Annotated in this window: 44 protein-coding genes; 31 read left to right on the top strand and 13 right to left on the bottom strand. The window is 64.6% G+C overall.

Translation table 11 applies throughout. The features are described 5' to 3' along the window. Window positions 1-65: 65 nt before the first annotated feature. The 6 genes from ACODS5_RS20200 to ACODS5_RS20175 all read right to left on the bottom strand — a co-directional run bounded on the left by ACODS5_RS20200 (window position 66) and on the right by ACODS5_RS20175 (window position 4,747). A complete protein-coding gene (locus tag ACODS5_RS20200; protein WP_489109499.1) occupies window positions 66-554 on the bottom strand; it encodes an HvfX family Cu-binding RiPP maturation protein in 489 nt (162 codons plus the stop codon). Between the two features lie 21 nt (window positions 555-575). Then, entirely contained in the window at window positions 576-1,193 is a 618-nt protein-coding gene (locus tag ACODS5_RS20195; protein ID WP_489109498.1) for a ferric reductase-like transmembrane domain-containing protein, read from the bottom strand. A 230-nt stretch (window positions 1,194-1,423) separates the two neighbouring features. Beyond that, window positions 1,424-2,113 carry a sel1 repeat family protein gene (locus ACODS5_RS20190; protein WP_489109503.1) on the bottom strand — a complete coding sequence of 230 codons (690 nt, stop codon included), beginning with the start codon at window positions 2,111-2,113 and terminating at the stop codon, window positions 1,424-1,426. Between the two features lie 125 nt (window positions 2,114-2,238). Continuing rightward, the gene (locus tag ACODS5_RS20185; protein WP_489109497.1) at window positions 2,239-3,324 is read right to left on the bottom strand and encodes a hypothetical protein; all 1,086 of its coding nucleotides are present in this window, start codon (window positions 3,322-3,324) and stop codon (window positions 2,239-2,241) included. Between the two features lie 14 nt (window positions 3,325-3,338). After that, the gene (locus tag ACODS5_RS20180) at window positions 3,339-3,971 is read right to left on the bottom strand and encodes a LysE family translocator (RefSeq protein ID WP_134692948.1); all 633 of its coding nucleotides are present in this window, start codon (window positions 3,969-3,971) and stop codon (window positions 3,339-3,341) included. A gap of 2 nt (window positions 3,972-3,973) precedes the next feature. Next, complete coding sequence (locus tag ACODS5_RS20175) at window positions 3,974-4,747, bottom strand: YqcI/YcgG family protein (RefSeq protein ID WP_489109496.1); 774 nt, start codon at window positions 4,745-4,747, stop codon at window positions 3,974-3,976. A 173-nt stretch (window positions 4,748-4,920) separates the two neighbouring features. Between ACODS5_RS20175 and ACODS5_RS20170 the strand changes: the two genes are divergently transcribed. Continuing rightward, window positions 4,921-5,841: a LysR substrate-binding domain-containing protein gene (locus tag ACODS5_RS20170; protein ID WP_489109495.1), complete on the top strand. Its 921-nt coding sequence runs from the start codon at window positions 4,921-4,923 to the stop codon at window positions 5,839-5,841. Between the two features lie 318 nt (window positions 5,842-6,159). Here the strand turns inward: ACODS5_RS20170 and ACODS5_RS20165 are convergent, their stop codons facing one another. Next, entirely contained in the window at window positions 6,160-6,651 is a 492-nt protein-coding gene (locus tag ACODS5_RS20165) for a hypothetical protein (RefSeq protein ID WP_489109494.1), read from the bottom strand. Between the two features lie 312 nt (window positions 6,652-6,963). Between ACODS5_RS20165 and ACODS5_RS20160 the strand changes: the two genes are divergently transcribed. Beyond that, on the top strand, window positions 6,964-7,611 hold the full coding sequence (locus tag ACODS5_RS20160) for a hypothetical protein (protein WP_489109493.1): 648 nt from the start codon (window positions 6,964-6,966) through the stop codon (window positions 7,609-7,611). 424 nt (window positions 7,612-8,035) lie between these two features. On the opposite strand, the gene ACODS5_RS20155 is transcribed toward ACODS5_RS20160, so the two are convergent. Continuing rightward, window positions 8,036-8,947 (bottom strand): LysR substrate-binding domain-containing protein, encoded by a 912-nt coding sequence (locus ACODS5_RS20155; protein WP_134692953.1) that lies wholly within the window; start codon window positions 8,945-8,947, stop codon window positions 8,036-8,038. A gap of 114 nt (window positions 8,948-9,061) precedes the next feature. On the opposite strand from ACODS5_RS20155, the gene ACODS5_RS20150 reads away from it, so the two are divergent. The 9 genes from ACODS5_RS20150 (at window position 9,062) to ACODS5_RS20110 (ending at window position 20,466) form a co-directional block, all read left to right on the top strand. After that, the gene (locus ACODS5_RS20150; RefSeq protein WP_489109492.1) at window positions 9,062-10,270 is read left to right on the top strand and encodes an MFS transporter; all 1,209 of its coding nucleotides are present in this window, start codon (window positions 9,062-9,064) and stop codon (window positions 10,268-10,270) included. 120 nt (window positions 10,271-10,390) lie between these two features. After that, window positions 10,391-12,751, top strand: coding sequence for a DNA polymerase II (locus ACODS5_RS20145; protein ID WP_489109491.1), 2,361 nt, complete (start codon window positions 10,391-10,393; stop codon window positions 12,749-12,751). A 160-nt stretch (window positions 12,752-12,911) separates the two neighbouring features. Further along, a complete protein-coding gene (locus ACODS5_RS20140; protein ID WP_489109490.1) occupies window positions 12,912-13,430 on the top strand; it encodes a dermonecrotic toxin domain-containing protein in 519 nt (172 codons plus the stop codon). Between the two features lies 1 nt (window position 13,431). After that, the gene (locus ACODS5_RS20135; RefSeq protein WP_489109502.1) at window positions 13,432-15,687 is read left to right on the top strand and encodes a dermonecrotic toxin domain-containing protein; all 2,256 of its coding nucleotides are present in this window, start codon (window positions 13,432-13,434) and stop codon (window positions 15,685-15,687) included. Further along, entirely contained in the window at window positions 15,606-17,405 is a 1,800-nt protein-coding gene (locus ACODS5_RS20130; RefSeq protein ID WP_489109489.1) for an NEL-type E3 ubiquitin ligase domain-containing protein, read from the top strand. Before ACODS5_RS20135 ends, ACODS5_RS20130 begins: the two co-directional genes overlap by 82 nt. Before the next feature lie 192 nt (window positions 17,406-17,597). Continuing rightward, window positions 17,598-18,149 carry a DUF4174 domain-containing protein gene (locus tag ACODS5_RS20125; protein WP_489109488.1) on the top strand — a complete coding sequence of 184 codons (552 nt, stop codon included), beginning with the start codon at window positions 17,598-17,600 and terminating at the stop codon, window positions 18,147-18,149. Between the two features lie 167 nt (window positions 18,150-18,316). Next, complete coding sequence (locus ACODS5_RS20120; RefSeq protein WP_489109487.1) at window positions 18,317-18,805, top strand: HvfA family oxazolone/thioamide-modified RiPP metallophore; 489 nt, start codon at window positions 18,317-18,319, stop codon at window positions 18,803-18,805. 118 nt (window positions 18,806-18,923) lie between these two features. Next, the gene (locus ACODS5_RS20115) at window positions 18,924-19,751 is read left to right on the top strand and encodes an HvfB family MNIO-type RiPP peptide maturase (RefSeq protein WP_489109486.1); all 828 of its coding nucleotides are present in this window, start codon (window positions 18,924-18,926) and stop codon (window positions 19,749-19,751) included. A 1-nt stretch (window position 19,752) separates the two neighbouring features. Next, the gene (locus tag ACODS5_RS20110) at window positions 19,753-20,466 is read left to right on the top strand and encodes an HvfC family RiPP maturation protein (protein WP_134692960.1); all 714 of its coding nucleotides are present in this window, start codon (window positions 19,753-19,755) and stop codon (window positions 20,464-20,466) included. A gap of 44 nt (window positions 20,467-20,510) precedes the next feature. Here the strand turns inward: ACODS5_RS20110 and ACODS5_RS20105 are convergent, their stop codons facing one another. After that, complete coding sequence (locus ACODS5_RS20105; protein ID WP_489109485.1) at window positions 20,511-21,461, bottom strand: DMT family transporter; 951 nt, start codon at window positions 21,459-21,461, stop codon at window positions 20,511-20,513. A gap of 103 nt (window positions 21,462-21,564) precedes the next feature. Between ACODS5_RS20105 and ACODS5_RS20100 the strand changes: the two genes are divergently transcribed. After that, window positions 21,565-22,449 carry a LysR substrate-binding domain-containing protein gene (locus ACODS5_RS20100; protein WP_134692962.1) on the top strand — a complete coding sequence of 295 codons (885 nt, stop codon included), beginning with the start codon at window positions 21,565-21,567 and terminating at the stop codon, window positions 22,447-22,449. A gap of 42 nt (window positions 22,450-22,491) precedes the next feature. Here the strand turns inward: ACODS5_RS20100 and ACODS5_RS20095 are convergent, their stop codons facing one another. The 3 genes from ACODS5_RS20095 to ACODS5_RS20085 all read right to left on the bottom strand — a co-directional run bounded on the left by ACODS5_RS20095 (window position 22,492) and on the right by ACODS5_RS20085 (window position 25,140). Further along, window positions 22,492-22,815, bottom strand: coding sequence for a DUF2790 domain-containing protein (locus ACODS5_RS20095; protein WP_134692963.1), 324 nt, complete (start codon window positions 22,813-22,815; stop codon window positions 22,492-22,494). 267 nt (window positions 22,816-23,082) lie between these two features. Beyond that, window positions 23,083-24,129, bottom strand: a complete 1,047-nt coding sequence (locus ACODS5_RS20090) for a YncE family protein (protein WP_489109484.1) — start codon at window positions 24,127-24,129, stop codon at window positions 23,083-23,085. Between the two features lie 165 nt (window positions 24,130-24,294). Further along, a complete protein-coding gene (locus ACODS5_RS20085) occupies window positions 24,295-25,140 on the bottom strand; it encodes a protein phosphatase 2C domain-containing protein (protein ID WP_134692965.1) in 846 nt (281 codons plus the stop codon). Window positions 25,141-25,571: 431 nt separating this feature from the next. Between ACODS5_RS20085 and ACODS5_RS20080 the strand changes: the two genes are divergently transcribed. From ACODS5_RS20080 to ACODS5_RS19995, 18 genes are all read left to right on the top strand, one after another. Further along, complete coding sequence (locus ACODS5_RS20080) at window positions 25,572-27,551, top strand: YncE family protein (RefSeq protein WP_489109483.1); 1,980 nt, start codon at window positions 25,572-25,574, stop codon at window positions 27,549-27,551. Continuing rightward, complete coding sequence (locus tag ACODS5_RS20075) at window positions 27,548-28,201, top strand: SCO family protein (protein WP_489109482.1); 654 nt, start codon at window positions 27,548-27,550, stop codon at window positions 28,199-28,201. Before ACODS5_RS20080 ends, ACODS5_RS20075 begins: the two co-directional genes overlap by 4 nt. Further along, window positions 28,198-28,845: an SCO family protein gene (locus ACODS5_RS20070; protein ID WP_489109481.1), complete on the top strand. Its 648-nt coding sequence runs from the start codon at window positions 28,198-28,200 to the stop codon at window positions 28,843-28,845. The genes ACODS5_RS20075 and ACODS5_RS20070 overlap by 4 nt, the downstream gene beginning before the upstream one ends. A 215-nt stretch (window positions 28,846-29,060) precedes the next feature. Then, window positions 29,061-30,533, top strand: a complete 1,473-nt coding sequence (locus tag ACODS5_RS20065; protein ID WP_489109501.1) for a cytochrome c/ABC transporter substrate-binding protein — start codon at window positions 29,061-29,063, stop codon at window positions 30,531-30,533. Between the two features lie 87 nt (window positions 30,534-30,620). Then, window positions 30,621-31,256 carry a SurA N-terminal domain-containing protein gene (locus ACODS5_RS20060; RefSeq protein ID WP_489109480.1) on the top strand — a complete coding sequence of 212 codons (636 nt, stop codon included), beginning with the start codon at window positions 30,621-30,623 and terminating at the stop codon, window positions 31,254-31,256. A 239-nt stretch (window positions 31,257-31,495) separates the two neighbouring features. Then, window positions 31,496-32,029, top strand: a complete 534-nt coding sequence (locus tag ACODS5_RS20055) for a response regulator (protein ID WP_489109479.1) — start codon at window positions 31,496-31,498, stop codon at window positions 32,027-32,029. Between the two features lie 176 nt (window positions 32,030-32,205). Next, window positions 32,206-33,834, top strand: a complete 1,629-nt coding sequence (locus ACODS5_RS20050) for a GspE/PulE family protein (RefSeq protein ID WP_489109500.1) — start codon at window positions 32,206-32,208, stop codon at window positions 33,832-33,834. Continuing rightward, a complete protein-coding gene (locus ACODS5_RS20045; RefSeq protein WP_489109478.1) occupies window positions 33,815-34,597 on the top strand; it encodes a hypothetical protein in 783 nt (260 codons plus the stop codon). Before ACODS5_RS20050 ends, ACODS5_RS20045 begins: the two co-directional genes overlap by 20 nt. A 1-nt stretch (window position 34,598) precedes the next feature. Next, window positions 34,599-35,141, top strand: coding sequence for a pilus assembly protein (locus ACODS5_RS20040; RefSeq protein WP_489109477.1), 543 nt, complete (start codon window positions 34,599-34,601; stop codon window positions 35,139-35,141). Continuing rightward, a complete protein-coding gene (locus ACODS5_RS20035) occupies window positions 35,128-35,679 on the top strand; it encodes a GspMb/PilO family protein (RefSeq protein WP_134692973.1) in 552 nt (183 codons plus the stop codon). The genes ACODS5_RS20040 and ACODS5_RS20035 overlap by 14 nt, the downstream gene beginning before the upstream one ends. Continuing rightward, entirely contained in the window at window positions 35,679-36,176 is a 498-nt protein-coding gene (locus ACODS5_RS20030) for a hypothetical protein (protein WP_489109476.1), read from the top strand. Before ACODS5_RS20035 ends, ACODS5_RS20030 begins: the two co-directional genes overlap by 1 nt. After that, window positions 36,173-38,050, top strand: coding sequence for a secretin N-terminal domain-containing protein (locus ACODS5_RS20025; protein WP_489109475.1), 1,878 nt, complete (start codon window positions 36,173-36,175; stop codon window positions 38,048-38,050). Before ACODS5_RS20030 ends, ACODS5_RS20025 begins: the two co-directional genes overlap by 4 nt. Next, window positions 38,047-38,520, top strand: a complete 474-nt coding sequence (locus ACODS5_RS20020; RefSeq protein ID WP_134692976.1) for a type II secretion system protein — start codon at window positions 38,047-38,049, stop codon at window positions 38,518-38,520. Before ACODS5_RS20025 ends, ACODS5_RS20020 begins: the two co-directional genes overlap by 4 nt. 5 nt (window positions 38,521-38,525) lie before the next feature. After that, on the top strand, window positions 38,526-38,900 hold the full coding sequence (locus ACODS5_RS20015; protein ID WP_134692977.1) for a type II secretion system protein: 375 nt from the start codon (window positions 38,526-38,528) through the stop codon (window positions 38,898-38,900). After that, the gene (locus ACODS5_RS20010) at window positions 38,875-39,396 is read left to right on the top strand and encodes a type II secretion system protein (protein ID WP_489109474.1); all 522 of its coding nucleotides are present in this window, start codon (window positions 38,875-38,877) and stop codon (window positions 39,394-39,396) included. Before ACODS5_RS20015 ends, ACODS5_RS20010 begins: the two co-directional genes overlap by 26 nt. Beyond that, entirely contained in the window at window positions 39,393-39,788 is a 396-nt protein-coding gene (gene csgE, locus ACODS5_RS20005; protein WP_134692979.1) for a curli production assembly/transport protein CsgE, read from the top strand. The genes ACODS5_RS20010 and csgE overlap by 4 nt, the downstream gene beginning before the upstream one ends. Beyond that, entirely contained in the window at window positions 39,785-40,204 is a 420-nt protein-coding gene (locus tag ACODS5_RS20000; RefSeq protein WP_134692980.1) for a curli assembly protein CsgF, read from the top strand. Before csgE ends, ACODS5_RS20000 begins: the two co-directional genes overlap by 4 nt. Window positions 40,205-40,237: 33 nt before the next feature. Continuing rightward, the gene (locus ACODS5_RS19995; RefSeq protein WP_134692981.1) at window positions 40,238-41,074 is read left to right on the top strand and encodes a CsgG/HfaB family protein; all 837 of its coding nucleotides are present in this window, start codon (window positions 40,238-40,240) and stop codon (window positions 41,072-41,074) included. A 21-nt stretch (window positions 41,075-41,095) separates the two neighbouring features. Here ACODS5_RS19995 and yddG read toward each other — a convergent pair whose 3' ends face one another. Next, window positions 41,096-42,001, bottom strand: coding sequence for an aromatic amino acid DMT transporter YddG (gene yddG / locus ACODS5_RS19990; RefSeq protein WP_134692982.1), 906 nt, complete (start codon window positions 41,999-42,001; stop codon window positions 41,096-41,098). Between the two features lie 167 nt (window positions 42,002-42,168). On the opposite strand from yddG, the gene mqo reads away from it, so the two are divergent. Then, the gene (mqo, locus tag ACODS5_RS19985) at window positions 42,169-43,743 is read left to right on the top strand and encodes a malate dehydrogenase (quinone) (RefSeq protein ID WP_134692983.1); all 1,575 of its coding nucleotides are present in this window, start codon (window positions 42,169-42,171) and stop codon (window positions 43,741-43,743) included. Window positions 43,744-44,171 lie beyond the last annotated feature (428 nt).

Raw genomic sequence — 44,171 nt, 5'->3', positions numbered from 1 at the left:
CCGCGGGGCAAGCCCGCTGCCACGAAGGCGTCGCTTCGTGGCAGCGGGCTTGCCCCACGATGTTTTCAGTGCCTGCGCCATAGCCAATGATCCAGGCTCAATCTTCCAGCCCCCTTCAACAGCAGCGGCAGCAATGCCACCAGGTAGATCAGCGGCAACTTGAAGTTGCCGAAACCCTGGTCGGTAATCACATATCCCCGTCCTAGTTCCGCCAGGCTCGACCACTCGCTGGGCCAGTGCACCGCGGCAATCGCCACCACCGTCACCACCATCAGCACCGCCGACGCCAGTCGGGTCCCCAGCCCCAGCAGCAGGAGCAGCGGGCAGATCAACTCGGCCCACATCGACAGTTGCCAGTTCAATCCGGCCGGCAGCAGGTCGAAGGGGAATGGAAAACTGCCTTGCAGGTCGGCGAACCAGTTGTTGCCGTTGAACTTCTCAAGGCCCGATTCGAAGAACTCCCAGGCCAGGAACAGCCGCAGTGGCAGGTCGGCGCCCCAGTTGCCGGCATGCTCGAGGGCGGTGAAAGGGCGGGTAAGGTTTGGCGTCAGCATGTCGAGGCTCCTTGCATTGAGTCATTGGGACAACGAGGGGGCGGCGCGGCGCAAGCGCTGGGCTTGCTTGGCGATCAGCTTGAGGGCAATGGCGGCGAACATCAGGGCGAAGGCCAGGGGATACCAGCCGCCCAGGGGAATGCGCTTGTAGAACGACAGGCAGAACACCGCGGCCAGCACCCAGGTGCCGGTGCTGTGCAGACCCTTCCACAGGCGTGGGCCGAGCAGGCGCATGGGCGCCTTGAACGAGGTCAGGGTCAGCAGCAGGATGAACAGATAGCCTAGCGACCCGGGGATATTCGCCACGGTCGTGCGACCTGCCCAGAACAGCTCGGGGTAGCGTTGCGCATACAGGTAGATCAGTGCCCCATGCACGCTGTGCGAGAAGGCGAAGGCCAGGCCGATGTAGCGCCGCTCACGCAGCAGTTGGCGACTGGCCGCGCCCGGCAGCAAAGTGACCAGCGCCGAGGCGAGGAAGGCCGCCAGAAACAAGGCGAACGAACTGCGTGCGGTGGCGCGGATGGCACTGCGCAGGCCATCGACGCCTAGCGGTTGGCTGAGCATCACTGCGCCAGTCATCAGCAGGGTAACGGCGGCAAGGGCAGTGAACAGCTTCCAGCCGCAGGGCAGGGCTTTCATGGGTGGTCTCCCGGAGCAGGTGGCAAGGGCGGGCTGCCTTCGCGCGGTGGTGGCCGGGAGTGTGCGGTGGCGGGGTATCTGCAGTGTGTCGCGCTACAGCGGGTTGTGTATCAATGTGTAGACGCCGGCTTGCCGGCGAACAACGGCGCAGCCGGTGCCATCCCCCGCGGCGCCGGGTTCGCCAGCAAGCTGGCTCCTACGGGGAGGTTGGTGCGGGAGCGGGCGCTCACTTAGCGCTGGCTGGCCAGGCGTTGCTGGGCGGCGGCGCAGCCATTGATCTCCACCGCCTTTTGCAGGAAACCCTGGCGTTGCTGTGGATCGAGTTCGCCAAGCAGGCGGTAGATTTCCGCCTGATAGTCACGTTGGCGTCCCCACTGCATCTGCAACCCCTGCGGCCGGGCGCGGCTGCAGGCCAGGCGCGTCGCCGGTTGCGGATAGTAGGGCGCGTACAAGGTGGCCATGCTGGGCACCGCTGCCAACGCCTCGCGGTAGGCTGGGCTGGCATTGTAAGGCGTACACCACCGGGCTATGGCCAGTGCCGGTGGCGCGAAGCCCTGCTTGAGGCTGGCCTCCAGCAATGGGCAGGCAGCGTCGGCGATCTGCCCGGCAGGCAGGTAGGTGGTGTAATACAGCGCCAGGCGATACTGGGCCACTGGATGGCCAAGGGCGACCGAGCGCTTGAGCAGCGCCACGGCCGACGGCAGGGTATGGGCCATGGCCTGGCCCTGACGGCTCAGCTCGGGGTCCCTGGCCGAGGCGCGCAGCGGGCTGGCGCTGTCGTCCTGGCTGTCGGCCTGCTCCAGCAATGGCAGGGCCTGGCGATACAGCAGGTCGGCATGGGGGTCGATGTTCACCTCCAGCGCCTGCACGGCAAAGGCCGCCAGCAACAGTGGCAAAAGGCTCATGCGGCTTGCGCGCATGGCCAACAGCTGGGGGGCGACAGGGGAAGTCATGGCAGGTACGCGTATGCCTCAGGCGGATCAGGAGCGACGACGGCGTATTCTAGCCAGCCAGCGTGCTTCGCCGAAAGCCCGATCCGTCGTAATCAGCCCGGCTTGATCGGTGAAACCTTGCGCAGGGCATGGTTTTCCTGGGCCAGGCCGAGCTTGGCGGTGATGACCTTGGCCAAGGCGTTGTTGCCCAGGTCGTTGAAATGTAGGCGGTCGACGAACAGGTCCTGGGTAAAGGCTGGCGAACTGCCGAGCATGCAGTTCATGTCGTAGCAGGGGATTGGCTCGGCCTGGTTCTTGATGCGACGCAAGAAGGCCATGTGCAGTTGGCTGTCGAAAGCGCCGCCGATCAGGCGGTCGAAGTTCGACGGTTGGCGCTCGAGCGCGGCCAGCATGGCCTGTTCGCCGCTGGGCAGGGCTTCCCGGCACCAGGGCAGCAATGGCTGGAGGATGAAGGTGAGGGTGGTATGGCCGTCGGCCAGCAAACGGTCCCATTGCCGCAGGGTGCGGCCGATGCTGTCGGCGGCGCGGATCAGGCGTTTGTCCGGGCTCGACAGCGGTTCGATGTCTGGCCACGGCGGCACGCGGCGCGACGCCAAGGCCTGGCCCAGGCGTTGCCAGAGCGATTCGCGGCGTGCAGGAGGCGTCGCTGGCACGCCTTCGTTGAAACGGTTGAGGAAGTCCTGGTAAACCTGGGCCCTTTGCGGGTCCTGGCTGCCGGCCAGCACTTCGCCGAGGGTTTCTTGGGCCAGGGTATTGAGGCCGCTGAGCACCACCACATGGCCGATCTGGCCAAAGCGATGCTGGTGGGTGAGGAACAGCAGCAGTTCCTGGGTCGCGTTGAGCCCGCAGCCGGCCAGGCTCAGCCAGACTTCGCCGGTCAGTTGCGACAGGTACGAGGCCACCGTGTGCTCGTCGGAGCTGGCGCCGATGCCCATGGCCGTGGAACCACCCACCAGCACATTGACCCGCGCCGCGCCACCGCGCTCGGCCACCGAGAAACGCTTGCCGGCGCAGTGGCTGTAGCGCAGCCCCAAGGCATCGGTGTTGATGGTGCCGGAGCGATAGCCGCGCTCATGTAGGTAGAGCATCTGCGGCGCCCGCCGACTGCCCCGTTGCAGAAAACGCTGGTAGTCCTGGGGCAGTGGGCTGCCTGGCGAGGTGTCGTCGATCGGGGCCATGGGCGCTGCTCGGCTCAGGCCGCCAGGGCCTTGAGGTTGTACGCCAGGCCAACGCCGGCGATCAACAGCAGCGCCACGCCGGACGCCAGGCTGATCACGCGGTTGCTGCGCGGCGAAGCGATTTTGCCGATGGCGAAGATGTACAGGCTGAGCACGGCGAAGTCGATGGCGATCCATAACAGCGACAGCACCAGCATGCTTTTGCCGAACGATTCGGTGATCTGGATGAACTGCGGGAAGAAGGAAATGAAGAAGATGATGTCCTTGGGGTTGGAAATACCCACCATGAAGCCCTGCAGCAAGCCGCCACGCCCCGGTTGCACCACCGGCGTATCCGCTTCGGGGCTGTCGGCCGGTTGCTGCAAGGCTTCGCGCAGGGTACCCAGGGCGATGTAGCCGATGAACAGGCAACCCAGCAGGCTCATGCCGTTGAGCCAGTTCTTGTCGATGGCCGCGCTGGTCATGATGATCCAAGCCGCGGCGCCGATCAGCACCAGTGACGCCCAGTTGGTGCCCACGGCGGTGAACAGTGCCTTGCGCGAGCCCGAGGCGGCGGCGGTATTGACGATCAGCGCCACCACCGGGCCAGGGGTGGCGATCAGCAGCAGCACGGTGAGGGCGTAAGTGGCGGTCAGGGCGGTATTCACATTCAATTCTCGATCAGGGGAGCAGCAGTTGCGGTATGGAACGGGCAGCGTGCCGGGTTCAGCGACCCGGGCTCCTGCAGTTGGTATTGGCGCCACTCGAAATTGTCGTCCTGGCCGAAGAAGCCAAGGGAGTCAGGCATCACGCCGTCGTTGTAGTGGTGGACCCGGTCGCGAATGCGCGCGCGGATGCGCTGGCCGCTTTCGGTACTGGCGCTGGCCACTTCGTCGAAACTTTCCCGGGGGTTGATGACGAAGGCGATGTGCTGGCCCAGGTTACGGCTTTTCATCAAATGGTGACCGGGGAAACTCATGTTGACGAACAGCGGCATGCCGGCGAAACAGAACGCCCAGCGGGGGTCGTGGGGGTCTTGCGGCACCTCGGCTGGCCAGGGCCGCGGGTCGCGGGCGTGAACCTGGTGTAGCACCTCCCAGGCCAGGCCCTGCTGGGCGGCGAGCGAGGTGGCCGGGTCGGTTTGCAGAAACACCAGCAGCGGGTGGCCGATGCGTTGCTTGAGCGGGATCGGTTCGACAGTGCTGATGTAGTCGGCCAGGCCCCGGGCGATATCGTCGGCCAAGCGCTCGGCACGGGCGAAAATCACATGGCAGGTGCGCGCGGTGACCGCCTTGCGCCCGAATAGGCAAGGGAAGTCGGGGTTGGCCAAGGTTTGCTTGAAGTGTTCTATGGTCTTGTGCGTCCAGTGGTGCCGGTTGTGCACATGTTCATCGGCCAGCTCTAGCGCGTCCAGGCGGTAGCAGTTTCCATAACCCGTAAACATGATTTCCCCAGGTCTATCGATGTGACCGCGTCAAGGTGATTTTTCCGGCATATCCATGCGGTTTGGCTATATAAAATTGTTATTTAGCAGCATTTTCCGTGAGGGTCGCTGCGTTGTAAAACGCCTGGAACTATGACCTACTATGAGCCTTGCTCATGCTCTGGAAGGCGCTCATGTCGGAACGGATTCAAGCCTTGCACGCCCTGCGGGCCTTCGAAGTGGCCTCGCGCTACGGCTCTTTCACCCGTGCCGCACAGGAGCTGGCCCTTACCCAGGGCGCGGTCAGCCATCACATCAAGACCCTCGAGGCGCTGTTCGGTTGCGACCTGTTCGAGCGCCGCGGCCCCAAGTTGCGCCTGACCGAGCATGGTCGGTTGCTGGCCCAGGAGCTCAAGGTCGGCTTCAAGATCATCGAAAATGCCTGCGCGCTGTTGCGCCAGGACCGTTATGGCATCCGTCTCAAGGCGCCGTCGACGCTCACCGTGCGCTGGCTGTTGCGGGCGCTGGACGGGTTCAAGAAAGCCGACAACAGTTGCGCGGTGCAACTGTCCAGCGTATGGATGGACATCGACGCGGTGGATTTCTATTCCGAGCCCTACGACTGCGCCATCCTCCTGGGCAATGGCCGCTTCCCGGCCGAGGTCGAGAGCCTCAAGCTGTTCGACGAATGGCTGATCCCTGTCTGCCACCCCAGCTACCTTGGCAACCCCGCGCCGCCGCTGTCGGTGCTCGACGACTGCGAGTTGCTTCACCCCTCGCCGGACCGGCGCGATTGGCGGCGCTGGCTGGCGCGCCTGGACGCGCTGGAGATCAGCATCGACCAGGGCCAGGTATTCGACACCCTCGACCAGGGCATTTCGGCAGCCCAGCAAGGCCTGGGTATTTCGGTGGTCGACCTGGTGCTGGCCAGCGCCGACCTGGCGGTGGGCAACCTGGTCACGCCATTTCCACAGGCGGTGGCCACCGGCGACGGCTACTACATGACCTGGCTCAAGGCCAGCCCCAAGGCCCACCAGATGCATAAGTTGCGTGAGTATCTGGTGGCGCAGGTGCCAGTTCTGGCACACAGGGACATCAGTTATCTGTATGGGTGATGGCGCTTCTCTATATGTGAATCATGGGCAGGCTTGTTACGGCTGAGTTGATCGGGAGGCTAGTATCCTGCATGGTTAACTCGTTTATGTTCTTTATTTGTTCCGCCCAATGATTTCGGGGGCTTTTAGATTAAAGAACTAACCGATCGGGACACTAGGCTCTGCCTCGGGAACAAGCTGTTCACTTTTGGCGGTGTCTTGGGCGCCCGGGTGGCGTTGCCACTCCTCGCCATAGCCCTGCTATGACTCGTTGCGGCGCCTTGACCGAACACCCAAGCCACTGGCCAAAAGAGAACGTAACAGGCGTGAAGCTATTTGTCAGGCAGCGCTAAGCCTGACGCGCGCGTAAAAGGTACCAATAAGTCCACCATTTGCGCCAGGTTCTGGGAGATCAAGCAAGTATAAGTGGGGCATGTAATATTTTCCATTGTACATGATTTTTTTATTGGATGCCGCGGCCACCATGTCGAGCGCAGAGTCTCCCCATATGTCGTCGTATAAATTTCCAGGAAGGTCTAAAACGCATCGGTCTGATGCGTCCATGATGGTGTTGTCTTGGTTTCTATCATCCACTTGTTTCAATAGATGCTCATCCACGTTGTCTTTTTCGCCTACGATTTCAATCGATTCGATGTACAACGAGGACCCATTTTTGATTGTCTTGTACTTAAGCTCTTTAGGAAGAATACTCAAGGTTGGTTTTTCGCTCCTGAATATTCGTAGGGAGCTAGAGTTCTCTACCGCTTTGGCGACAGACCATGCCAAACGGGGGTGGACAGTGAAAATTTCGCCCTGAAAATTAAATTTCATTGTAAACCTCCTTGGTTGTTGGTTCCTGCGCATCCTATTTACCAAGTGGGGCAGCGAGTGACAACTAGTAGTTTTGCTAGGTGTGGTTCAGGTGCGTTCTCTGATATAGCTGCGGAGAACGCTGCGTCGTTCCATTAACCGATGGAAAGCTCATCCGGGGAAAGAAAGGAGCGCATGCAGCACGGGTCAGACGGCCTGTCCTGAGTAAGGAGGAGAACCTATAGGGACCTGTTAGTTTTACTAGTATCCAAGCTGTGCTATCGGAGTGAACAATGAAATTGCTCCTATTCCCTACCCTCGGAGGAAACAAGCATGACTAACAAATCTGGCGCTATGGATAATGACAAGAACGTAAATTGGGAAATCGATAAAAACTTCCCTTTTAATTTGGTGGAGACAGAGCTCAGTACGCAAGATAACGGTTATTTTTTTAGGGTTGAAGTTCTGTTGAAGGAGGGTGAGATCGCATCAGTCACTACGATTCCTTCGGAGGATCAAAAGTTTGCGAATGTTCAGCCTTGGGGGCATTCGTGGGGGATTTACAGGTTTTATAAATTTGGCAGTGCCAGAACTATTAATAATCCATCGCGCCACGTTCCGGGGCCGTTGAGTATTAAAAAAGATGTACTCACGTTAAGTTATCATATCTGGGCTCAGCAGAATGACGATACTAAGAAGTTTGATCATCCGATGAATATGGTGATCATTGATCGTGGCTATGCGAACATGATTGAATCTTTGACGAAAGACAAAATAGAGGACGTTATGGCTGACCCGGATCATCCAGCACACAAAGAGCTTTCTACGCAGTCCGGGCGATACAATCTTAGGGCTGAGGCGTACACTGGGAGGGATGATGAATATATGTGGATGATGATGCGCTTCGTCTTCTCGGGAAGCACGGCCAGTTTAAAAGTGGTCAAAAAAAAACGACCGAGCGTTGATGGGGCGTCTGCCTGAATGGATGAATGATAGATGGGTTCAATTGTGCACGAAAAGTCTTGAGGGAAAAGCAGCCGAGCAAGCGGAGCCTGCTGGAGTACATGAGCCTTGTGAGGCTGTTTTCAACGCAGCATGAATGATTCTCGTACAGATCCGATGAGTCGCCAGGGCCGCGATCAAGCTAAACGAGAATCGGCAAGCAATGACGACTGACACGCTTCAATGGCTCCGCCGACACAACACATGGGAGCATCGTAGGATACGTTAGGCTCTGTACGAAAAGCCTTGATACTCGTTCATACTGCGTTGAAAACAGCCTCGGAATATTCAAGGACTTCAGTACACTGCGCTTGCTCGGCTGTGTTCGCCTTGCCTGACCTTCGTCTCAAGACTTTCCATACAGCGCCTAAGTGTCGCGCTGCCGAGCCAAGCGCTTGCAGTACTACCGACTAGCCTGTTCACACGCGGTTTTCAGCAATAGTTGCGCCACCATGAAATCGATGAACACCCGCAACTTCGGCGGCATCTGCCCGCCCGAGGGCCACAGCAGATAAAAACTGCCGCGCCGCTCCATGAACCCGTCGAGCACGCTCACCAGCCTGCCGGCGGCCAGCTCGTTATGCACGCTGAAGTCCGGCAGGCAGGTGATGCCGCGATCATTGAGGGCAAAGCAGATACGCGTCTCGACATGGTTGCAGACCATGGCGATGGGAATGGCGTAGTCCTGCTCGGGGTGCTCCCGGCGCAGTGGCCAGACTTCCAGCTTGCCGGTGCTGGGGAAGCGATAGTGCAGGCAGCGGTGCTCGGCCAGATCGCGCGGGTGCTGCGGTGTGCCGTGTGCGCCCAGGTAGGCCGGGGAGGCGACCAGGCGGTGCTGGAAGTGCCCGAGAAACTTGGCGTTGAGGCGCGAATCCAGCGGCTGGCCACCGCGCATCACCACATCGAAGCCTTCGCCGACGATATCCACCATGCGGTCGCTGAAGTCCAGGTCCAGCTCGATGTCCGGGTAGCGCGCCATGAACTCGGCCAGCGCCGGCATCACCAGCCCAGTCACCTGCGGCAGGCTGACCCGCAAGCGTCCGCGCGGGGTGCTGCTGGCCTGGGACAACGCCTGCTCGGTGGCTTCGATCTCGGCCAGGATGCGCTGGCTACGCTCGAGAAACAACGCGCCTTCGGCGGTCAGGGTGATGCTGCGGGTGCTGCGGTGGAACAGGCGCACCCCTAGGCGTTGTTCCAGGCGCGCGACGCGCTTGCCCACCGCCGAGGCGCTGATGCCCAGGGATTGGCCAGCGGCGACGAAACTGCCGGCTTCGGCGATTCGGTTGAACACCACGAAGCCGCTGAGGCTGTCCATGTTGCGCTCCTATTACGGACATTTTTGTCCGATATGAACGGCATTCTAACCGTCTTTTTCCGTAATGCCTCGTTATCACAAGATAGCGGTCTTGATCGACAGTTGGAGGCATCCATGCATACACCTTCCCCCGCGGCATGCGCCGCCGAAAGCGCCCCGGCGACGCGGCTGCCCTTGAGTGGGCTGTTGGCCCTGGCCCTGACCGGCTTCATCGCCATCCTCAGCGAGACCCTGCCGGCCGGCCTGCTCGACCAGATCGCCACGGGCATGCGCATCAGCCAGGCCATGGCCGGGCAGTGGGTGACCGCCTACGCGCTGGGCTCGTTGCTGACGGCGATTCCACTGGTGACCTTGACCCAAGGCTGGTTTCGGCGCCGGGCCCTGTTGCTGGCCATCGGTGGTTTCGTGCTGTTCAACGGGCTGACCGCTGCTTCAACGGATAACACCCTGACCTTGCTGCTGCGTTTCCTGACCGGGGCCGCTGCCGGGTTGGCCTGGGGCCTGATCGCCGGCCATGCCCGGCGCATGGTGGCACCGGCGCAACAGGGCAAGGCCATGGCAGTGGCGATGCTGGGGCAGCCCATTGCGTTGTCGCTGGGGTTGCCGATCGGCACCTGGCTGGGGGCCTTGCTGGGCTGGCGCGCCACTTTCGTGGTGGTGACGCTGGCGGCATTGTTGCTGGTGGGCTGGGTGCTGCGGGCGGTGCCGGACTTCCCCGGCCAGGTGGCGGGCAGGCGCCCGGCGGCGCTGGGGGTATTGCGTACCCTTGGGGTGGCGCGGGTGCTGCTGGTGATCCTGGCGTGGATCCTGGGGCACAACATTCTCTATACCTATATCGTGCCGTTGTTGGCGGCGCTGGGCATGGCGGGCGAGGTTGGCCAGGTGCTGATGACCTTCGGCCTGGCATCGTTGGCTGGCATCGCGCTGGTTGGCCTGGGCGTGGACCGTCACCTGCGCGGGCTGGTACTGGCATGCCTGGCTGGCTTTGCCCTGGCCATCCTGGCGTTGGGGCAGGTGCAGGGCTCGGCATGGCTGGTGCATGCCAGCGTGGCGTTGTGGGGATTGACCTATGGTGGCGCGCCGACCTTGTTGCAGACCGCCTGTGCCGACGCGGCGGGCGAGGGCGGCGATGTGGCGCAGTCGATGCTGGTGACGGTGTGGAACAGCGCGATCGCCCTGGGCGGGATCATCGGCGGTTTGTTGTTGACCGGGGCCGGGGTGGCGTCCTTTGGCGCGGTGGTGCTGGGGTTGGTCGCCGTGGCCGGGTGGCTGGTGTTCGCTGGGCGTCGCGCGGGGTTCGCCAGTGGCGCTCGCCGGGGATGATGCGCGAGTGGGTTCGCCAGCAAGGCTGGCTCCCGCGGACTGGGAGGGCAATGCTGTAGGAGCCGGCTTGCCGGCACGGTAGAATCGCCATTTGCGCTCCAGCTTTGCGAGGTTCACGCGGTGCAGTTGCAACGGGGCTTTGTCCTCACCCGTCATTGGCATGACACGCCCGAAGGCACTAGCGTGGAGTTCTGGCTGGCCACCGACCAGGGGCCTAGGCGGTTACGCCTGGCGCCCCAGCCTTCGGTGGCGTTCATTCCCGCCGCACAGGCCGATCATGCCCGGGCGCTGCTGGCCAACGAGCCGGGCGTAGAACTCAAGCCCCTGCACCTGCGTGATTTCGACCAGCGTCCGGTGCTCGGCCTCTACTGCCGTCAGCATCGTCAGCTGATGACCCTCGAGAAGCGCCTGCGTGGCGCCGGCATCGAGGTGCTAGAGGCCGATATCCGTCCGCCCGAGCGTTACCTGATGGAGCGCTTCATTACCGCCCCGGTGCGTTTTGCTGGCCATCCCGATGCACAAGGCACGCTATGCAACGCCCAGCTCAAGCCCGACCCCGACTACCGCCCGCCACTGCGCATGGTGTCGCTGGATATCGAGACCAGCGAGCGTGGCGAGCTTTACAGCATCGCCCTGCAAGGCTGCGGACAGCGCACGGTGTATATGCTCGGCGCGGCCGAGGGTGAGCACCCCGCGCTGGACTTCGAACTGCACTACTGCGCCGATCGCGTGGCCATGATCGACAGCCTCAACCGTTGGCTGGCCCTGCACGACCCGGATGCGATCATTGGCTGGAACCTGGTGCAGTTCGACCTGCGTCTGCTTTTCGAACATACCCGCCAGCTCGAGGTACCCCTGTGCCTGGGCCGCGATGGCGCGCCGCTGCACCTGCGTGAGCATGGCAGTCGCAATCACTTTTTCGCCGAAGCGCCCGGGCGCTTGCTGATCGACGGTATCGAGGCGTTGCGCTCGGCCACCTGGAGCTTTCCCTCCTTCAGCCTGGAAAGCGTCGCCCAGCAGTTGCTCGGCGAAGGCAAGGCGATCGACACCCCGTACGCGCGCATGGAGGAAATCAACCGGATGTTCGCCGAGGACAAGCCGGCGTTGGCCCGCTACAACCTCAAGGACTGCGAACTGGTCACGCGGATCTTCGCCCATGCCCGGTTGCTCGACTTCCTTCTCGAGCGCGCGTCGGTCACGGGCCTGGCCGTGGACCGCAGCGGCGGTTCGGTGGCCGCGTTCTGCCACCTGTACATGCCGCATATGCACCGCCTGGGCTATGTCGCCCCCAACCTTGGCAGCCGCCCCGAACAGACCAGCCCCGGCGGTTTCGTGATGGATTCGCGCCCAGGGCTCTACGATTCGGTACTGGTGCTCGATTACAAGAGCCTGTATCCGTCGATCATCCGTACATTTCTCATCGACCCAGTGGGGTTGGTCGAGGGGCTGCGCCAGCCGGATAACGGGCACTCGGTGGAAGGCTTTCTGGGCGCCCGATTTTCTCGCGGCAGCCATTGCCTACCGGCCATCGTCGAGCGGGTATGGCAGGGCCGGGAGGCCGCCAAACGGGCAGGTAACGCGCCGTTGTCGCAGGCGTTGAAGATCATCATGAACGCTTTCTACGGGGTGCTGGGTTCCAGCGGTTGTCGCTTCTTCGATCCGCGCTTGGCGTCCTCGATTACCCTGCGAGGCCATCAGATCATGCGCCAGACGCGCCTGTTGATCGAGGCCCGGGGCTACGATGTGATCTATGGCGACACCGACTCCACCTTCGTCTGGCTCAAGCACGCCCACAATGAGGCTGCGGCGGCAGACATCGGCCAGGCGTTGGTGGCAGAGGTCAACCTGTGGTGGCGGCAGCATCTGCAGGTATCGATGGGGTTGGAGAGTACCCTGGAGTTGCAGTACGAGACCCACTACCGACGCTTCCTGATGCCGACCATTCGCGGTGCCGATGAGGGCAGCAAGAAGCGTTATGCAGGCCTGGTGCAGTGCGACGATGGCAGCGAGCAGATGGTCTACAAGGGCCTGGAGTCGGTACGCACCGACTGGTCGCCGCTGGCCAGGCAATTCCAGCAGGCGCTGTACGGACGGATCTTTCGTGGCCAGCCCTACCGTGATTACGTGCGCCAGTACGTGCTGAGCACCTTGGCCGGTGAACAGGATGAACTGCTGGTCTACCGCAAGCGCCTGCGCCGCCCGTTGGCCGACTACCAGCGCAACGTACCGCCGCACGTGCGTGCCGCCCGCCTGGCGGATGACTACAACCGCCATCTGGGTAGGCCACTGCAGTACCAGCGAGGAGGCTGGATTCACTATGTCATGACCACGGCCGGCCCCGAGCCGCTCGAGAACCGCCAGGCCCCCATCGATTACGAACACTACCTGAGCCGCCAGCTACAGCCGGTGGCCGACGCCATCCTGCCCTTCGTCGGCGACGACTTCGCGACCCTGACCGCTGCCCAGCTGATGCTGTTCTGAATCTCACCTCGCGCCGCGAAACGACCCTGTCAGGTTCAAGTCGCGTGCCAATCATCAACACCTGGAACGGGCTGATTGCGCGCATGAGTCAACTATCTAGCACCGTTGGAGCAGACCCGTTGCCTACCCTGGCGCCTTTGTCACTTGAAGGGAGCGGAACATGGCTAGCGAATCCAACGAAGAAACGGCAGAGGCGGTTGATGCCCTGGCATTGGTGCAACGCTTTCAAGACCGGATGATTGCCAACCGCTTGCCAGACTGGGTGGGCAAGGTCGCCCCTGGTGACTACGGCTTGTTGAACGAAGCGTTGCGCATGGGGCTTGTTTGTCGACAGCGCCTGGCGCGGGTATGGGCACAGGTAGAGCCCATCGACCAATTTGCCACGACGCGCTTGCAGCAAGCGCTGGCGGCCCAGCTTGGCCTGTCGGTCGATGTGAGCCAGCTGTATTACCGTCAGTGGTACGACTACCAGTCACCGAGCGTCAGCTACTTCACCACCCGGCTGCCGATCCGTGAGTCCGACTACTACGACCTGCCATTGCTGGCGGCCGCGCTGGGCAACTTTACCGATGAGCAGACCCGCGCCTCAGGTCAACGTCGTGGCAATGCAGTGGTCGACGTCGCGGGCAGAGTGCTGACGCAACCGAGCGCGCCAGCCTTCGCCAAGTTTTGCCAGTGAACTGGACCTCGGTGGGCAATATCAGCGCCACCTGGACAGTCTGTTGGACGGGCCAGGTGATGCCGCGAACGGCGGGCAGACATTCAAGGCCTTGCTGGCCGATCTGCAGCGCGCCGGGATGCTGGTGGACGCTTTCCGGGCCCGCGCCGAAGGGCAACTCGACAGTGCCGAGCTGGAATCCGTGATAACGCTCTATCTTAACGGCGAACCCGGCCGGCTGGACGGCGCACCAGTGGTCGCCAAGCAGTTGCAGGCGTTCGGCTGCGACCTCCAGCAGATCGTCGTGCTGGATGTCGTCGATGAAGGGATCGTCCGCGATACCAGCAAGCGGGTCTTGGTGTATATCCCGGGTGATCCGAACGGCGCCTGGAGCGTCGCCCCGGATCTCGAGACCTTCGCCAGGCGGGGCCTGGGCAAGCGCCTGCGTGATGCTGATTACCGCCGCTTCTTCAGCCGTTTCGTGCTGCAGCGCGACTGTGGCCGGTTCTTTGCCGCCGTGCTCGACCAGGTGGGCGATGTCGCCGACTGGGCGACCCGGGAGCTGGACCAGCATATGAAAGCCTACCCGCTGCCGTTGTTCGAACACCTGGGGGCTCGGCGCATCGCGCAGATCAAGGATGACGCATCGGTTATCGCGATGCCGGTGGCAAAACTCGATCGGGCAGTTCAGATCGAGCATGAAAAGTTTCTGGAAAAACTCGGCTGGACGGTCGTTGGGTTGGTCGGCCTGTTCATCCCGGCCGTGGGCGCGATGATGCTGGCGGTGATGGCCTGGGACCTGCTCAAGGAGGTGTTCCAGTCGGTAGAGGATTGGCGCGAAGGCGATACCAACGCTGCGCTGGATCATCTGGTCAATGTCGGCAAGGATGTCGCGGTACTGGCGACGACTGCGGCGGGTGTCAAAGTCGCGCAGACCGCATGGCAACGCTCCGTGGCGGTCGATAGCATGGTCCCTGCGGTACTCAAGGACGGCAGCAGCAAACTGTGGAACCAGGATCTGGCACCCTATACTGTCGCGCGGCCTCCCGCTGCCGCTGTCGTGGACGCCCAGGGCGTCCATCGGCTTGGCGAGCAGTCCTGGATAGAAATGGAAGGGCACTACTTTCGGGTATTCGAAGAAGGTGAGGGGTATTGGTATCTGGATACCTACCGCGACCATGCGCCGCTGCTTGAACACAATGGTGCGGGAGCTTGGCGCCTGTGGTCAGAGCGACCTGCCGAGTGGCGTGGGACCCAGCGGATGTTCCGGCGTTTGGGCGGTGCATTCGGCGAGCTCGACGATGTGCAGATCGAGCGTGTGCTAATGGCCCATGGTGTGGACGCCGACCACCTGCGAGGGCTGCATGTGTATGCGAGGGCGCCGGACGCCGAACTGGTCGACACGGTGAGTCGTGTCAGGTTGGCCAACCGGCTGCGAGGGCTGGTAGAGCAGTTGCGCAGTGGTGTAGAGGTGCAGGATCAGGATTTGCTGGAGAGCGTCGCTGCACGTCTGGATGTCCCGGGCGACCCGGGCGCGGCATTGGCCGAGTCGATCTGGACACAACGGCGATCGCTGCTGCAGGCCCTGTACGATGAGCAGAATGTCGTCGAAGGCGATGTCGCGCTACTGTGCCGGGACTTCACCAGCTTGCACCGGCTGTCTGCGCTGCGGTTGCTCGAAGAGGCCAGCGCAGCGGAGCGTGAGGCGTTGCATGCCTCTGGACGGGTACCGTTGAGCCTGGCTTCACGAGCCAGGGTGAGGGTCCGGCGTATCCAGGTCGCGCGTATGGCCGAGGGGCTGTTTATCGATACTCCACAGACCTTTGCCTTTGCCCGGGTCGTGTTGAGGTTGCTGGATACCTTGCACGGCGCGCCGGCAGGACGCCGATGGTCCCTGGTCGACGGAGACGGGCAGGTGCCGACGTACGACTCGGGCGGTACGGGGCCGAGGATGACCCTGACCCATCAGGAGGGGGTGTTCGTGCTGGACGGCGGGCAAGGCATCGAGCCTTCCGCCCCTGGCGAGCTGTTCGAGGTATTGGCTGATGCCTACAGTGCGCCGCAGCTCGCCGCCATGGGCGTCACTGAGCCCATGGCGGCCAATCTACGCCTGGCGTTGGCCAGGCAAATGGCCGGTCGGCGGGTCGAGCTGGCGCAATGGCTCGGACCGGATCCGGCGGGGAACGGCGGCTGCCCATGCGCCTGGAAGATGGCAGGGTCGGCTATCCACTGTGTGGCGGGCGGCGCCGTTTGCCCTACAACGCACCCAGGTCCCTGATCGCGCGGTTGCAACACTTGTATCCCGCCTACAGCGACGATCGGCTCGAGCAGTGGCTGGACAGCCCTGAAGTGGCGCGCGACGCCAACGGTGTACTGGATGACCTGGAGGGCGAATATGAGGCGTTGCGTCAGGCCTTGAGACAATGGCGGCGCAATGGTATCGCTACCCTGGAGTGGGGCGCCCGGGGACACGTCAAGCGTGCGCTGGTCGACTGCTGGCGCTTCACTCTACCGGCGCTCGATGCCCAGGCACGTGAACAAGGCGTGCTGTTTGCCTTGGAAGATCTGGGTATTCGAAGTTTGCCGCGGCTTCCCGCCTCGGTGAAATTCCCCCACATCAACGCTCTGATCCTGCGTGGATTGAAGATAGACAAGGTTCCAGGCGAGTTCTTGCTCGCCTTCCCTAATATGGACACCCTGGAAATCACCAATTGCAAGCTCAACCAACTGACGTTGCCACAGCCATTGCGCAGCGCCTTGCGGGTGCTCGACCTGACTGACAACCGCCTGGCGCTACACCGCGAACATGCCGAGATGCTGGCTGAATGCGGCGAATTGCGTTACCTGAACCTGTCGCGCAATCCGCTGGGCATGTCGTTTTCGCTCAGGGGCATGCCGCACCTGAGTAGCTTACTGTTGCGCAAGACGCAGCTGAGAAATTTTCCGATCGGTGTGCTCGACTGCCCCAGGCTCAACCATCTGGACATGAGTGACAACAGTTTGCTGCGCCTGCCGGAGGGCCTGGCGGCCTCGCGCCTTTGGCGTGAAGGGCGTGTGCGCCTGGTTAATGCCAACGTCGCACTGCCGGCGACCCTGCCCAGGGCCTGGTACGAACCGGAAAACAGTCCTGTCCCGGTGCGCTTGCGTTGGCAGGACCATATCCGGCCGAAGTTTCGCAAGGACTTGGCCAACCTGTGGCGGGCACTCGAGGCCAAGCCTGGCTCGGAAAGCTTCTTCCGCTTGCTGGCCCGGCTGAGCCGCTCTGCCGATTTCGGATCGGACAGCACCGCCAGTTTCCTGGCCTCGAGGCTGCTCGACCTGTGCGAAGTGTTGGCCGAAGAGGGTAACGAGGCGTTGAGAGATGAACTGTTCGCCGCCGCGGAGACCGAGAACTGCGCCGACAATGCGACGTTGTGTTTCAGCAACCTTGAAGTTCGGGTACGCGTCTGGGATGCGCAGCAGCAAGATTTGGCCTACGACACCGAACCCGCTTTGCTCAGGCTCGGTGGCCAACTGTGGCGTCTCGATGCCCTGGATGCGTTTGCCCTGCGACATGCCGCCGAGCTGCCCAATCGAGGGGCCGAGGCGGTCGAGGTCGTTTTGGCCTTTCGCCAGGCGCTGATCGATGACCTTGACCTGCCGCTTAACCGCAGCGCGATGCTGTATGAACGCATCGCCGATGTCGCGGATGGCGACGTGGTGCGTGCCAAGATGCATGTCAAGGACAGGCAGACGTCCTCAACCCTTGCGCTGTCGATGGTCCAAAGACGTTTCTGGGTTGAGTTCATGGAGCGAATGTATCCCTCCAAACTCAAGGTGCCGAAGTCATTTCGCAATCGACTGGCGGCGCTCGAAGCGGCCCAAGCCTCAGAACAGGCGTACCAGGCTCTGCAGGCTGAGGTCGAGCGTTGGACGCTCGAGAAACGTCTGGAAATCACCCTCGATGGCTTGGCGCGTGCGACCTGGGGGTGGAAGGTGCAGGTCAAGTTCGAATAATACATGCATGCCGGCACGAGGGGCCATGAGGCAGCCGCCTTGGGCTATGCTCAGGGCAGGCTTGGCCGGTTGCGGTAATGGCCGGTTACGCTTCTCGGGGCCCCCTGTGAGGTCAGCTGGTTTAGGCTGCCGTGCCGGATCTTTCTCCCTGATCCGTAGTCTTTGGTTTATCGAGAACATAAGGAGATACGCATGCTCGTTCGGTCACTGACCCTCGCCACCCTGCTCGTCGTCGCCGGTCCGTTGTGCGCCGCCGACAGCGATGCGCCGCTGGCCAAGGAACTGGGCAAGGCCAGGCCTTTGGTGGTCATTGCCCCTAGTACGGCCGATCCGACGTTGCGCGGCCTGAACCAGGCGTTGCAGGACCCGGCCACCAAGGCCGGCTTCACCGAACGCAACCTGGTGCTGTTCAGCGTTGCCAACATGATGGGCAAGCGCGAGGACAAGAACCTCGAGCAGCAGGCCACCATGGCTCTGATTCGCGAGCTCAAACTGGGCGCGAGCAAGGGCACCAAGGTGATTCTGGTGGGCAAGGATGGTGAGCGGCATGTCCTCAAGGACGATGACAGTGGCGAGAAACTCGATCCGCAGGTGATCTTCAAAGCCGTCGACGAGCTGCCGGCCAGCGAGAAGGCCGTAAGTGCGCCAGAGCCGGTAGCCGCGACCCCGGAGGCGAAGCCTAAGGAAAGCAAACCTGCCAAGCCCGCCAAGCCGGCCGCGCCGCCTAAACCGTTGGACGACTGAAGGCGCTGCCACGGCCCCTTGCATCAGCACGGGGCCGTTTCTTGTATCACTCTGTATCTGCTTGCCGAAACGACCCACTCTCATACAAAACCATGCTCTGGGCGATACACCGACGACACACCGCTGCGGCCAAATGGCTCCACTTTCCAACCAAGTGGAGCAACACCATGAAAACGCGCAATACGCTCGGCCTGCTCGGCGCCACCCTGATCGGTGGCATGGTCCTTGGCAACACGGCCTTTGCCGTGGAACCACTGTCCCAGGGCTACCAGTTGGCCGCTGCCAAGACCGCCGGCGAAGGCAAGTGTGGTGAGGGCAAATGCGGCGCCAGCGGCAAGGCCACGCAAGGCGAAGGCAAGTGCGGCGAGGGTAAGTGTGGCGCCAGTGCCAAGGCCGGCGCCGAGGGCAAGTGCGGTGAAGGCAAATGCGGTGACGCCTCGTTCGCCCGTACCGACAGCAACCACGATGGCAAGGTTTCTCGCGAGGAGTTCCTCGCCGTGGCCAAGGACCGCGCCGCCGACTTCGAGAAGATCGACCACAATCACGATGGCTTCATCTCCGAACAGGAAGCCCATGACCACCTGGCCGGGATCTTCAAGGCCAATGGCAAGGCCATGCCTGATGGGCTGTTCAGCCACCTGAGCGACAAGTCCTGACGCCTTCGCCGTAGGCGCCGCCCGGCGAGCACCAATGCAGCCGGTGCCATGCACCGTGCTGCCTGGTTCGCCAGCATGGCGGCTCTTACACCAGCAAGACCTTGCGAGAGACCTGGCAATGACTCATCCCACCCCCTTGTACACCGGGCTCGGCCTGCGCCGGGGCTTGCTGCCCGAACTGCTGAGCATGGACAGCGCTGACCTGGACTTTCTCGAGTGTGCCCCGGAAAACTGGATCGGCGTCGGCGGCACCTTTGGCCAAGGCCTGGAACGCCTGGCTGAACGCTTTGCCATTTCCTGCCACGGCCTGTCGTTATCCCTGGGCGGGATACAGCCGCTGGACACAGTGTTGCTCGGTCGTACCCGGCAGTTCCTGGAGCGTCACCAGGTACGCCTGTACAGCGAACACCTGAGTTACTGCAGCGACGATGGCCATCTCTACGACCTGTTGCCGATCCCGTTCACCGAAGAAGCCGTGCACCATGTGGCCGCTCGCATTCGCCAGGCCCAGGATGTGCTCGGGCGACGTATCGCGGTCGAGAATATCAGCTACTACGCCGCGCCCTACCAGGCCATGGATGAGCTCGATTTCATCCGCGCCGTGCTCGCGGAGGCCGACTGCGATCTGCTGCTGGACATCAACAACGTCTTCGTCAATGCCTGCAATCACCGCTACGACGCCCAGGCTTTCCTCGACGGCATCCCACGGGAGCGGGTGGTGGGCATGCACGTCGCTGGCCACTACGACGAAGCCGAGGATCTCAAGGTCGACACCCATGGCGCGCCGGTCAAGGAGGCTGTCTGGGGCCTGTTCGCCAGTGCCTGCCAGCGCTTCGGCGCACAGCCAACGGTGCTCGAGCGTGACTTCAACTATCCGCCGTTGGCCGAACTGCTGGCCGAGACCGCGCGCATCCGTGCGCTGCAACTGACCCATGGAGGGCGCTGACATGCCCGCGACCTTAGGTGCGCAACAGTTCACCTTGGCCCGTCATCTGCGTGATCCGGCCGTCAATCCCGCGCCGCCGGGCATCGAGGCCCGACGCTTGAAAATCTACCGCGCGCTGTTCTATGGCGCCATCGAAGGCCTGCTGGCGGGCAGCTTCCCGGTGCTGCGCGCGACCCTCGGCGAGGGGCGTTGGCATGCCCGGGTCGCTGACTTCTACGCCCATTACCGCAGCCAGACGCCGCTGTTCACGGAAGTCGCCGCAACGTTCATCGACTACCTGCAAACGATCGAGCTTGATGCCCCTTGGCAGCTTGAACTGGCGCACTACGAGTGGATCGAGGCGCAGTTGTTCCTGAGTGATGCAGAGGATCCCCGCCATGACCCTGCCGGGGATCTGCTCGAAGGGGAGCCACTGTTGTCCTGCGTGGCTCGGGTGTTGGCTTATCGCTGGCCGGTGGAGCGGATCGGGCCGGATTACCAACCTGATGAGGTGCCCGCAACCTGCACCTTGTTGCTGGTGTATCGGGATGCTGACTTGCAGGTACGTTTCGCGCGCCTGGCGCCGATGGCTTGGCAACTGCTGGCAGGCTTGCCCGGCAGCGGTCGCGAGCGCTTGCAGGCGCTGGGTAATGACGAGGTGCAGCGCCAGGGGCTGATGCTGCTGGAGCGACTGCGCGAACAGGGCATCATCGTTGGCACCGCGTCAGCCAAGTGACGCTGTAGAGGCCGGCTGGCGGCGAACAGCCGCACAGGTGAAACCTACGCTCGGCCAGCACTTGCCTGCGTCTGGGCCTTTTGCGCCGGCTTCAATCGCGACACGCCGAACAGCACCAGCGTCAGGCCCAGCACCTGGTACAGCGATATCGCCTCGCTGAGAATCGCCCACGAAGCCAGCACCGTCAGCACCGGCCCCAAGTTGCCCACCGCCGCGGTGTGGGTCGGCCCCATGCGCTGGATCGCCAGGGCCACCCAGTAGATCGGCAGCACCGTCGAGAACAGCGCCATCAAGGCAGCATTGAGCCACACCGCGCGTGGCAGTTGCAGCAGGGGTGCAACATCCGCCACCAGCAGGTAGTGGGCCAGCACCATCAGCGACGATGCCGTACCGCACAGCCCGGCCAGGCGCATCGAGCCCATGCGCTTGAGCATCATGCCGGTGCCGGCGTAGTACAACGCGTAGGTGACCGCGCTGGCGAACACCCACAACGAACCGACCAGTACCTGGCTACCGCCGCTGGCGCTGCCGATGTCATGCACGAAGGCGATCCCCAGCCCCAGGTAGCACAGGCCCATGGCCGCCAAGGTGCGCAGGGTCGGGCGTTCCCGCTGGAGCACGGCCTGGATCACCAGCACCAGGGTGGGGTAGGTGAACAGGATCAGCCGCTCCAGGCCGGCACTGATGTATTGCAAACCGTAGAAGTCGAACAGGCTCGCCAGGTAGTAGCCGAACAGCCCGAGCAAGGCCACGCGCAGGCCGTCACCCAGGGTCAGGACGGCGACGCCCTGGCTACGGCTGGACCATACCAGCCAGGCGAACAAAGGCAGGGCCAGGGCCATGCGCAGGGCCAGCAGGGCGATGGCATCCACCGGGCCGGCGGTATAGGCGAGCTTGACGAAGATGGCCTTGAAGCTGAAACCCAGGGCTGCCAGCACGGCATACAGGCTGCCGTTGGCGAGGGCGCGGTGGAACGGGGCGGGCAGGTGGGTCATGGTAAGTCCGTAACAAAATGAGTCCCGGGTTATTCTGAACAGAAGGATGGCGGGCTAGAATCGCTTTTTCTCGAACGTACCCTTCTGTTTTGGAGAAGGCATCATGCATTTCGACCTGGCGGACCTGCGCCTGCTCGCCGCCATCGCCGCCACCGGCAGCCTGAGCAAGGCGGCGGCGAGCTTCCCGGTGGCGGTTTCGGCCGCCAGTAGCCGGCTGCGGCAGTTCGAGGCCCGTAGCGGCCTGGTGTTGTTCATGCGCAAGGCCGATGGCATGCAGTTGACCCCCGCCGGCCGCCTGGTGCTGGAGTCGGCCCGTGGCGTACTGGGCGAGGCGCAGAAACTGCACGATACGCTCAAGGAGCTGGCCGGGCAGCGGCGTATCGACCTGCACCTGGCGGTGTCTACGGTGACCAACAGCACCTTGTTGCCCGCGGTGCTCGGGCCGTTCCTGGCCGACTACCCGCAAGTCGACCTGCAACTGGTCGAGCACAAGAGTGTCGATGTGCTGCGGGCCGTGCTGGCTGGCGATTGCGAGATTGGCGTGTATGACGGCAACCTGGTCAACGATGGCGTGGTGTCGTTGCCGTTTCGCACCGAGCGTCTGGTACTGCTGGTGCCCAGCGAGCATGCTCTGGCCGGCCGTGGCCAACTGCGCTTGGCCGATGCCCTGGGCTTCGCCTTCGTCTGCCTACCCGCCGAGCGGGCCATGCAGCGTTTCGTCGAGGAGTTGGCGATGAGCCTGGCCATGCCGCTGAAGGTGCGCGTACGGGCGCCAAGCTTCGAGGCCATCGCCCAGTTGGTGGCCCAGCACGCGGGCATCGCCATGCTCCCGGAGACCGCGGCGATCCGCGCCGAGCAGGAACTGGCCGTGCGCCGGGTGGCGCTGGAGGAGCGCTGGGCGACCCTGGAGCTGCGTATCTGCTTCCGTGGCTGGGAGCGGCTGAGCAGCCACGGACGACAGTTGGTGAGTTTCCTGTCGGGGCAGTGATGCAGACGAGCCCGCAACGGATGGATGGCCAGCACGGCTGAACTACTTGTTGTTGATGCATTGCGCCAGTACCGCGTAGCGCACGGTGCGCAAGGTGCCCTGGCTATCTTCGAAGGTCATCAGCCGCGGCACCACCTCGCAGGTGCGCGGGTCGCCCGATTGACGCACGAAGCGGGCGACGTCGAGTTTCATGCCGTAGCGATAGTCGACGATGTCCGGCATCGGCTTGCCGCGGCGCTCGGCGTAGGCGGCAACAGCCTGCTGGTGATCGGCGATCAGTTGTTCGTTGCGTTGCTCGGAGAAACCGGTGGCCTGGGCTGAAAGCGACAGGGTGAGCAGCGCGGCAATCAGGGTCGGTCGTAACATGGAGTGAGTCTGCGCCAGTGGGTTCGCAGTCCACGCTAGCGATGACCGGCCAACAGGGGCATGACGCTGGGGTTACAGATCTGAAAGGTCGCCTTCGGGTAGGAGCCAGCCTGTCTTCAGGCCTACCCGCAAATGACGCGATTGTAATGTCGCCATCACCTTCCCGTTAGCCGCCAGCGGCGAGCATCAGCCTCGGCCGACCGTGAGCTCCTTTGGTTGCCGGTGAATGGTTTGGCGCCTCGTACGAGGCGCCTTTTTTGCTGGGCGTCAGCTCTTTTCCTTCGGCTGGATCACGATCGCCAGCGCGTCCGGCTCGGGGCCGGCTTTCCAGCGGGCCTTTTCGCTCCAGTTGGCGGTATCGATCACCGCTACTTCGTCGCCACCGCTGATCGCCACGTAGACCCGCTTGCCGTCCGGCGATACCACCGCGCCGATCGGCAGCGCTTGCTCGCCTAACTGCGTGCGCCGGTACTCGGCGCCTTCGCGGGCCAGGCCGATACGCTTGATCTCTTTCTTGGCGAGCACATCGATCACTGCCAGTTCCGCCGACTTGGCGCAAGTGACCAGGGCGTACTTGCCGTCCGGCGTCATGGCGATGCGGATCGGAAACACGCCGGTGCGAATGCGGTCGGTGACCTCCAGGCGCTGGGTGTCGACGATCGCCACATCATCGCCGGCGCGGTTGCTGACCCACACCTGGGTGCCGGTGGGGGTTACCGCCACGCCTTCGCTGCCCTGGCCGGTGGGGATCTCGGCGATCTTCTTCTTGTGCAGCAGGTCGACCACCGACAGGCTGCCGCCGTCGACATGGGTGACATAGGCGCGGTCGGCGCCGGGTGACAGCGCGACCATGTGCGGCTTGCCGCCGCCGACATCGATACGGTCGAGCACCTTGCCCTGGGCCAGGTCGACGATCAGCAGGCGCTCGCTGTCCTCGGTGGTGACTACCACCCGCTGGCTGTCGGGCAGGAAGCGGATGCCGTGGGGGCGCGAATCCTGGCCCAGGTCGATGGTGCGCACCACGGTGCGGCTGGGCCAGTCGATCACGCTCAGGCTGTTGTTGGCGCTGCCTTGCGCGCCGTAGTTGCCGACTGCCGCCAGCAGGCCGTTGCCGCTGACCACCACTTCGTGGGGGCCGCTGCCGACCGGCAGGCGGAGCAGTTCCTGGCCGTTGCGGGTGTCCAGGGCCGAGACGCTGGCATCGGCCTTGTTGCCGACCAGCAGGATGTCGTCGGCGCTGGCCAGTGGCGCGCCGGCCAGCAGGGCGCTGGCCAGGGCCAGCGGGAGCAGGGCTTTGCGATGAGGGTAGGGCATGTCCAGTCTCCTTTGGGTTGCGGTCCTTGTTGCATGCTCAAAGGCTGTGACCGGTGCAGCGCGCCGAGAGTTTCCTCGCAGGCGATCACCCAGCCTTGCGGGCTGGGCAGGCACACAGAGACGCGAACGTGGCAGCGGGCTTGTTCCGCGATATCGGTTCAGCGACTAGCGCATCGCCGGGTTCGCCGGCAGGGGGCCGGCGATGCGCAGCCAGATTGCCGAAGCGTCGTCGCTCATCTTGAAGCGTGGGTAGCGCAGGCAGGCATCATCCAGGTTCTCGATTGCGCGCAATGTATTGCCCAGATCGGCAAGCCCATGGCTGTGCAGGCGCCTGATGAAAGCTGTGGGGTCACAGACCTGATAAGTGTCGAACAGCGCGGCGAAGCCGTCGCTCATCAACACCACATCGTCCCCAGGAGCTGCTGGCGCACGCGAGTAAAGCGTGCCTGCCGCGGACTGCGCCGCATCGACCCCCAGCACTGTCCGGGCACGCTCGCGGGAGGCGCGGCGATCGAGCACCACGGCCTCGCTGCGTATGCCGTGAGCACCGGTGCCGGGGCCCAGCGCGGCGGCTTCGGCACCCTCGGCCTGGTGGTCGGGATCGGGGGTCAGAAAGTGCACACCGCCAGCGCTGCGATGCAGGACCACGCAATCGGCAAGATGCGCGCAGACCAGTTGGTTGCCCTCCAGCGCCACGGCGGCGAAAGCCGCGCGTGGCAATTCCCAGGGGGCCACGGGTTCGCGTTGGCGATCGCGTTGGTAGGCCTGGGCGATCTGCTCGAAGACGCTGGTGCAGATGTCCCGCAAGCTCCCCGACGCCCCGGCAAAGGCCCGCTGCGCGGTGCTCGACAGCCAGGTCGCGCCGCCACGAGCCCCGAGCAGGCCGGGCTCGCCAAGGTCGGTGGCGCCATCGATCACCCAGGCGTGGCGATCGGCGCAGCCGACGCGGTCGTCGTTGGGGACGTCGGGTTTGCCGGCTAGGCTCAGGGTCTGGATCAGGTCGAAATGCATCGTTTGGCTCCTTGCAAGGTTCGGGCAGTACCCTGACCTTGAGGGTTGTCGCATCCGCCGTCAAACCGCGCAACTGGAAAAACTATCAGGGGCCTGGTGCAAGGTCTTGGCCATTTCGGTTGTGGCCGCCCAGCCCAGCGCGGCATACACCGCGCTTGTCGAAGGCAATGGCCTTGGCGGTGGAACCGCTATGACGGGGTGCGTGCTTGGGAGGCGCAATGGGCGAAAATCCTCCCATCAGGCAAACCCACTGGGTGCCCCGGCTTTGGGTCAGCCTCCCCAGTATCTTCGATCACTCCATACTAACCAACTGATTTAAAAGCCATTTATTCATGGCATAACGCTTGCTTGCACCCTGCGCAGAAGCTCTTTCTCCTGTGGAGGTGCAGCATGTTCATCCCCCTCGAACTGTCCAACCCCGGCGTGTCGGCATGAACCGCAAGCTACGCCCGGTGTACCTGGGCCTGCTGCTGGGCAGTGCGCTGATCGGCCTGGGGGTCGCCTACGAAAAGCTCTGGTGCGACCCCCGCGAGCTGTTGCAGGAGGCCGCCGATCCCCAGGCCCTGCATCGGCTCAGCCGCGACGGGGTGACAGTCGAGTTCGAGGCGCGGTCCCTGAGCGGCAGCGAACTGCGTGAGGGCGACTTCGCCAGCATCCGCTTCAAGGTCAGCGACCAGGCCAGCGGCCAGCCGCTGTCGGGCATGGCCCCCGGTGCCTGGCTGGACCCGGCGCAAGCGGCCCCGGTCGGTGATCGCGACAGCAGTTGCAAGGCACGGGTGGCGCTATTCCTCAAAAGCAGCATCGGCGCCAGACCCTTGCTCGACCTCAACAGCTACTTCCTGCTGGTGCTGAACAAGGACGCCAGCCTCACGGTGATCGACCCCACGGTTTCGGTGGGCGGGGTCACCAGCACCCTGGCGCGCATCGACCTGCCCGGCCGGCCCATGGACTGGGTGGCCACCGGCGATGACAAGCAGGTGTTCGTGTCCATGCCCGAACGCAACCAGGTGGCGTTGGTCGACACCGAAACCTTCACCCGCGTGGCCACCCTGGAGGCCGGCGAACAGCCGCTGCGGGTGGCCCTGCAACCTGACCAGCGCCTGCTGTGGGTGGGCAACAACAGCAGCGACCCGGCCAAGGGCGGGGTGACGGTGATCGATGTGCCCAGCCGCACCACGCTCAAATCGTTCGCCACCGGCTCCGGCCACCACGAGATCGCCTTCAGCGCCGACTCACGGTATGCCTTCGTCAGCAATCGCGATGCTGGCACCTTGAGCGTGATCGACATCGCCCAGATGCGCCTGGTGAAGACCCTCGAGGTCGGTCGCCAGCCGTTGGCGGTGGCGTATTCGACGCTGTCCCAGGCGGTATATGTGGTCGATGGCGAGGAGGGCATGGTGTGGGTGATCGATGCCCGCAGCCACCAGCTGCGCCACAAGGTCAAGGCCGAGCAGGGCCTGGGGCCGATGCGCTTCAGCCGCGACGGACGCTATGGTGTGGTGCTCAACACCCTGGAGAATCAGGCCCTGGTGATCGATGCCAGCAACGACCAGTTGATCCACCGCATCGCGGTGGCCGCCGAGCCCTACCAGCTGACCTTCACCAAGGGCTATGCCTACGTGCGCGGCCTGGCCTCGGCGAAAGTCAGCATGATCAACCTGGCCAGCCTCGGCCAGGGCCGTGAGCCTATCGTCCAGGGCTTCGAGGCCGGGCCCGCGGCGCCGCGCCAGGCCGGTGACCTGCCGCTGGCCCAGGGCGTGAGCGTGTCGCGCGACGACAACGCGGTGTTCGTGGTCAACCCGGTGGACAACACCACTTATTTCTACGCCGAAGGCATGAACGCGCCGATGTCCGGCTACAACAACCGCGGCCACCAGGCCCGCGCGGCCATCGTCATCGACCGCAGCCTGCGCGAGCTGGCGCCGGGGGTGTATGGCTCGACGGTGAAATTGCCGGCCGCCGGTACCTTCGATGTGGCGTTCCTGCTCAACCAGCCGCAGATCATCCATTGCTTCAGCACCGAGGTGGCGGCGTTGCCGCAGTCCAGCCTGCACAAACGTGCTCATGCCGAGTTCATCGGTGCCGACCAACTGGCGCGCCAGCACAGCCCGTACCTGGCCCGAGTACGCATCCTCGGTGAGGACGGCCAGCCGCGCACCGGCTTGAGCGACCTGACCCTGCGCTACTTCCTCGCGCCCTCGTCGCTGCCGCGCAACGTGCAGTTGGTGGACATGGGCGAGGGGGTCTACCAGGCCGCGCTTGAGCTGGCCGAGGCCGGCGCCTGGTACCTGCACGTGCAGTCGCCCAGCCTTGGCCGCGCCTTCGCCGAAGAGAACTACACCAGCCTGCGCGTGCTGCCGGCCACGGCGCCACCCACCGCTTCCCAAGGGAAACCCAGGAGCCTGCGATGAATCGACCCACCGCCACCACCCTGCTGGGCTTGAGCCTTTTGCTGGCCAGCCCGTTGGCCCTGGCCCATGCCGGCCATGAGCACGGCGCCAAGCCCGCCGAGCCGCCCGCCGTGCGCCAGGAAAAGGCCAGCGTGCGCTTCGCCGATGTGTCGCTGCTTGACCAGGACGGTATGCCGGTGCGCCTGGAACAGGACCTGGTCGGCGACCACCTGGTGGTCATGGGCTTCATCTACACCAGTTGCACCACGGTGTGTCCGGTGGTGTCGTCGATCATGAGCAAGGTCCAGCAGCAGCTCGGTGGTCGGGTGGGGGAGGAGATCCGCCTGGTGTCTATCAGCGTCGACCCGCAGCGCGACGATGCCAAGCGCCTGGCCGGGTATGCACGGGCCTTCCAGCACGGGCCGGGCTGGAGCTGGTTGACCGGTTCGCCCTACGCCATCAGCGAAACCCTCAAGGGGCTGGGCAGTTTCAGTGCCAACCTCAGCGAGCACCCGCCGCTGATCCTGGTCGGTGACGGGCGCAGTGGCCATTGGACACGTTTTTACGGCTTCACCGACCCCAACGTGCTGGTCACCGAGATCAACCGCCTCGGCGCCCGCCGGGTGCATGCCAAGAGCACGGCCATCGCCGGTCAGGAGGCACAACCATGAGTAGTCACACTTCACGCATGCGCAGCCTCGACTGGCTGGTGCTGGCGGCCTGCCTGTGGATCTTCACCTCGATGGCCCTGGCCCATGAGGGCCACGCCCCGACCGCGCAACCGGCGCCGCAGCCGATGGTCAGCGGCGGCGGTACCCGCGATGCGCAGGCCTGGTTCACCGATACCGTGCTCATGGACCAGAACGGCCGCACGCTGCGCTTCTACAGCGATGTGCTCAAGGACAAGGTGGTGATGCTCAATGTGATCTTCACCCACTGCAACGATGCCTGCCCGCTGATTACCCGCAAGCTGCGCGAGGTGCGCCAGGCCATGACGCCAGCGCTGGCGGCGCAGGTGACCTTCGTCTCGGTGAGCAGCGATCCGCTCAACGACAGCCCCGAGGTGCTCAAGGCCTTTGCCGGCCAGCAGGGGGTGGATGGGCCGAACTGGCTGTTCCTCACCGGCGACAAGGCCAGCGTTGACCTGGTGCTCGGGCGGTTGGGACAGTTCCTGCCCAGCCCGGAACAGCATTCGACGCAGTTGATCGCCGGGGATGTGGCGGGCAAGCGCTGGAGCAAGATCCGCCCCGACGCGCCGCCTGCGGCCATTGCCCAGCGCCTGCAATTGCTGGCCCAACCCCTGGCCGGACGATAGCAGCCATGGCCCGGTCGCTGTGGGAACACATTGTCGAGCGCTGGCGCAAGGCCTGTAGGAGCGGCCTTGCGTCGCGAAAGGGCTGCGAAGCAGCCCCGGCGATTCATGTGTCTGTGCTGACATCCTGGAGACGCTGCGCGTCCTATACGCGACCCAAGGCCGCTCCCACAAGGTTTCGCTTGAGGCTTTCATGGATGATGGCACTTATCTACTGCATGGCGTCACAGGGCCCCGCCGTGGCCCTTGAGCTCACCGCCAACGAACAAGCCGGCAAACGTTTGTACCGCGAAGGCCTGTCCAGCAGCGACGCCCAACTCACCGCCCTGGTCGGTGCCAGCGACATCAGCGTGCCGGCCAGCGTGTTGCCTTGCGCCAGTTGCCACGGCAACGATGGCCGTGGCCGCAGCGAAGGCGGGGTGCGCCCGCCGAGCCTGGACTGGCAGCGCCTGGCGCTGGGCCAGGGCGAGCGCGAAAGCAATAGCCGGCGCTACCCGGCCTACAGCGACGCCAGCCTGGCGCGCGTCATCCGTACCGGCATCGACCCTGGCGGCAACCGCCTCGACCCGGCGATGCCGCGCTTCGAGCTGAGCCTGGCCGACCAGCGCAACCTCACGGCCTATCTAAAGCGCCTGGGCGAGGAGCGCGATCCCGGGGTGCAAGAGGGCAGCTTGCGCCTGGGCACCCTGCTGCCGCAGCAGGGGCCGCTGGCCGAGGTCGGGCGGGTGGTGCGCGCAGTGTTGGAGGATGGTGTCGAGCAACTGAACCAGCAGGGCGGCGTCCATGGTCGGCGCGTGCAGTTGCTGGTACAGGATCCGGGGTACGACCCGGTCAGCACGCGGCAGGCATTGCAGGCGCTGTTGCAACGACAGGTGTTCGCGCTGGTCGCGCCCGTGGCGCCGCTGCTCGACACCCAGGTCCTGGCGCGCGCGGGCGTGCCGCTGATTGGCAGCACGCCTCGCGCAGGCGGCGGCAGCCTGGTATTCGACCCCTTGCCCGGGGTACCCGAACAGTTGCTCAGCGTTGCGCTGCATGCTCGGGAAACCTTGCGCCTGGAGAACCTGCAGATCGTTTATGCCGGAGAAGACCAGGCCGCCAACGCCGAGGCCCTGCGCCAGCGCCTGCAGCAGCTGGGGTGGTCGCCATCGCCGCCGCAAGAGGCTGTCGGCACGCAGGCACCAGGCGAGGGGATCGTCTTTGTTGGACGAGCCCAGGCCTTCGCCGAGCTGGCCGATCGCTTGCAGGCCGTTGGGCGCACACCCTATCTGTTCGCGGCCTCGGCGCAGGTGGCCAGTGCCGTGCCAGATTTGCCGGCGCGGTGGTCGCAGCGGGTGTTCCTGGCTTACCCCTTCGTCCCCGGTGACTGGACCGCGCAGGGCAGGGCAGCCTTGGCCGGCATGCAGCAACGCCAGGGGCTGGATGCCCGGCAGGCATCGTTGCAGGTCAGCACCTTGTGCGCCTGGCGACTGCTGACGGAGGCATTGAAGCAGGTTGGGCGCGATGCCAGCCGCGAGCAGTTGCTGCTGGCCCTGGAGCAGTTGCATGACATCGACACCGGGTTGACACCGTTGCTGGGGTTTGGCCCGGGGCGGCGCCAGGGCCTGGCAGGAGCCCATGTGGTTGCGGTCAGCTGGCCGGGACCGCGGTTTGTCGAGGTGGCGCCGTATCGTGCGCTGCCGCAGGTGCCATGAACGAATCCAGGGGCTGGCGTGGGCGCGGGGCTTCCCAGTATCCGCCGGCAAGACCGGTTTCTACGGGTTTGTAGCGAGGATGCGCTGATGAAAATGTTGCTATGCCTGTTGCTGTTCGCCCAGATGAGCTACGCCGAGCAGCCCGTGGCACGGGTCAACGGCGTGGAAATCGGCGTGCTGCGCCTGGAGCGCTACTTCAGCGATTACCTCCAGGCCCAGGGCCGGGCGCTGACCAGCATCCGCAACCCCACGCTGTACAAGCGCCTGCGTGACCAGGCGCTGGATGAGTTGATCGACAAGGAGCTGCTGTGGCAGGAGGCGCGGCGCCAGGGCATCGAAATCAGCGACGCGCAGGTCCAGGCCCAGCTGGCCGCGGTGGAAACGGCGTTCGGCAGCCCGGCGCTGTTCGAGCGACGTCTGCAGGAGGCGGGCTTCGATCGCCCCGGCTTCGCTGACTACACTCGTCATGAACTGGCCGCCCAGCAGGCATATGCGCGGCTGACTGCCATCGAGCCGCCCAGCGACGCCGAGGTTGCCGCCTTTTTTCAGGCCAATGTGCAAGCTTTGCAAGGACAGCAGAACCAAAGTGCTAATACTTCTGTCTCAACTGAACACGGCCTGGGCCTGGCCAGGGATGCGCTTGTCGCGCAATTGCAGGCCCAGGCCCGGCAAGCGCTACGCCAGCGCTTGCGCGACGCCGCTACAGTGGAGCGCGCCGAATGAAGGGCCGCCTGGGTGTTTCCCCACAATTGGGGAATCGTTGCAAGGCAATATGCCATTAGCTTCCCCGGTTGTGGGGAAGCGCCCGCTTACACGGCCGTGAGCGATCAGGTAGTACCAGCAATATCAGTGACTTAACAGCGGTGTGCGGTGACTTTTCATGCCTGGCACGAAGCCTGCTCAAGGCTCTTCAAGGCCGCACTTCGCAGACCGGGAAACCGGGCAGTTCAGGGGAGTGGACCTTGGTGAACAGAGTACTGGTAGTCGATGACGAACAGACCCTTGCGCAGAACCTGCAGGCGTATTTGCAGGCGCAAGGCCTGCAGGTCCATCTCGCCCACGACGGTGCCACCGGCATCGAACTGGCCGCGAGCCTGGCACCGGACGTGATCGTGCTGGATTACCGCTTGCCCGACATGGAGGGGTTTCAGGTCCTGGAGACCGTGCGCAGGAACAGGCAGTGCCATTTCGTGCTGATCACCGCCCACCCGACCGCCGAGGTTCGTGAGCGGGCCGCCGAGCTTGGGGTGAGCCATGTCCTGTTCAAGCCGTTCCCGCTAGTGGAACTGGCCCGCGCGGTCCTCGACCTGATGGGCATCGAGCGCCAGCGCAGGGCCACGGACCACCCCGCCGCGGGGTTCGTCGAGCGACGCCAGAACAGGAACGAGTCGTTCCCCTTGCAGTTGTACGATGGCAGCTGGGTCCTGGCCGACCGCCGACGCAACGGTGGCAAGCCCGCCGAACCTGACGACGAACAACTGCTCACCGGGGAATAGCGGCGCCCAAGGCTCCTGGCCCGCGGCGCCGCCCCTGAGCGGAGTCGCAGGCCATGCCCCAGGCATTCGATACAGATCCACTGGACCAATCGCAGGGCAAGCCTGCTGCCACGAGCCTGCAGCCCGTTGCCTGGGAGCGTGCTTGCCCGGCGATTGCTGGCTACCCCCGCGAGCTCATGGCCCAGGCCCGCCAGCAAGCCGGCGAAGAGCGGCTGCTGGCCTGCCTGGAGCGCCTCTGCGGCGACACCCCGGCCACCTTCATCCAGCGCCTGGCGGTAACCCTGCATTACCCGGTGCTGGCCACCCAGGCCTTGCTGGCCAGCAGCGCACGGTTCGACAAGGCCAGTTTGGCCCAGTGCCTGAAGCGCGAGTTCGCCCTGGTGGAGCACGATGGCGCGTTGATCGGGGTGTTCGCCGACCCCTTCGACAGCGCCCGCCTGGCCTGGATCGACGACTGCCTGCAAGGCTTGCCGCTGTACCTGGCCCACGCCGCCGACCTGGCCGCGTTCCTCGCCCGCCATGAAGAAAGCTTTCACGCCGTCGAGGCGCTCGATCAGGACTGCGAGGCCAGCACCGAGGCCGATCCGCTGCAACGCTTGTCGCTGACCAGCATCAGCGAGGACCAGAGCCGGGTGGTCAAGCTGGTCAACTCGACCCTTTACGACGCCCTCAAGTTGCACGCCAGCGACATCCACCTGGGCATGACCGGCCAGGGCCTGGTGATCAAGTACCGTATCGACGGCGTGCTCAACGCTGCCGGCAAGGCCAGTGGCAGCGCCTTTGCCGAACAGGTGATCTCGCGCATCAAGGTCATGGCCGAGCTGGACATCGGCGAGAAACGCGTGCCCCAGGACGGCCGTTTCAAGGTGGCCATCGGTGAGCGCCAGATCGACTTTCGTGTGTCGATCATGCCGAGCATCTTCGGCGAGGACGCGGTGCTGAGGGTGCTCGACAAGCAGGAACTGTCCGACCAGGTCAGCGGCGTGCAACTGCAGGCCCTGGGGTTCGAGGAGCACACCCTGCGCGCCTTGCGCCGGCTGGCTGGCGAACCCTACGGCATGATCCTGGTCACCGGCCCCACTGGCAGCGGCAAGACCACCACCCTCTACGCCATGCTCAGCGAGATCAACCACGGCGTGGACAAGATCATCACCATCGAGGACCCGGTCGAGTACCAGTTGCCCGGGGTGCTGCAGATCCCGGTCAACGAGAAGAAGGGCCTGACCTTCGCCCGTGGCCTGCGCTCGATCCTGCGCCATGACCCGGACAAGATCCTGGTCGGCGAGATTCGCGATGCGGACACCGCGCAGATCGCCGTGCAGTCGGCGCTCACCGGGCACCTGGTGTTCACCACCATCCACGCCAACAACGTGTTCGACGTGATCGGCCGCTTCAGCCAGATGCAGGTCGATCCCTACAGCTTCGTCTCGGCGCTCAACGCCGTGCTGGCCCAGCGCCTGGTGCGCCTGGCCTGCGCGCATTGCGCGGTGAGCCGGGTACCGGACGACGAGCTGCTGGCTGCCTCGGGCCTGGCCCGCGCGGCGGTCGAAGGCTGGCAATTCGTTCGCGCCCAGGGCTGTGGGCAGTGCCGTGGCAGCGGTTACCGCGGGCGTAGCGCCATCGCCGAACTGCTGCACCTGGACGATGACCTGCGCCAGATGATCGTCGAGCGCCGTCCGCTCGCGCAGATCAAGCAGTTGGCCTGCCAGCGCGGCCTGCGCCTGCTGCGGGCCTCGGCCCTGGACCTGGTCCGCGCGGGCCGCACCACCTTGGAGGAGATCAACCGTGTCACATTTATCGCCTGACAAATACTGCGCCGTGCTCGGCGCCGAGGGTGTCGGCCTGGGGCGCTGGCACGGCCATCAACACCCGTGGCTGGGCAGCCGCGCCTTCGCCTGCGATGCCGCGCAGCCAGCCTGGGCGCCGGCCTTGGAGGCCCTGGGTGGGTTGTTGAGCGAGCACCCGGTGCGGGGGGCGCAACTGCGGGTGCTGCTCTCGGCGCGCTACAGCCGCTTCTGCCTGGTGCCGTGGAGCGATGCCATCGGCCACCCACGCGAGCTCCAGGCTTATGCCCGGGCCTGCTTCGAACAGCTTTATGGCCAGGCCCTGGACGACTGGCGCATCGTGCTCTCGCCAGAGCCGGCCGGCGCCGCGCGCATCGCCACGGCCTTGCCCGAGGCGCTGTTGCAGAGTTTGCAGGCGCTGGGCCGGGAGCGCCGGCTGCGCCTGCGCTCGGTGCAACCCTACCTGATGGCCGCCTACAACCGCTGCTCGGCGCAGTTGCAGCCGGGTGACTTCCTCTTCGTCCTCGCCGAGCCGCGTCGCAGTGTGCTGTTGCTGGCCGCTGGCGGTGCCTGGCAACAGGTGCTGGCCCAGAGCTGCGCCGACAACGACCAGGCCTTGCAGGCGCTGATCGAGCGCACCTGCGAGCTGTACGGCGCGCAACCGCCGAGGGTGTACCTGCATGCCCCGGGCCGTGGCACGCACCCGGCTATCGGCGCGGTGCAGCTGTGCCAGCCGGACGCCGAGGCCGATCCGCTATGCGCCATGTGGCGGGCGGTGGCCTGATATGCGCCGCCTCGACCTGGAATTCCAGCCCCGCCACAGTGGCCCGACAGCCTGGGCCCTGCTGGCCCTGGGCGGCGCCGTGCTGGCGCTGCTGGTACTGGCCCAGCAGCACCTGGTGAACGAGCAAGTGGCCCTCGAGGACCGCGTGCACCAGCTCGAACTCAAGCTCGGCCGCCGTCCGGCCACTGCCGCGCCGCAGAGCAGCGCGGTGATTCGTCAGCAGGCCGAGCGCCTGGCCCAGATGCGCAGCGTCTCGCTGCAGTTGCAGCGGCCCTGGCAGCAGTTGTTCGCCATGCTCGAGGCCATGCCCCAGGAAGACGTGGCGCTGCTCAGCCTCACTCCCGATGCGCGCAAGGGCCAGGTACGGATCAGCGCCGAGGCCCGCAACCTCGAGGCGATGCTGCAGTACCACCAGCGCCTGGAGCGCAGCGAGCAGCTCTCGGACGTGTCCTTGCTCAACCACGAAGTGCTGGCCGGGCAGGCCGAACACCCGGTGCGCTTCAACCTCATCGCCACCTGGGAGACCGGCCATGCGCGTCCCTAGTCTGTTGATCCATGAAGCCGCCCTGCGCCTGGGGCGGGCAGGGCTGGCCGCGCTGCTGGTCGGCCTGCTGGCCTTAGGCTTTGCCCTGGCTTCGGTACTGCCGCAGTGGCAGGCCGTGCGAGCGCTGCGCGCCGCCGAAGCCGACGCGGCGGTGCAGGTTCAGCGCCTGGCGCGGGGCGAGCTGAAGGTCCAGGCCAAGCCTGAGCAGCAGGCCCTGGATGAGCTGCGCCAGCAACTGCCTGGCCAGCCCGAGGCCAGCGAACTGATCGAGCGCTTGTATCACCTGGCTAGCGCTGAGCGCATTAGCCTGGCGCGCGGCGAATATGCGCTGGGCATCGACCCCAAGACACAGCTGGCGCGCTACCAGATTGTCCTGCCGGTGCGTGGCAGCTACCCACAGATTCGTGGCTTCCTCAAGGGCTTGATCGGCCAGCTGCCGACCCTGGTGCTCGAGGACCTGGAGCTGCAACGCAAGCGCATCGGCGACCGCGAACTCAGCGGCCGTGTACGCATGACCCTTTACCTGTCGAGGTCGTGATGAACACTCAGCGTGCGGTGATGTGGGTCGGTTTCCTGGGCGTGAGCGGCGTCTTGGCGTGGGCGCCGGGGCATTGGTTTGATCGGGAGGAGGCAGCGGCGCCGAGCGCAGTGCGGGCCCGTCCCCAGGCGTCTTCCAGCAACGTGGGAGCGAGCTTGGCCCGCGATGAGGCCGCCAGCCCTTCGCGCGACCTGTTCCCCAGCCAGCAATGGACCCCAGCGCAAACCCTGGCCACGGTCAGCGAACAACCTGTGCTCAGCGCGCCAGCGCCCATTGCCCCCAGCGCCCCGACGCTGCCGTTCCAGTTCATCGGCCGCATGGGTGAGCGCGACGACCTGCAGATCTTTCTGCAGAGCGGCGAAAAGCTCTACGTCGTGCGCCAGGGCGATGTGATCGACGACACCTACCGCCTCGACCGTGTCTCGGCCACCGAGCTGAGCCTGGTCTACCTGCCACTGCACCAGCCACAGACCTTGTCTGTCGGGAGCGCACCATGAAGCCTTCGAAGTCGTGCAAGCCTGCTCCATTCATGCTCCTGGCCCTGTGCGCGGCACTGGCCGCCTGCGGTACCAGCGCCGTGCGCGAGGATGGCGAGGATTTGATCAAGCAGGGCCAATACGAAGCCGGCATCGCCCGCCTGGAAGAGGCCCTGCGCGATGAGCCGCGCAACACCGAGCTGAACATCGCCCTGGCCCACGGTCGGCAGACGGCGGTGGAAGCCTTGCTCGGCCAGGCCGACAGCGACCGCGTGCGCCATGACTTCGCCGGCGCGCGCATGGGCTATGGCCGGGTCCTGACCCTGGAGCCGAACAATCGCCGCGCCCTGGAAGGCATCCGCCAACTGGAGCTGATGCGCACCCTCGACGAGCGCGTCGCCCTGGGCCAGGCGGCGCTGCGCCAGGGCGATTTGTTCGGCGCCGAGCGCTACATGCGCGAGGTGTTGCGCCTCGACCCGCAGAACCAGAAGGGCCAGACCCTGCGCAGCGACATCGAGAACGTCCAGGCGCGCACCGCCACGCCGTTCCCGCAGTTGCGCAGCAAGCTGGAGCGGCCGGTGACCCTGGAGTTTCGCGACGCCAACCTGAAGACCATCTTCGAGGTGCTGGCCCAGGTCGCCGGGATCAACTTCATCTTCGACAAGGACCTGCGCCCGGACATGAAAGCCACCATCTTCGTGCGCGAGGTGCGCATCGAGGACGCCGTGGCCCTGCTGCTGGAGCAGAACCAGCTGCACCAGAAGATCGTCAACGACAACACCTTGCTGATCTACCCCGACTCGCCGCAGAAGACCAAGGACTACCAGGAGTTGGTCATGCGCACCTTCTACCTGACCAGCATCGACGCCAATACCGCGCTGAACATGGTCAAGACCATGCTCAAGACCCGCGACGTGTTCGTCGACGAGCGCCTCAACACCCTGACCATGCGCGACACCCCCGACGCCGTGCGCATGGCCGAGAAGCTGCTGCAGTCCCAGGACCAGTCCAACCCCGAGGTGGTGCTGGAGGTCGAGGTGATGGAGGTGGCCCGTTCGCGCATCCTCGACCTCGGCCTGCAATGGCCGAACACCTTCGGCGTGATCAACAGCGACGGCACCCCGGTGGGCGTGCTCGACCAGCTGCGCGGCATCAACTCCGGGCGCATCTCCATCGCCCCGGCGCCCCAGGCCAAGATCAACGCCCAGGACAAGGACATCAATACCCTGGCCAGCCCGGTGATACGCGTCAGCAACCGTGAGCAGGCACGCATCCACATCGGCCAACGGGTGCCGATCATCAGCGCCACCTCGGTGCCCTCGACCCAGGGCCCGGTGATCACCGAGAGTGTCACCTACCTCGACGTCGGCCTTAAGCTCGAGGTACAGCCCACCGTGCACCTGAACAACGAAGTGGCAATCAAGGTGGCGCTGGAAGTGAGCAACGCCACGCCCCTGGAGCCGACCCGCCAGGGCACCATCCCGGTGCAGGTCGACACCCGCAACGCCCAGACCAGCCTGCGCCTGCACGACGGCGAGACCCAGGTCCTGGCGGGCCTGGTGCGCAACGACAAGACCGGCAGCGGCAACAAGATCCCCGGCCTTGGCGACATTCCCGGCCTGGGCCGGCTGTTCGGCAGCAACCATGACGAGAACAGCAAGTCCGAACTGGTCCTGGCGATCACCCCGCGCATTGTGCGCAACCTGCCGTACCAGAGCCCGTCGGACATGGAGTTCGCCACCGGCACCGAATCGAGCCTGCAGGTGCGCCAGCTGGCCCAGCCGCTGCCCAGCGGCACCGTGCCGACCGATGCGCCCAGCCCGGAAACCGACGCCGCGCCGGTGGTCCAGGGCCAGATGGCGGTAGTCCCCAGCGCGCGGAGCCCACGGCCATGAACCGCCGCCAGCACGGCTTCAGCCTGATCGAGGTGGTGCTGACCCTGGCGCTGCTCGGGCTGCTGGCCAGCATGGCCGCGCCGCTGACCGAGACCGTGGTGCGCCGGGGCAAGGAGCAGCAGCTACGCGAGGCGCTATACCAGATCCGCGACGCCATCGACGCCTACAAGCGCGCCTTCGACGCCGGCTATATCGAAAAACGCCTGAACGCCAGCGGCTACCCGCCGAACCTGCAGGTGCTGGTGGATGGCGTGCGCGATGTGCGCAGTGCCAAGGGCGCGAAGTTCTACTTCCTGCGGCGCATCCCCCACGACCCGCTGCGCGCGGCCAAGGCCGACGACCACGGCGGCTGGGGCCTGCGCGCCTACGACAGCGCCGCGGACAACCCGCGCGAAGGCGAGGACGTGTTCGACGTGTATTCCATGGCCCCGGGCAAGGGCCTCAACAACATCCCCTACGGGCAATGGTGATGGCGATGAAACCGAGCAAGGGCTTCACCCTCATCGAGCTGCTGGTGGTCATGGCCATCATCGCCACCCTGATGACCATCGCCCTGCCGCGCTACTTCAACAGCCTCGAGGCCTCCCGCGAGGCCACCCTGCGCCAGAGCCTAGCGGTGCTGCGCGAGGCCCTGGACCATTACTACGGCGACACCGGGCGCTACCCCGATTCCCTCGAGCAACTGGTGGAACAACGCTACCTGCGCGGCGCGCCGCTGGACCCGATCAGCGAGCGCCGCGACGCCTGGCAGCTGGTACCGCCGCCCGAGGGCGTGGCTGGCGGCGTCGCCGACATCAAGAGCGGGGCTACAGGGAGGGCGCGTGATGGCAGCCTCTATGCCGAGTGGTGAGCGTGGCTTCACCTACCTGGGGGTGCTGTTGCTGATCGCGGTCAGCAGCGTCGCCCTGGCCGCCAGCGGCACCTTGTGGAGCACCTGCGTGCAGCGCGAGCACGAGCGTCAACTGCTGTGGATCGGTGGCCAGTACGCCCAGGCGCTGCGCAGCTTCTATCGCGCCTCCCCGGGGCTGGCCCAGTACCCGCAGGCGCTGGCCGAGCTGCTCGAGGACAATCGCTTCCCGTCGCCGCAACGCCACCTGCGTCGGCTGTACCCCGACCCGGTAACCGGCAGTGACGACTGGGGCCTGCTGCGCGCGGTCGATGGCCGCATCACTGGCGTGTACAGCCGCTCCGACGCCACGCCGCTCAAGCGCAGCGGCTTCGACGCCCAGTGGAGCGCGTTCGAAGGCCTGGAGCACTACAGCGACTGGCAGTTCGTTGCCGAGCAGGCATTCGCCGAGAGCGCCAGCGGCGCCCGCAGCCACACAGGCCCTGGAGATGCGCCATGAAACGCCTGGTCGCCGTGGCCTGCCTGTGCCTGGCCCTGGCGCAGGCAGCGGCCTACGCCGGTGACGAGGACGAGATGATGGGTTTCATCGTCGACAACACCATCTCGCACATCGGCCACGACTTCTATTACGCCTTCAGCGACCGGCTGCGCGCCACCAGCCGGCTCGACTTCAACCTGGTGGTGCGCGAACGCCCGGATGCCCGTTGGGGCAGCCTGGTGACGGTGGAGTACGAACGCGAGGTGGTGTACCGGCGCTTCCTGCCGCCGAACACCACGCAACTCAATGACGAGGCCGTCGAGGCCGCCGACCTGGTCCGCCAGCAGATTATCCAGCGCAAGTTGCAACGGCTGCTGCAGGACACAACCGATCTGGAGAGGGACGAGCTATGAGCCACCACATACCCCTGCGTGTCGCCGCCTGCCTGCTGGCCGCAGGCCTCGGTTGCCAGGCCCTGGCCACGGAACTGGTGTACACCCCGGTCAACCCGGCCTTCGGCGGCAACCCGCTCAACGGCACCTGGTTGCTGAACAACGCCCAGGCGCAGAACGACCATGACGATCCCGACCTCAAGGATCGCAGCTCGGCGTTCGCCGCCACCAGTGCCCTGGAGCGCTTCAGCAACCAGCTCGAATCGCGGCTGCTGGGGCAGTTGCTTGACAACATCGGCAACGGCCAGGGCGGCAGCATGGCCACCGATGCCTTTCTCATCGATGTGATCGACGACTCCGGCGCCTTGAGCATCCGGGTCACCGACCGCGCCACCGGACAAGTCTCGATCATCGACGTGAGCGGCCTGAACCCCTGAGAGGGACGGCCATTTCCAAGGGGAGAGAACACCATGAAACGTCTGCTGAGCACACTGCTGATCCTCGCCGCCCTGCAAGGCTGCGGCCTGCGCGAGCCGATGCCGGCCGAACAGGACAGCCAGACCCCGACCCTGACGCCGCGGGCCTCGACCTACTACGACCTGATCAACATGCCCAGGCCGCGGGGGCGGTTGATGGCGGTGGTATATGGTTTCCGCGACCAGACCGGGCAGTACAAGCCGACCCCGGCCAGCTCGTTCTCCACCAGCGTCACCCAGGGCGCGGCCAGCATGCTGATGGACGCGCTCAATGCCAGTGGCTGGTTCGTGGTGCTGGAGCGCGAAGGCCTGCAGAACCTGCTGACCGAGCGCAAGATCATCCGCGCCTCGCAGAAAAAGCCTGACGTGGCCGAGAATATCCAGGGCGAGCTGCCACCGCTGCAGGCCGCCAACCTGATGCTCGAGGGCGGCATCATCGCCTACGACACCAATGTGCGCAGCGGTGGCGAGGGCGCGCGCTACCTGGGCATCGACCTGTCCCGGGAGTACCGGGTCGACCAGGTCACGGTCAACCTGCGGGCAGTGGACGTGCGCACCGGGCAGGTGCTGGCTAACGTCATGACCAGCAAGACCATCTACTCGGTGGGGCGCAGCGCCGGGGTGTTCAAGTTCATCGAGTTCAAGAAGCTGCTCGAGGCCGAGGTGGGCTACACCACCAACGAGCCGGCGCAGTTGTGCGTGCTGTCGGCGATCGAGGCGGCGGTGGGGCATCTGCTGGCCCAGGGTATCGAGCGGCGCCTGTGGCAGGTGGCCGGGGAGGGCGACAAGGCGGTGCTGGACAAGTACCTGAGCCAGTATCAGCAGCCATGAAGGCGTCAGCCTTGCCGATGGCTACGCGGCACAGCGCTGGCGAGGCGCGCGGGTCGCCTGCCAGCACAACAACGAGCCGGCGGTGACCAGTGCCGCCCCCTGCCAGAACTGCAACGCCAGGTGTGCCCCCAGCCACAGGGCGGCGAACCCGGACGACAGCACTGGGGCAAAATACGAGGCGGTGGCCAGCAGGGTGAGGTTGCCGCGCAGGATACCGATGTTCCACAACGCATAGCCGCCCGCCATGGCCAGGCCGGCGCCCAGCAACTCCAGGCCCGCGTCCCAGCGCAATGCCGGCAGTACTTCCTGGCTGAAGGCATACTTCAGCCACAGCACCGCGGCGGTCAGGAGGAAGAACAGCACCACATGGTTCTGCCCGTCGGCATAACGCCGGGTCACGTTGCAATATAGCGCGAAGGTGATCGCGCAGGTGGTCGCCAGGCTGTAGCCCAGCGGGTTGGAGCGGATATTGGCGAGCACGCCGTGCAACGACAGGCCATCACCGCTGACCACCCAGAGAATGCCCAGCAGCGCCATGGCCGTGCCCGGCATGATGTACCAACGCGCGCGCTGGCGGTTCATCACGATGGCCAGCACCACGGTCAGGCTTGGCCACAGGTAGTTGACCACCATCAGCTGGATCGCCTGGGTGCTGTCCAGCGCGTAACCCAGGGCCAGCGACAGGCACACCTCATACGCCACGAACAGCGCCGAGCCGCCCAGCAGGTAGCCGGGCGAGGCCTTGCGCAGTCGCGGCTTGCCCAGCAAAAGCACCAGCAGCCCGGCGCCCAGGCTGTAGATCAGGGCAGCGCCGCCAATGGCGCCGAAATACTGGCTGACGCTGCGGATCAGCGCCGAGGCCGTGCTCCACAACAGGATCGCGGCCAGGCCGCAGAGGGTTGCACGGGGGCCGATGATCGTCGCCATGGTCGCGTTCCTGGGAAATGGCACGCAGTCTAACCCAACCACCTGTCGGTATCGCGCCTATCAGGCGTACCCGTGCATTGGTCAAGCGGGCATGCCCGAGCGATTCGCTCAGCTACGCTTGATCCAGACGTACCCAAAGGACCCGCACAGGCGTAGATGGAGAGCACATGAAAATCACCGACAAGAGCAAATGGGCGCTAGCCGGCCTGGCCCTGGCCCTGGGGCTGCATGCCCAGGCCGCCGAGAGCAAGCGCGTGGACGTGCTGCTGGTGGGCGGCGGCATCATGAGTTCCACCCTGGCGGTCTGGCTCAACGAACTGGAACCGAGTTGGTCGATGCAGATGGTCGAGCGTCTGGACAAGGTCGCCGAGGAGAGCTCCAACGGCTGGAACAACGCCGGTACCGGTCACTCGGCCCTGGCCGAGCTCAACTACACGCCGGAGAAGGATGGCAAGATCGACATCAGCAAGGCGGTGGAGATCAACGAGTCGTTTCAGGTGACGCGGCAGTTTCTCGCCTGGCAGGTCAAGCAAGGCGTACTGAAGAACCCGCGCTCGTTCATCAATACCACGCCGCACATGAGCTTCGTTTGGGGCGACGACAACATCAGTTTCCTCAAGCGTCGCTACCAGGCGTTGCAGGCCAGCCCGTTGTTCAAACCGATGGAGTATTCCGAAGACCCGGCGCAGATTGCCAAGTGGGTGCCGCTGATGATGGAAGGGCGCGACCCCAAGCAGAAACTCGCGGTCACCTGGACGCCTATCGGCACCGACGTCAACTTCGGAGAGATCACCCGCCAGTACGTCGGCTACTTGCAGACCCGGCCGAACTTCGACCTCAAGCTGTCGAGCGAGGTCGAGGCCATCACTCGCAACGACGATGGCAGTTGGCATGTGCAGTACAAGAACCTCAAGGACGGCAGCAGCGCCGCCACTGATGCCAAGTTCCTGTTCATCGGCGCTGGTGGCGCGGCGCTGCCGCTGCTGCAGAAGTCTGGCATCGACGAGGCCAAGGACTATGCCGGCTTCCCGGTGGGGGGCTCGTTCCTGGTTACCGACAACCCGGCCATCGCCCAGCGGCACATGGCCAAGGCCTATGGCATCGCCGCCACCGGCGCGCCGCCGATGTCGGTGCCGCACCTGGACACGCGGGTGCTCGATGGCAAGCGCATGATCCTGTTCGGGCCGTTCGCCACGTTCTCCACCAAGTTCCTCAAGGAAGGCTCGCTGTTCGACCTGTTTGCCAGCATGTCGGTGCACAACACCTGGCCGATGGTGCGGGTCGGGGTGCGTGAGTTCGACCTGGTGCAGTACCTGGTTGGCCAGGTGCTGCAATCGGACGATGACCGTTTCGCTGCCTTGCAGACCTACTTTCCCGAGGCCAGGAAGGAAGATTGGCGCTTGTGGCAGGCTGGGCAGCGAGTGCAGATCATCAAGAAGGACGAGAACCTGGGCGGGGTGTTGAAACTGGGCACCGAGATCGTCACCGCCAAGGACGGCAGCATCGCCGGCTTGCTCGGCGCCTCGCCGGGAGCCTCGACCGCGCCGCCGATCATGCTCGACTTGTTGGGCAAGGTATTCAAGGACAAGTTGGCCACGCCGCAGTGGCAGGCGAAGGTCAGGCAGATCATTCCGTCCTACGGGATCAAGTTGAACGAGCATCCGCAGAAGGTTCAGGAGGAGTGGGCTTATACCAGCGAGGTGTTGCAACTGGCGCCGGCCAGTGAGGCGGTGGGGCAATAGCTGAGGGGGGTGTTCGCTGCTGCCGGGAGGTGGGGCGACATCCCTTCGTTCTGGGTTGGGTTGTTTGGATGGGTAGTTGTCGTGTGGCGTTGATTGTATTCGCGGGGGTAGGGCTTCAATAAGCGATGGGTCTTGAAGTGAAAATCTAAGTTACAGTTGTTCGACGTGGATTTTTGCAGATATAAACGCATTCCTCGACGACGTCTAAAGCCCATACGCCAGAGAGAAAGCAGGCCACCGTAAAGTCGAGAAGGTGATCATGTCGCAATCGCCAATAAATGCGCCATGTTCTTGTTCTTGTTCATGTTCTTGTTCTTGCTCTGTTCTGCTTTTGATTTTGCTTCTAAGCGCGCGATAGTTCAGGCAACACAAGTTGCGACTTCAGGAGGCCGAGCGGAGTTCTTGCGTAGTGGGGCGACGGCCATGGA

This window comes from Pseudomonas sp. FG47, from assembly GCF_057809115.1.
This window is presented reverse-complemented; position numbering and strand designations above follow the sequence as displayed.

What these genes read in the sequence shown, in the direction of transcription:
- ACODS5_RS20200 (WP_489109499.1), bottom strand. Translation starts at nt 554, where the DNA reads ATGCTGACGCCAAACCTTACCCGCCCTTTCACCGCCCTCGAGCATGCC.
- ACODS5_RS20195 (WP_489109498.1), bottom strand. Translation starts at nt 1,193, where the DNA reads ATGAAAGCCCTGCCCTGCGGCTGGAAGCTGTTCACTGCCCTTGCCGCC.
- ACODS5_RS20190 (WP_489109503.1), bottom strand. Translation starts at nt 2,113, where the DNA reads ATGCGCGCAAGCCGCATGAGCCTTTTGCCACTGTTGCTGGCGGCCTTT.
- ACODS5_RS20185 (WP_489109497.1), bottom strand. Translation starts at nt 3,324, where the DNA reads ATGGCCCCGATCGACGACACCTCGCCAGGCAGCCCACTGCCCCAGGAC.
- ACODS5_RS20175 (WP_489109496.1), bottom strand. Translation starts at nt 4,747, where the DNA reads ATGTTTACGGGTTATGGAAACTGCTACCGCCTGGACGCGCTAGAGCTG.
- ACODS5_RS20170 (WP_489109495.1), top strand. Translation starts at nt 4,921, where the DNA reads ATGTCGGAACGGATTCAAGCCTTGCACGCCCTGCGGGCCTTCGAAGTG.
- ACODS5_RS20165 (WP_489109494.1), bottom strand. Translation starts at nt 6,651, where the DNA reads ATGAAATTTAATTTTCAGGGCGAAATTTTCACTGTCCACCCCCGTTTG.
- ACODS5_RS20160 (WP_489109493.1), top strand. Translation starts at nt 6,964, where the DNA reads ATGACTAACAAATCTGGCGCTATGGATAATGACAAGAACGTAAATTGG.
- ACODS5_RS20155 (WP_134692953.1), bottom strand. Translation starts at nt 8,947, where the DNA reads ATGGACAGCCTCAGCGGCTTCGTGGTGTTCAACCGAATCGCCGAAGCC.
- ACODS5_RS20150 (WP_489109492.1), top strand. Translation starts at nt 9,062, where the DNA reads ATGCATACACCTTCCCCCGCGGCATGCGCCGCCGAAAGCGCCCCGGCG.
- ACODS5_RS20140 (WP_489109490.1), top strand. Translation starts at nt 12,912, where the DNA reads ATGGCTAGCGAATCCAACGAAGAAACGGCAGAGGCGGTTGATGCCCTG.
- ACODS5_RS20130 (WP_489109489.1), top strand. Translation starts at nt 15,606, where the DNA reads ATGCGCCTGGAAGATGGCAGGGTCGGCTATCCACTGTGTGGCGGGCGG.
- ACODS5_RS20125 (WP_489109488.1), top strand. Translation starts at nt 17,598, where the DNA reads ATGCTCGTTCGGTCACTGACCCTCGCCACCCTGCTCGTCGTCGCCGGT.
- ACODS5_RS20120 (WP_489109487.1), top strand. Translation starts at nt 18,317, where the DNA reads ATGAAAACGCGCAATACGCTCGGCCTGCTCGGCGCCACCCTGATCGGT.
- ACODS5_RS20115 (WP_489109486.1), top strand. Translation starts at nt 18,924, where the DNA reads ATGACTCATCCCACCCCCTTGTACACCGGGCTCGGCCTGCGCCGGGGC.
- ACODS5_RS20110 (WP_134692960.1), top strand. Translation starts at nt 19,753, where the DNA reads ATGCCCGCGACCTTAGGTGCGCAACAGTTCACCTTGGCCCGTCATCTG.
- ACODS5_RS20105 (WP_489109485.1), bottom strand. Translation starts at nt 21,461, where the DNA reads ATGACCCACCTGCCCGCCCCGTTCCACCGCGCCCTCGCCAACGGCAGC.
- ACODS5_RS20100 (WP_134692962.1), top strand. Translation starts at nt 21,565, where the DNA reads ATGCATTTCGACCTGGCGGACCTGCGCCTGCTCGCCGCCATCGCCGCC.
- ACODS5_RS20095 (WP_134692963.1), bottom strand. Translation starts at nt 22,815, where the DNA reads ATGTTACGACCGACCCTGATTGCCGCGCTGCTCACCCTGTCGCTTTCA.
- ACODS5_RS20090 (WP_489109484.1), bottom strand. Translation starts at nt 24,129, where the DNA reads ATGCCCTACCCTCATCGCAAAGCCCTGCTCCCGCTGGCCCTGGCCAGC.
- ACODS5_RS20085 (WP_134692965.1), bottom strand. Translation starts at nt 25,140, where the DNA reads ATGCATTTCGACCTGATCCAGACCCTGAGCCTAGCCGGCAAACCCGAC.
- ACODS5_RS20080 (WP_489109483.1), top strand. Translation starts at nt 25,572, where the DNA reads ATGAACCGCAAGCTACGCCCGGTGTACCTGGGCCTGCTGCTGGGCAGT.
- ACODS5_RS20075 (WP_489109482.1), top strand. Translation starts at nt 27,548, where the DNA reads ATGAATCGACCCACCGCCACCACCCTGCTGGGCTTGAGCCTTTTGCTG.
- ACODS5_RS20070 (WP_489109481.1), top strand. Translation starts at nt 28,198, where the DNA reads ATGAGTAGTCACACTTCACGCATGCGCAGCCTCGACTGGCTGGTGCTG.
- ACODS5_RS20065 (WP_489109501.1), top strand. Translation starts at nt 29,061, where the DNA reads ATGGCGTCACAGGGCCCCGCCGTGGCCCTTGAGCTCACCGCCAACGAA.
- ACODS5_RS20060 (WP_489109480.1), top strand. Translation starts at nt 30,621, where the DNA reads ATGAAAATGTTGCTATGCCTGTTGCTGTTCGCCCAGATGAGCTACGCC.
- ACODS5_RS20050 (WP_489109500.1), top strand. Translation starts at nt 32,206, where the DNA reads ATGGCCCAGGCCCGCCAGCAAGCCGGCGAAGAGCGGCTGCTGGCCTGC.
- ACODS5_RS20040 (WP_489109477.1), top strand. Translation starts at nt 34,599, where the DNA reads ATGCGCCGCCTCGACCTGGAATTCCAGCCCCGCCACAGTGGCCCGACA.
- ACODS5_RS20035 (WP_134692973.1), top strand. Translation starts at nt 35,128, where the DNA reads ATGCGCGTCCCTAGTCTGTTGATCCATGAAGCCGCCCTGCGCCTGGGG.
- ACODS5_RS20030 (WP_489109476.1), top strand. Translation starts at nt 35,679, where the DNA reads ATGAACACTCAGCGTGCGGTGATGTGGGTCGGTTTCCTGGGCGTGAGC.
- ACODS5_RS20025 (WP_489109475.1), top strand. Translation starts at nt 36,173, where the DNA reads ATGAAGCCTTCGAAGTCGTGCAAGCCTGCTCCATTCATGCTCCTGGCC.
- ACODS5_RS20020 (WP_134692976.1), top strand. Translation starts at nt 38,047, where the DNA reads ATGAACCGCCGCCAGCACGGCTTCAGCCTGATCGAGGTGGTGCTGACC.
- ACODS5_RS20015 (WP_134692977.1), top strand. Translation starts at nt 38,526, where the DNA reads ATGAAACCGAGCAAGGGCTTCACCCTCATCGAGCTGCTGGTGGTCATG.
- ACODS5_RS20010 (WP_489109474.1), top strand. Translation starts at nt 38,875, where the DNA reads ATGGCAGCCTCTATGCCGAGTGGTGAGCGTGGCTTCACCTACCTGGGG.
- csgE (WP_134692979.1), top strand. Translation starts at nt 39,393, where the DNA reads ATGAAACGCCTGGTCGCCGTGGCCTGCCTGTGCCTGGCCCTGGCGCAG.
- ACODS5_RS20000 (WP_134692980.1), top strand. Translation starts at nt 39,785, where the DNA reads ATGAGCCACCACATACCCCTGCGTGTCGCCGCCTGCCTGCTGGCCGCA.
- ACODS5_RS19995 (WP_134692981.1), top strand. Translation starts at nt 40,238, where the DNA reads ATGAAACGTCTGCTGAGCACACTGCTGATCCTCGCCGCCCTGCAAGGC.
- yddG (WP_134692982.1), bottom strand. Translation starts at nt 42,001, where the DNA reads ATGGCGACGATCATCGGCCCCCGTGCAACCCTCTGCGGCCTGGCCGCG.
- mqo (WP_134692983.1), top strand. Translation starts at nt 42,169, where the DNA reads ATGAAAATCACCGACAAGAGCAAATGGGCGCTAGCCGGCCTGGCCCTG.